This window comes from Pseudanabaena sp. lw0831 (assembly GCF_016584665.1).
In the GTDB taxonomy this organism is placed as follows: domain Bacteria; phylum Cyanobacteriota; class Cyanobacteriia; order Pseudanabaenales; family Pseudanabaenaceae; genus Pseudanabaena.
Genome location: NZ_BBJB01000054.1, coordinates 1 through 57,671, shown reverse-complemented (window position 1 = coordinate 57,671; position 57,671 = coordinate 1). Strand labels below are relative to the sequence as shown.

Below are 57,671 nucleotides of genomic sequence, written 5' to 3'. Positions count from 1 at the left end.
ATGATGATTTGGCTGCGATTTGGAAGCTTTTCATTAAGCGAATCACAAATTGCTTGGGCGATCGCCTTATCTTGGGATGGCTGAAATGGGATCAACAAAATTTCAGCATTAGTTTGATTCTGCAACTTTTGCAAAGCCTCAGTAATTGTCGCAAGGCGACAGGTCGTTAGTGCAGGATGCGATCGCAAAACCACAGCAACACGGGGTTTTGATAAATCACGATACATGTTAATTGGAGTTGCATCCAAAGCCCATACAGGATCAGGGGCAATCACACTCTCAATTTGCCAATCTGCTAATAATTGTGCCGATTGGCGATCGCGCACGGACACCGATGTACATCGCTGAAAAGTGCGTCTGGCGATCCATTTACTCAACTTGCGCTTGAGTGGTCCGACCCCTTGCGCCCAAGCGATCGTTTGCAAGCCCATCCCCTGCGCTAAGCCCATGATGCCACCGTAATAAATCGGATTTCTCGCACTAGTGGCATCTTGCATCAAGCTGCCCCCGCCCCAAATAAATAAATCAGATCTCCTTAGTTCATTAATCAATGCAAATACTGAGTAGCGATCGCTAGCTTCGACCTGATGTAAATTTTCGGTAGCCCTCGGTGTGGCAGACAATACAAGCGGTTGGACATCATTAGGGAGCATTTGCAGCAGCGTGGCAAGCAAAGCCTCATCACCACCATTCCCCATTCCGTAATATCCACATAAAACCGCACGTCGCATATTTATTGTCCCAAATATTTTTTAGAAATGCCGCAATTCTCACGGCATTTCATTGTCGCGCATTTGCACCAGCAATTATCACTGAGAGGCGGCACTTCGTGCCGCCTCTCTGCTTTTGGTTTATGCAATTTCGATAAATGTGGCGCTCATGACTAGGGTTACACCAATTAACAACCAAACAATTGGCATATATTCAGGACTAATAAAGCTATTACCGAGCTGCATCAGGGCGATCGCCATGCCTGTCATGCTAGCAATCATAATTGCCCATAACCAGTGCAAACGAACTCGACTAGAGCGTCTCTTTGATTTTTGTAAAAGCTTTGGGGATGAAGTTGTTATATAAACCTGAGTCTTTGGAGATCGCTTGTTGATGGCTGCCAAATTACCCATTGAACGATTGATAACTTTGGTCGAGCAAAAGGATTTGTGAGGTTTTGGAAATATTTTTTGTGAGGTTTTCTGGGTGATATTTTGATTAAATCTCGGCTTTAGCTGTCTTCGTCTCTGATAAAGGCGGTTCTCGATTTTCTTCAGGCGCAACCAAAACATTAGTGACAGCGCGATCGCAATTGAACCTAGAGCGATCGCTAACTTGACTAAAAGTAGCAGCAAGTCTATGTTTTCTTGAAGGGATAAGACAATTGCCATATATGCTGCAATCAAGTCAAATTGCGGATTTATTAAACTATATTGTTTCACCTCATCTAAAAATCCACGAACTAGAAATCATCAGCAAAAGTGCCAGTAAAAACATGAAAAGCAAAGCCCAATAAGTGAATAGCGGCGCGATGCGCCGCTATTCACTTATTGGGCTTTGCTGATAAAAACTATGGCTATATAGCAATTCAAGAGATAGATTGGACAAATTTAAACCCAAATAAAGAGAGGCGGCGCTTCGCGCCGCCTCTCTTTATTTGGGTTTTATAGTATTACTCCAGATCAAGATGCTTTAAAACTCAAGCAAAGAGCGCTTTACGCCTTTTGTTAGGGTTGACTACTTAGATATGTTAATTCCACATTTGGGGCAAGCGTGATCACATCACCGTTACATAGATCGTGGGAAGAGGCAATCTTCATATGATGATTAATTATTACCCCATTGACGCTTGGCTTACCAGACAGATCCCCATCAATAATTCGGTACAAATAACGCCCACCCTCCCCAGGCACACGCAGCAATACTGCGTGTTGTCGAGAGACAAATCGCGAATAAAGTTGAATATTATTATTCACATCCCGCCCAATCGTATACTTTAAGCCATCAAGTGCGAGTTTTCTACTACCTCTCGCATCAGTAATTAATAGTGTGTGACTAACGTTTGTTTCGCTCATTAGCTCACCAAAGAAAGAAGTAGATGTGGCTTACCAGCGAAAAGTATATGCTACTGGTAGACATTTAGTTTAATCTCGCTCTACTTTACTCTACAAATGGGTTGAATTATAGAGTTTTTATCAAGAGTTAGAGAATCTCTATAGCTTGTTTATTCTTTGTACATATAGAGAGCATATTCAAACTTAAATCTTCAAGTTAATTTTTAAATTAACTTCGGCGCAAGATACAGAATATGAACCTCAGGCGCGAATGTGACAATATCACCATCCTGCAGATCGTGAGAAGAAACTTTTTGGATCGCATTTAAAACAATCCCATTTTTACTGGGTTTACCTGATGCGCTACCATCGATAATCCGATAAGTATCAAGGCGATCGCGATAACGGACTTTCCGAAGGGTCGCGTGATATCGCGAAACAAAATCAGAGTTGAGATGAACGGTATTATCGGATTCGCGACCGATTGTATATTGATTTTCAACTAGCGGCATTTTGCGTGTCCCACTGTTGTCGGTTACTACTAAAGTATGTTCAGGGGAAAAATTAATGCTGATTTCAGACTCTTCGTGATCAGCCTGATCGCGATCAGGCTGTTCGCGATCGGAATCTTCGTGAATTGAGCTTGACATGTTTTTATTATTACTCTTATTTTCTTCGTTTAACTTATATCTGGAGCTAGCGATGAAAGCAAGCTCCTTTTGTATGAGGGTAAAATGCTCACCTTGATTGCCTTGCTATACAATTAAGCAACTCAGCATAATTAAAAAACCAGAGCCAAAATCTGTACCGCCCGCTAAGTGGGCGGTACAGATTTTGGGGTTTTATATTTAATTTTGCTTATCTACTTATTCAATTGAAACTCGCTATATTTCGGAGAAATACTTTAGTGGACGTTACGGAGATCGCACGCCAAACCCAGATTTTATCTCAGCGCCTGAGCATTGCTCAGGACTATCTTTGACGCACCTGCGATCGCAGCAAAAATTAGTGACCTAGAACAAACAGCCGCCCAACCAGAATTTTGGGAGAATAGCGACCAAGCCCAAACAACAATGCGCGAACTAGATGCGCTGAAATCTTACCTCGAAAAGTTTGAACGCTGGCAGAAAAGCATCGAAAATCTAGAAGCGATCGCCGAGTTACTTACCCTTGAAGACGATCCTGCTCTAGCAAATGAAGCCAAACAAAGCTTGACTCAAATGCTGCAAGAGATGGATCGTTGGGATTTAGAGCAACTACTGTCAGGAACCTATGACAAATATGATGCAGTTTTAACAATCAATGCTGGCGCAGGTGGCACTGACTCCCAAGACTGGACAGAGATGCTGTTACGGATGTATACCCGCTTTTGTGAATCCCAAGGCTACAAAGTGGAGATTTCTGAAATTTCCGAAGGAGAAGAAGCAGGCATCAAATCAGTGACTTTGCTCGTCCATGGACGTTATGCCTATGGCTACCTTGCTCCTGAAAAAGGGACGCATCGCCTTGTGCGAATTTCGCCGTTTAATGCCAATGATAAGCGTCAAACCAGTTTTGCTGGTGTAGAAGTCATGCCATTACTCGAAGAGGATGTCGATCTCGAAATTGATCCGAAAGAATTAGAAATTACGACAACTAGAGCAGGTGGTAAGGGCGGTCAAAACGTCAACAAAGTAGAAACGGCTGTGCGAATCACTCATTTACCCACAGGGATTTCGGTACGCTGTACGCAAGAGCGATCGCAATTACAAAACAAAGAAAATGCTATGCGATTGTTGAAAGCAAAGTTATTAATTATCGCCCAAGAGCAACGCGCTCAAAAAATCGCCGATATTCGTGGCGATATGGTGGAAGCAGCTTGGGGTAACCAAATTCGTAACTATGTGTTTCATCCTTACCAATTAGTCAAAGATTTACGCACAGGTGAAGAAACCACGAATATTCAAAATGTAATGGATGGAGACCTTGATCCTTTCATTCAGTCATATTTGCGGCAACAAAATCAGCCTGTTTGAGTCAATACTTTTAGATGAGTAACATCTGGCGTATATTAAACCCCAGATTTAAAACCTGCACCGCCCGCGTCTTGGTTAGTGCAGGTTTCAGGGTTTTCGCCTACTTACTTAACAGATTACGTCCTTAGTGTTTTTTGCGATTAATGGCAATTGATTATGAATAGTTGGCATCAGAGACATTCGGTTTATCTAAAGCAATTTGCAAACAAGCAAACCCAAAATATAGGTTTAGCATCAGATCAACGCGATGTTAAGAATCATTTCAAAAAATACTTGGGTCAGGGATTAGGCGCAATTAGCTTATTTGGTCTATGTGTGGCTATAGTCGCCATTGTTGAGCCGATGATAAGTGGTAGTCGCTTATCTGCGTCTGCTGAAACTTGCGTAAAACCTTCAAATCTACAAAACTTTCTCAACAAAGTGTCTCTTGGCGAAGACAATCTTACTCGTTATGCATCTGCTGCTAATGCGATCGAAAACAAACGCCTAGAGCTTTTTAGAGAAGCTAAAAGTAACCCTGATTGGAGTAATGTCGCTAATCTCGCAGAATCAAAACAAACTAAAGTATGCGATCTTACCAATCCGCCAGAATTTTTGCGATCGCTCTGCAACCAGTTACGCACCTATAGCGAAGAAGAAATTTGCCGCAATGGATTTACCACAAAAGAATTTAATCAAATTACGCTAGAGCAAAAGCAAAATCCGCGTCTGAGAAGCATAATTCAAGGTAAGCAAATACAACTACGTGGTAACAAATAAATAAGAGAGAATGCGCAAAGCGCATTCTCTCTTATTTATCATAAAAAACAAAAACGAGAAGCATAGCTTCTCGTTTTTGTTTTTTGTAATGATCGTGCCAAAATTCAACTATTTTTTGTTTTGTTTGCTAAAACGACCAAAATCGTCTATAAGAGACAAGGCAAAATCAGACATCTACGACATTCGTGATGATTATTTTTTCTTCTGCTATTGACAACGGTCACTTACAGTCTATAATCCCTCCATTGTTTAGTATGCCCAGTGCTACACAAGCTACAAAACTCATAAAGACACGCTTATGTTCGGCTTAAAATTTGGCGGAAAGTCTAAGAAAGGCATCGGAATCGAAATCACTTCCGAGAAAGTTAACCTAGTTCAATTGCGCCGCAAGGGGCAATCTTCTTACAAGCTAGTGACGTATGGTAGCGTCGAGCTTCCTGAAGGCACTGTTGAAGAAGGCCGTATTCTCGACCCTGTAGCGCTGGGAGAAGTTATTCGCAGTTTGCTAGCAGACAAAAAAATAAAAGTTAAGAAGGTTGCCACGGCTCTACCAGGTCGCGAGACTGTGAGTCGTCTAATTCGCCTGCCAGCGGAAATTCCTGACTTAGAATTACGAGAGATGGTTCTTAATCAAGAGGCTAGTCTGTACTTACCTTTTCCTCGTGAAGATGCTGATGTTGATTATCAAAAGCTGGGTACAGCTCTTGATGACGATGGCATTGAACGTATTGAAATCCTGATGGTAGCAACACCTAAGGAGGTCACAGACAGCTATATGCAGGCTCTAGAAATAGCGCAGCTACAGGTTGACGTTGTTGAGGTTAGTAGCTTTGCTCTCATTCGTGCTATGCATAATGAGTTAGCCCGATTTAGCACCTTAGCGGAAGCCGTTGCGATCGTGGATATTGAGTACGAAGCTACCGAAATTACGGTAACAGTTGATGGAGTTCCGCAATTTTCTCGGACTTTCCCTATCGGTACTGCTCAGATTCAGAATGCTCAATTGCGTGCCATCAATTTGCCTCCACGCAGAACAACGGATATGGAAATGTTGAGTTCAACTGTTGTGCCTGTTCAGTCTATGGACACGGCGAGTCTTGCTGGTGGTGGTGGAACTCCGGGCGATGCAGCAATTATGCGGGTTGTTGGAGACCTTTCCGATGAACTAAGGCGCTCAATTGACTTTTACACTAGTCAATCTCCTGGCTCGGATGTTGTGCAGTTATTGATTGCAGGTCCTGGTGCATGTATTGGACAATTAAACGAGTTCTTCAGTCAACGTCTCGGTATTGCGGCTATTGCCGTTGACCCACTTACTGCCGTTGGCGTAACTGTTGATGGTGACATTCCTATTCAGGAACGCATGGCTATGTCTGTTGCTCTAGGTCTAGGTTTGAGGGAGGTTTAAAAAGGCGTTATGTATACACTTGATATTAATTTTTTAAGCGATCGCGCTGCTGACGAAGCTCAAGCTTCGGAACGTCAACCGATAGCTGATTCGCAGTTTTTAGTCTATGGAGGTGCAGTTGCTGTAGTTGCTCTTGCCATAGTTGGCGGTGCTTTTTTAGTCTTAAACTCGCAAAATGAGGGTATTAAACAAAAGCTTTCTGTTTTAACTGCTGAGGAGTCACAGCTAAATAGCAAGCTTACAGCTCTGAAAAGTCAAGAAACTGAACTACAAGCGATTCAAGCTAGAACTGGAGAGTTGGTAAATCTGTTTGTTGGTAACTTGCCTGTTAGCGCGATCGCTGATGACATCAGAAAACGTACTCCCATTACCGTTCAGGTGGAGGCAATTACCCAAGCATCGGTTGCGGCAACGGCTCAAGCTCCTGCTGGTTCGACGATATCTCTTACTGGAAAGGCAACTAGCTACAATGAGTTGAATGACTTTCTCTTGTTGCTCAAAGCCTCGCCTCTACTAGAAGGAAAGGAGACAATATTAGTCTCGTCATCTTTGCAGCCAGCCACTACCGATAAAAACTTTACATTGGTCAACTTTCAAATTCGCACGGCTGTTACTACAAAAAGTCCTGCTGATATATTACCCGCACTCCAAAAGACAGGAGCCGATGGGTTAGTCACGAGAGTCAATCTATTAAAGCAACAGGGAGTTATCAAATAAAATGACAAACGTTGGAGCTGCTTCAGGAATTGAAGATGGTGGAGGTGGTGTAACTCTATTTGGACTCACCTTAACATCGAAGATTTTAGGGATCTTGCTCGGAGTAGGCGGGGTTGCTCTAGCTGCTTATGTAGCCACAACCTATGTCATGCCGATCTGGGATTCAGTCCAAGCTGGACAAAAAAATATTGAGACCAAGACGACAAATGTCACAACGCTTAGAGGTCAAGTGGCTAGCAAGAGTAATATTGCTCAAAAAATTGAGGAAGCGAATCAACAGAATAAATTTGTTCTATCACTTTTGCCAAATGTAGATAATATTGATACGCTAATCCGCGATATTCAAGAGCAGATCCCTAAGACTATTGTGATTGCTTTGCCGCCAGATTTCTCCTATGAATTAGCAGGAACCTTGCGCAATTTCCAGCCTTCTGTACCAGTTGTAGGTGCACAATATGATACTTATTCCTTCACGATTGGTTTTGATGGCAAGTTTGAGGATGTATTGAATACAATTCAAAAAATTGAGCGTTTAAAGCCTCTACTAGTTGTCAAGGATTTAAAGCTAACGAAAAAGGCTCTGCCAACTGCTACTTTTAAGTTCTCTCGACCGATCGCGGCTGGTAAAGAGAAAGAAATTCTGGATATTTTGCCTCCATTAATTGGAGCAGATTTTACTCTGGAAGCTTTTGTCCCTAAAACTGACGCTGAGCTTAAGGCTGCCGCCGCTGCACCTGCGAAAAAATAAAATACAGTCCTCTGCCGCAGAGAGATTCTGCTGTGGAGGAGGCGAAAAAGACTCGAATCCTAACAATTTGGGTTGACTAAACAAGCCTATTTATTTTTTTGATTTGAAATTGACAAAGTGTGGTATAATCTCGCACCATAATCGCGTCAATTCTGTCTTGGTTATGTCGTTCTTTTAGTTAGGACATGTTCCAGTTTCTACAGATTTACTACTAAAGATTAAGTGTATTGAGTTCCGTGAGGAACAAGAGGAGTGTAATTATGAATGCTAAATTGAATGATAGGTTGAATGGGAATTGGAATGGTAAGTCTCTGGCTTGCTGGTTTCTGATTGCTGCGAGTTGCCCACAGGTTTTAGCGATCGCACCGCTACAAGCTCAAAATGCTGTCCAAAGTCCAGTCTCTGCAAATCCAACTGATGTAGTTGCGGTGGCGAGTCGGATTACTGACATCAATACAAATGTGGCAGGCGATCGCTTGAATTTGACGTTGAATTTTGCCAGTAGCGATCGCCCTCAAGTTACCTATACCAAGCAAGGCAAGGCATGGGTGGCGGTACTAAATGGCGCACAGTTGCAACTAGTCAATGGTAATGCTAGCTATACCAAGGCTAATCCTGCACCAGGTATTACTGCGATCGAGGCGACTCAATACGCGGCGAATAAAGTTCGTATTCGAGTGACTGCTACCGATCCAGAGATGCTTAAGGATTTGATCAAGCGTCAGGATACTGGTGATAGCCTAGTATTTAGCTTAGAGATGCAGCCTTCCGCAACTCAAGCTAGTTCTCTCTCTGCATCTAATGCACCTGAAACTGGAGTTGTTAATAGCCAAACGGCTGCTGATCCTAATCAAGTTTTAATTGCTCAAAATACTACTAGCTCTTCTGTTGGCAAGCCATTATTTGAGCCAAAGGTGACGATCACTGATCCTAATGGGAAGACTCGAATAGCACAAAATACTCCTCTAAATACTGGGGTAAATAGTGTACCGCCACCTGTTGCAAATCCAGTGACTCCACAGTTGCCAGGTCGTGTTCCTGGTGTCGTCCCGCCGTTCCGACAACTCAGGACTCCTCCAGTTGGGGACATTGCGACAACAACTGCTAAGCTTCGTGCGGACATTGTCGAGCTTGGTACTGCTGAACGTGTACCGAGAATCACTTTGCGCGATGCACCAGCGATCGAGGTTTTGACTCTGATCGGACGTGTGGCAGGTTTGAGTGTTGTCTCCGCAGAAGCCCCTTCTACTACTGGTGCTGCTGCTCCTGCAACAACTGGTGGTACAGCAGGTCTAAAGCAACCAGTCAGTCTCTCGATTGAGAATGAGACTGCTCAAGATGTCTTCAATAATGTATTGAGAATTACTGGACTAGAAGCAAATCGTATCGGTCAGACAATCTTTGTCGCCACAAAGCTTCCAGTAACTTTGAAAAATCTATCGACTAAGAGCTATCGCCTCAATCAAATCACGGTTGGTGAAGCCTCAGCTTATCTGATTGGGTTAGGAGCTTCTCGTGTTGTCAACCGCCAACGCCCTATTCCAGGTGCTCAAAGTGCAACTATTGGAAGTGCGGCTACCACAGTTGTTAACATACCGACTGAGGCTGTTCCAACCCTAGAAACAGTTTCGATTACTCCTGAATCTGGTGCTACTCCACTCCTAAAAGGCTTACAGGTAATTGCCGAAGAGCGGGGTAATTCGCTAACCTTGATTGGCAGTCCAAGACAGATTGAGTTTGCCGAAGCCCAACTGGCTCGACTGGATACACGCAAGAGACAAGTGACTGTTAATGTGAAGGTTGTAGAAGTGCGCTTGTTGCAAGGTCAAACCTTTATTTCATCTCTAAATTTTGCACCCAGCACACCTGGCAGCAGCACTCAAACAAACCTTGATTCTACCGCTGGCACTTTAACAGTAGATCTAAACAATGGTATAGCTAATTTCTTTTCAACGTTTAGTCCTCAACAGCTTATTGCGTCGCTAAATCTTAGTATTAATAACAGTAATGCTAAGGTTCTAACCGATCCATCGCTTACAGTACAAGAAGGTGAAACGGGAACTGTTAGTCTAACTGAAGGTGTTGCAACTAGGAGTACTGTGTCACCAGCTGTTCGGAGTGAAGCGACAGGAAATATCACAACTCCTGCCATTCAAACGATTACGGTAGAAGATGTAGGTCTAGCTCTCAATGTTCAAGTTGATAGAATTGATGATAATGGCTTCATTAATCTATCTATTTCTCCTACAATTAGTGCGCCTGGAGAACTCGTCGTGAACCTAATTTCTCCTGATGGTATTCCTATTTTTGTAAGATCTATCAACAGGCGTATTCTTAATTCTGGTAGGATTCGTTTACGAGATAACCAAACACTCGTTTTGTCAGGAATCATTCGAGATCAAGATGTTGAATCTATAAGAAAAGTTCCATTGCTGGGAGATCTACCAATTATCGGTGCTTTGTTCCGTTCGCAGGTTACTAATAATACCCGCAGTGAGATCGTGATTGTTGTCACTCCGCGCATTATTGATGACAGTCAGAATGCAAATTGGGGCTACACCTATCAGCCAGGTCCAGAAGTCCAGAAAGTTCTCGATAGCAACCAACGCAAGACCCAGTAAACTTTGCGTTTTCCTTGTTCATTTACACTCCCTTTCTCACAGACTTGGAAATATTTCCAAGTCTGTTTTTTAGTGTAGGGGCGGGTTTGGTTGGCAATTCTGTGCAGAAGCAGGATATATCTGCAAAACCCGCCACTACAGACCACATTCAGATGGTTCCAATCTTCGGGCAAGTATTGAGGATTCAAAACATCCAATCGCTCAAATAGACAAATTTCTGGAAACACCAAAATATCTAGCCCTGTCTCCTGAGCCGAGATCAATCTCGCATCTTGATAGCATTCTGCAAACACATCTTCAAAATAAGACTTAAGACTAGGACTTTTTTTGAACGCCCTAGTTAAACGTAGAGAATGCTCAGTAATAGATGCTTTCCAGCTATTAGTTCGCTTTTGAGGTTGATATTTCCATTTGAGTAGATGCTGCAAAACCCTAATCAAATTACTTTCCAAAGCATCTTTGCGATTATTCCCCATATCTTCAACTTCTTCAGCAAGATTCTCCAAATCCAATTTCTCGACATCTCCTTTGCGTAGTAGATTTACAGTTTCTGTCAGCCAAAGATTAAAGTCAGTTTCGTATAAAGCCTTTGTTGTGTTCACAAAAAAGTCAGTATATACTTGATTAGACAATTAGCTATGTTAGCCCAGAAAAAAATATTGTTTTTTGACTTGCAACAAATGTGCCTCACTATGTCATAATTGCAAAGCGTTAAAAAACGCCCTCATGGCTCAGGGGTAGAGCATTCCCTTGGTAAGGGAAAGGTCACGGGTTCAAATCCCGTTGAGGGCTTACTTAAGAAGGATCACATAGTGATTAAAATAGTCATAAACGTGTGAATTTTAATAGCATCAAAGGAGATCAACAAATGACCGAAAGGTGGACAGACGAACGCCTAGATCGATTTGCTGAAAAGGTTGATGGATTTGCAGAAACTATTAATCAGCAAGGTATACGCATAAATGCTCTTATAGAAAATATTGGCATCCTTGTACAGGGTTTTTATCTTGAGATACCTAACCTAAAAGCTGAAATTAATGGCGCTGTTGAAGAAGCAAGGGAAACCAGAGAAGTACTTCATGCCGAACTGGTCGAACTTAAAGAAGTATCGAAGCAACAAGCTGTGACCGCCGAACGTCAAGCAGTTGCTGCCGAACGCCTCGCTATCACTGCCGAACGTCAAGCAGTCGCCGCCGAACGCCAAGCGATCGCGATCCAAGAACAGGTCATCGCAATTCAAGAACAAGCTGCAATCGCCGAACGTCAAGCGATCGCAATCCAAGAACAAGCTGCAATTGCCCAAACTCAAGCCGAAAGTATTCGCTTAATGATTGAGATGGTCAATCGTAGACAAGCTTAGTTTCTAGGTCTTTGATCGCTTTCTAGATCAAAAATTACTTTTTGCCAATACCAAACTTCGGGCATATTCGGGTGATCTTGTTTCGCAATATCGATGAGGCGCTGAGAGATCGCCATATTGCCACCGACCAAACCGAGTAAACGCTGTTGTAATTCCAGACTCGGCATTTGCATCAAATCCACAGTAGCCGCTGCATTTGCTTGCTGACGCTTACCCTGTTTAGTCTGTTTTTCGAGTTCAGATCGCCAGAGATTAACCCGATCTAGGGCATAGCGATAACGATCCATGTTCGACTGGTTAAACCAAATATTCGCGGCCTGTTGATAATCATCAATCGCACCTTTGAGGTCGCCAAAGTCATACCTCGCCTCAGCGCGATCGCAATATAGTTGGGGACTACTGTTAGTCAGAGAAAGAGATCGCGAAAAATCTTCGATCGCCGTGCGATAGTCCTTGAGCTTTAGATGAGCTTTAGCACGATCTCTATAAATTTCCGCCATGCTGGGATATTCGCGCAGTAATTCATTGAAATCAGCGATCGCCCCCTGAGCATCACCAATTTCGAGACGGATTCTGCCACGGTTGATTCGCACTTCAAGATTTTGTGGTTCCAGAAAGGTTGCTTGATTGAGGTCTTTGATTGCTTCTTGAGGATCGCCCAGTTTACTGAGGGTCAAGCCTCGCAGACAGAAAGCTTTAACATTTTTAGGATCTATTTGCAGCATCCAATTGAGATCGATCAAAGCATTGGTATAGTCGCCCTTATCGATCCTTTGCTGCACATTGACAAAAATATCGGCAGTCGATGGTGGCAACATTGCCTCAAGCGGTTTATAGCTCTCGATACAACGGCGACAATTATCTTCGTCTCGTAGTTCTAAAAATAGGCTTGCGGCTTGTTTGTAGGTGGCGATCGCCTTTTCGATTTGATTTTGTTGTTTATAGGTCAAGCCCAATAATTGATGGGCGATCGCGGATTTGGGATTAATTACTAGCGCTTGAGCAATGTCAGCTTGAGCGCCTACGATATTGGAGATCGCAATGCGAGTGATGCTTCGAGCAATATACACATCGATCGCATTAGGTTTCAGACTAAGAGCTTGGTCATAGTCAGCGATCGCACCTTGGCGATCTCCTAAATCAAATAGGACTAAACCTCGCTGATAATATGCTTCAGCCAGTTGAGCATTAGCAGCGATCGCACAGCTAAAGGCTTGCACAGCACCATAGCGATCGCCAGCCTTCGCCTTTACTAAACCCTGCTGATAGAAATCTTCTTTAAAATCTTGTATCATGGCTCTACTTGCTATCCAAGCTATAGCGATTATGATAAATGAAACTCATACTTTTGCAGTGCATTACTAAGGAGTTATCGCGATGTCCAAAAAGTCCAAAGATATCAAGCATCAGATCGAAAAAACGCTGCATACAGTCGCTGACGTAGCTCAACAGCAGTACGAAAAAAATTTAAAAAAAGCCCATAAAAATGTTGATAAGCAGGTTGGCTCAGTACGCGATCGCCTTGAAGAATTTGATAGCTGGGCGGTTGAGTCGGTTAACGAGGCTTTAGAAAATGTCGAGAAAAAACTAGAGAAAAAAGTCTCCAAAACCTTAAATCGCGTCCAAAAAGCAGCGCGATCGGCTTGGGGAAAATTAACTGATTAACAAAAAAAGAAGCGCGAAGCGCTTCTTTTTTTGTTTAATCGTTTGTAGGGGCAATTCATGAATTGCCCCTACAAACGATTAAACAGTAGCTTGCATCTGGCTCATCAACTTACCAAAGCGATCGCTATGTAAGCGATAACTAAGCGGATGTCCGATTAATCGGGCTGTGCTTTGATATAAAACTTCAATTTCAATCAGCCCATTATCCTTGAGTGTCTTGCCTGTCGAGACCAAATCCACGATCGCTTCTGCCATGCCTGTAATTGGCCCCAACTCCACTGAACCGTACAGAGGAATAATTTCGACGGGCAAATCGATGCTGTCAAAGTAGGCTTGGGCGCAACCGACATATTTTGAAGCAACACGGCTATGAGGCGGTAAGTCTAATGGCGATCGATAGCGGCTCTCTCCCGAAACTGCGATCGACATCCGACAACCCCCAAAACCCAAATCAAGCAGTTTCGCCACTTTTGGAGTTTTTTCACGCAATACATCTTCACCTACGATGCCAGCTTGAGCCTGTCCATATTCCACATATACAGGCACATCTTGCGCTCTTACTAGCAGTGCTCTAGCGGCTCCTGTGGGATCGGTGATTTGTAGTTGACGGTTTGAGGCATCGAGGAATGCGCTAAAGTCAAGCCCGACTCCTTGGAGTAAGCGGATCGAGTCTTTTAACAATGAGCCTTTGGGCAGTGCGAAGGTGAACATGGAATGGTTAGAGCGTTTGTCATAGTCCATTCTACAGCCCATTGCCGATCGCAAAAAATGCTGACCAATAATTTGGAGGAAAGCGAATTTTAATGCACAAGCAACTATAAATCCTCTAAGATCTGGCTACTGCAATTACTCTAAATCTTATGACTGGATTTGAACCACTTATTACACCTCTAGTTGCGATCGCGCTCGAAGTACTCAAAGACAGTGGCAAGGAGGAAGGCGAAAGTTTTTTTGCAAGCTTGATGAAGCGAGATGTGGGTAAGAATTTGCAAGATGTTGTCTTTAAGGCGGCGGGTAAGTATATCGAGAGTTACACTAAACGACATGGCAAACTCAAAGTATTGGGAATGAAAGACCCTGTTGAGTTAGATGAGATATTTACAACAGTTCAATTATTGGGAGAGGATGAGATTCAGCAGTTTGCGACTATTGATGATTTGGAGAAGCTTTATCGTGAAGCAGGTCAGAGATTACTGAGGCATCGATCCAAGGAAAGGCAGGATGGAATCGCTGTGGCTAGTCAAAAGCAATTTCTGATGGTATTAGGCGCTCCAGGGGCAGGGAAGTCTACATTTCTTCGCAAAATTGGTTTGGAATCTTTTAAGGGAAAAAAGGGCAATTTTAAGCATCAAGCCATTCCAGTTTTGCTAGAGCTTAAAAAATTCACCGAGAGCAAAATCGATCTCAAGGCGTTAATTGAGGCTGAATTTACAACCTGTGGATTTCCTAAGCCTAAAGAATTTACGGAAAGTGCTTTAGAAAAGGGGAAATTGCTGATTTTGCTAGATGGTCTGGATGAAGTACCTTCAGCAAATGTCAACTCTGTTATTGATGCAATTCAAGACTTTGTGGATCGCTACGACAAAAATCGCTACATTGCCTCCTGTCGTACTGCTCTCTATCGCTACAATTTCAAGCGTTTTAGTGATGTGATTTTGTCGGAGTTTGATGATGGACAGATTCAGCAGTTTATCAATAATTGGTTTCGCTCCGAAGAAGATAAACAGGCGGGAACGGCGGCGCGTTGTTGGGAATTGCTAGAACGCCCCGAAAACAAGCCCGCAAAGGAACTTGCACATACTCCACTCTTGCTAACTTTCCTCTGCCTAAAATACAACAAGTCACAAACCTTTGCTATGAATCGTAGCACTCTATATAAAAGTGCTTTGCGGATTTTATTAGAGGAATGGGCTGCCGAAAAGCGAATTATGGGACAGGAGATCTATGAGGGTTTGAGTGTAGAGCTAGAAGAAGTACTGCTTTCAGAAATTGCTTGTGAGGGTTTCGCGGAAGATCGCTTATTTATTCCTCAGTCTCAATTGGTTGAGCGAATTAAGAAATTCCTGTCAAGTAATCTGAATGCGCCTAAACAACTGAGTGGGGAACAAGTTTTAGAGGCGATCGCCATCCAGCAAGGTATCTTGGTGGAAAGGGTAGAGGATGTGTATTCTTTCTCGCACTTGACTTTACAGGAATATCTGACGGCAAGACATATCTATGCTCATGGTCAAATTTCGCAGATGGTAGAGAAATATCTGACCGATAAACGATGGAGAGAAGTATTTCTATTGGCTTCTGGGTTGATGGTGGATAGAGGTTCAGATGAGCTTCTTTTAGAGATTCACAAAGCAGCAAAACAGTATGCACGTCATCCCAAAGTAAAGGCTTTGCTGCAATGGGCAGATCAAGTTACAGCAGGGTCATCAGGTAATTTTAAACCTGCGGCTAAACGGGCAATAGCGATCGCCAGTGCCATTGCCAGTACCATCATCGACATCGCTAGCGATATTGATATCGTCAGTTCCATCGGCATCGTCAGCGCCATCATCATCGCCGACGACATCGACAGCAATATCGACGGCGACAGCGCCATCAACATCACCAGCGTCATCGTCAGCGCTATCATCAGCATCAGTGTCAGCGACATCGACAGAGAAGTCGACAACCTCAGCGACATCGCCAGAGCCAGAGGCATCGACTTGGAGAGAAGCATCACCAAAGTCAGATCCAGAACCATCGACGTAAACAGCGCCAGCACTACTTTCATGAACAGCGTCAGCAATGACTTTGGCGAATTAGAAAAATCAGGTATTTTTGTTGAATTAGATTTGTTCAACTTTACAAATCAATTACGAAACTTTCAATCTGCTCTAAACGAATCGAACATCACCTTAATAAAAAAAACGTCCGAACAATTGATAAATGCTTATCTTGAAGCCTTTTATCTAAATCAAGGATTGATTACTTACAACAGAGAAGAATCCCTAGCCCTATACAAATATCTCTATAGCGTCGATCTACTACTCAAATGCAAGCAAGAAGCAGCTAGACTCTCCCCTGCAACGTGGGACGCGATTGAAGCAGAACTCTTGTTACCACCAGATAATTAAGAAAAACATCAATTACACAAACCCATCAATTCAAACCGTAGGGACGCAGCATTACCGCCATCATTCACACCATATCAAAGCGATCTCTAAACTGTAATGCGATCGCCCAAACCTCACAACACAGGGACAATTTATCTGTGCAAAGCCAAGAGGGTAAAGCATTTACGTACAGAGACTTTCTGAGAGGAGTTTAAAAATTGTCGCGCAAATGCTTTACCCCTTCACAATGACGGCTTTTTACTTTTTACTTTTCAGCCATGCTTCCAAATCCGCCACCTTCTCAAAATCCAACACCGCCTCCGCCAACTCCTCCAACTGCTCCGCCGACAACTTCTCCAACCGTTTCACAGTCTTCAGCGTCACCTTACCAAACTTTCGCGTCAATAGTCGTACCGCAACCTTCCTAATCCCCAAAACCTGACCAAGCTGTGTCCCAATCTTTTCACCCTCAAGCTTGCCCTCAAGTTTGCCCTCTTGGAGGGCCTCCCGATATACTCTTGTTTTCTTGAGATCACTTAACGTAAACATCGCCTCAACCTCCTCTCGACTCATCTGGGGAAACTTGTACAGTAAAACTGTCTCAATAAATTCTATCATCCTTTCTCTATCCGCTTGCCCCACTCGCTCGGCTAACCTTTGCGCTAAAGCTATGGTTTCCCTCTTTGGCGCAACGATTAGCCTCACAAGCCCTAGATTAAGCGACTGATGATCTGGTAACTCATCAAGATAGATTCGCACAATATGCGTACTAGCAAATAGCACCCTAAATTGCTTTGGTATTTCAGGCTCAATACTACGTTTCGCAAAAATTGCGACCGCTTGCCAATCATGCTCTGGCTTGTACTGACTCAAATAGAGAAATATCTCACCGATAAATTCCCAATAAAATTCGGCACGTTTTTGAAACTGTACTTCCACAAACCAAATATTTTTATCCAACGATTCTGGAATAAAAATGCCATCAAAGCGAAAGGCTTTTTCCTTGATTTCCACAGAAGTAACGCGATATCCTGCTGCTGTTTCGGGCGGTAATCCCACCAATTCAAACAACAAGCTATCAAAAGTCTGAAATAGCTGAAAGAAGATCGTGTCAGTACGCATCAGCCTATATTAGCGAATTTTATACACAGGATGACTGCCATCATTTACGCAAATCCCCCCAATCATCAAATGGTAAAGCGATCGCCTAAACCTCACAACGCAAAGACAATTTATCTATGGGAGCGAAAAGGGTTTAGCATTTATCCTCACTTTCAGGATCGATACCCAAGACTCGTAACCTCTCCGCAAGACGATTAGATCGTCGCTCAGCCGAATCAGCTCGTTGCTCGGCTGAGTTAGCTCGTTGCTCTAGCTCTAATGAACTCAAAAAGCGCTGACCACTCGGACGATATAACACCAATTCTTGTCCATCCCGCCACTCAAAACGCACCTGAAGTAAAGGACTCACCCATTCAGGTTTTATTTCAATAGAAACAAACCTATCCCTAATCCGTTGCCATCCCGACAGCACTAGATCGTCAGGATCGTAAACATAATATTCCTCAATCCCATAGGCTTCATAGAAATTAAACTTGTCTTCTAAAGACTCTAATCCGCGCCGATCTTTGTTGCTTGGTGACAAAATCTCAAAGGCAACCTGTGGCGCAATATTCTCTTCTTCCCATTGCTTATATGACCCTCGTCGTCCCTTTGGTCTTCCAAATACGACCATCACATCAGGAGCCATGCGTTTTGGTATATAGCGCACAGGATACCAGAGCAAATCTCCTGCAATAAATACATTGGGATCGTTAGCAAAGATAATCTCTAGATTTTCCTTGATCATCACAATCCAGCGATACTGTTCAGTATTGTCAGACATGGGATTACCGTCACTATCGGGATAGTCGATTTCAGGAATTTCTGGCGCGATCGCTTCAGGAGTTAAAGATTGCGGAGTCATAAATTTGCCCTCACAGAAACCAGAGCGTGATTGGTATTATCTTAGCGAAACTTAATTCAAGCTATTGCGCCACTTAGCTAGTTGAGCCTTAGTCTGACTATCAATACGATTTCCCAATAGATTGTTCGTATTCGCTTTTTGATTCTTTTGACGACTTTGAACCGATCGCATAGTTGCTTCCACTTCTTGTTCTAATGCTGGTGCTGATAGCCACTCCGCTCCAAAGCCAACTGCGGTTAACTGCTGAGCGCGATCGGAAGTTACCACAATAATTCTTTTTAAATGCCGTAGCGGATCGCGTCGGTACTTGCCACATTGACGCTCGATGTAAGTATCCGCCGTTTCGTTGTGATCGGTAAAATATAATCTTAGATTTTTGGTTATTTTTTCGGCTTTGGCGGGAGTTGCCTGTACATAGGCATCGAATACTAAAGTCGTCTTATAGCCGTGATAAGCACTAAAATTCACCATCGTTTCGGTTAAATGCGATCGCGCAATGTCAAACCCTTGCAGATCTCGAATCTCCTGCAAGTGCTTCCAAAAGCCAATCACGTTATAGCCGTCCACCAACATAACTGGTGGATGTTCCGAAGACATAATGGTAGACCGCTAGATAGAATTACTTACTTCAATTCTGACACTAGACTTTAACAAATGTTGCGTTTCTTTTAGCATAAAATCAAAACCCAAAAAAGAGATGCGGCGCAAAGCGCCACATCTCTTTTTTGGGTTTTATGTTGCGTTTTTTTTAGTACAAATATCTAAATTCAAGTAGCAGCAACATAATCACTTAAATTTCGGCACAAATTTAATCCCTCAAATTAAGAAGCTTAGTGTCATAATGAGGCAGACTTATTAGACGAACTAAACCTCAAACGGTAATGGCGAAAAATTCCTCTGCGACGGCAAATAGCCAAGTTGATAAGACTGCTCCGAGCGCTCAAGCTGCAAAGACAAGCATCAGCCCTGAGAAAAAGAAAGCGCTCGATGCAATCATGCAAAAAATCGAGAAGGATCATGGGAAAGGCGCAATCATGCGTCTTGGCGATGCCACTAATATGCGTGTTGAGACCATCCCTAGCGGTGCATTACCCCTCGATCTTGCCCTAGGTGGTGGACTACCCAAAGGTCGAGTCATCGAAGTGTACGGGCCAGAAAGCTCAGGCAAAACCACTCTAGTACTTCATGCGATCGCCGAAGTCCAGAAGCGTGGTGGCATTGCCGCTTTCGTTGATGCGGAACATGCCCTCGACCCGACCTATGCCGCCAATGTTGGCGTTGATATTAACAACTTGCTGATTTCTCAGCCAGACTCTGGCGAAATGGCACTGGAAATTGTTGATAACCTCGTGCGATCGATGGCAGTAGATATCATTGCGATCGACTCCGTGGCAGCCCTCGTCCCCCGCGCTGAAATCGAAGGTGAAATGGGCGCATCCCATGTTGGCTTGCAAGCAAGACTAATGAGTCAAGCCCTCCGCAAAATCACTGCCAATGTCGGCAGATCTAACTGCATCGTCATTTTCCTAAATCAGTTGCGTCAAAAAATCGGCGTATCCTATGGCAGCCCTGAAGTAACCACAGGCGGAACCGCCCTGAAATTCTATGCTTCAGTACGTCTCGATATTCGCCGCATTCAAACCCTCAAAAAGGGCACTGAAGAATATGGCATCCGCGCTAAGGTCAAAGTCGCCAAAAATAAAGTAGCGCCACCCTTTCGGATTGCTGAATTTGACATTATTTTTGGCAAAGGGATCTCTACAGTTGGCTGCTTAGTCGATCTAGCCGAAGAAATGAGCATCATCGTCCGCAAGGGTGCTTGGTATAGCTACCAAGGCGACAACATCGGACAGGGTAGAGATAACACGATCAAATACATGGAAGACAAGCCAGAATTTGCTCAAGACATCGAAAAGCAAATACGCGAAAAATTATCCGCAGGTGTTGAGGTTTCAGCAACAAAGGTAGTCTCCGAAGAAATTGAATCTGAAGATGATGAAGTACCAGTAGAAGATTTCTAAATCCAAAAAGAAGAGTAGCGGCGCAAAGCGCCGCTACTCTTCTTTCTTTATAAACTCACCTTACGCAGAAATTTGTAAAACCCTCACCTCTAGCCCCTTCTCCCGCAGGAGAGGGAAACAAGAAAATAATATGGTGTTGCTCCCCTTCTCCTGCGGGAGAAGGGGCTGGGGGATGAGGGCAGATCTTCGCTCTGCGTAAGTTGTTTTCTAAATTAAAAAGTGGCGCAAAGCGCCACTTTTTAATTTAGAAAACCAACATTTCCCTAATTAGCCATCGATTGTCTTTTTTTACCAAATCATACTCAACCGTGTAGCTAGCATCATCTTTTGATGCTCCTCGATCAAGTTCGCCATTATTAAAGTAATTGCGCGACTCAGAAATCTTGGCAACCACTTTAGCCTTACTATCGCCATCAGGCGTAACGCTATCAACTACGCTTGATTTTGTTTGGTACTGCAAATAGGAGTTACTCGCCTTGAGTTCTTTAGCGCGTCCTTTCCAATCACTCAGAGCTGGATCAATCAAAATTTCTTCTAGAAGATTATCTTCATATCCTTTGCCAAGAGCTTTTGATTTAGTAGCTTGCCATGACTCGATTACTTTGGTAGCAGTTTCTTTATCTAAAGGACCTGGTTGCGCAACTGGGGCGACATTATTTTCCTTAAGTGCTTGGACTAGATTTGTGATTGGTTTCTCTAAGGTTATAGGCTGTGGTTGGGGAGTACCAGTTAAAGCCCGAACAGCCCAAACAACTAACCAAATAGAGCCAGCAAGCACAGCGATCGCTAAAACAATCACAGTTGCTAAACGACCAACATTAAACTTACGTTTGGGTAATGATGCGTGACTTGAAGTATGAACTTGAGATGGACGCTTGATCTCCCTGACAAATTCATTAGCAGCTCTTGTCGAATTTCTCGCAGGTGGCACATTACTGGTGCGACGAGAGCTAGGCAGATCTCGTGTTACATTGCCGCTAACATTGGTATTGACATGGGCAGCATGTCGCTCAATTACAGGAGTCGCTGCGGAACGTTGAAAACGATTAGGTATCTCAGGGGCGTAAGTGGATAGTTTCGGTTCAGCAACGGCGCTCTTCGCAGGATTCAGATCAAAATCGCGATTTACATTTGGCGACTCATCTAGAGAAGATATCGCCGTTAAGCGATCGCCTCCCACAGGCGAAGTCCATTCCGATGACATTGCACCAGTATTAGGTAATTCTTCTAGATATGCTTGCACCTGCTCATCAGCAAAATAATCTTTAAGCGATACGATTTGACTCATCAGATCGCGGAAATGTGGATACACCTCTTCTTGCATCCAGCGTTCGCTGTAGAGACATAGCCCTGGTAAAAGATCGGGAGCACCTTCAGAATTTTGACGAATGAAAGCGATTTGATCGTCTTCACCACTCTGATCGATCGCAGCACTTGCTTCTTCTGTTTGCCCTAGCAACAAAGCACATACAGCTTTTTCTAAATAAATATCTTGCTTAGCACTTAGTTTAACTAGTAACCCTTTTGCGCGACGGATCAGTGCAGGCTGACGTTGTGAAAATCCTCGCGCAATCAACGCATATACAGCCAGATAGGTTGCTACTGAAGATGGACGACGTGCTTCTTCTTCAAACAAGGTTTGCTGCTCGATCGCAGTCATGTAGCTACGTAATTGCTGAATAAATCGCAAGAAGTCGTCAATACCGAGGCTGGAATAGTCATTACCAGAGCCGTCAATGCCGCGCCGCGCATCCAGCATCTCTTGCAAAAGCGACATACCTTTGCGATGCGCTTCTGTGTGGTTGTCAGGGGATGCCAACAATTCGAGGATCCGATAGGGACGGAGGCGAAATAGATCGGCTTGGATTTCACTGCGAATACTGAGAAATAATCCTTCTCGCAATAAAATTTCTTGAGCCGATTCTAAGGATGAAGCCGCAGACTCATATTGTCCTTGTTTCCAATATTCACGACCAATGTCTAGATAGGAAAGCGATACAGAGAGAAGCAAATCAGGATCGTGAGGCGAAATTCTTGCCGACTGATACTCGGCTTCTTCAGGATCGTAATAGGGTTTAGCAAGGGATAAAACTTTCTCTGATTCGCCGAGTTCATACAAAATCAGTAATAGCCCTGCAAAGTCTTTTTCATCAGCTTCAATTTGAGGCGGCAATGTCAAAACTGGGCGATCGCTATCTGTCTCCAATGCGTCGCTTTCAGTTGCAGCACTATGGCGATCGCGTTCGGTCAGAGTTTCATAAGCTTTATCAATGATGCGCTTCCGAGAGGCGATTGCCGCATCAGAATATTCCCGCCTTGGCATAGAGAGCAGGCGATCGCGATGGGCTTGATGAACTTTATCTAGCCCTGACAGGTGTGTTAAACCTAGGATACGGTAACAGTCTAGAGGAACTCTCACTTTGCTTCTCTACCCAAAACTTCAATTGGAAATGCCGATCTGAACTCCGATAATGCCAACCTGTTTGCCTCTCAACTCAAAGATGCTCCGTATCTAATGCACTAAGAACAGATGTAATGTACTCAATCTTTTAAGTACATTAAACGCCCGAATTATACACTAAGTTAATCAACTTGGTGGAAATAGCAAAAAAAGTCATCAAAAGCAATTTGGGGTTTGCAGCGCCGTAGGCGCTGCAAACCCCAAATTGCTTTTATCATTAAGAGTCAAGAGCGATCGCTTTATCAATCGCTAACTTTTGATTAAGACGGGTTTGATAAGCTTGCAATTCCTTAGGTCTGATACCGCTAATGATGCAAAAACTATCAACATCAATCCCACGAGATAACATTTCGATACACCAAGTATGTCGGGGCTGATCAATTGTTAGAGGTAAGCCACTCAGGTTTCGATAGGGTTGTGTCCAACGCTCCCAAAGTTGTTCGATCTCTTCTAAGGACAGTGGTTTCCCGTCGCTACTGAGAAACAAAGATTTCATATCCTCAATATTTTTCAGATCCTTTAATTCATGCTTACGAGTCTTGAGGTAAGCACTAAGGGGATTATTCGTTGCTGAACCGTAGCGATGACCAAGAATTTTTTGATTAAGTGGTACGGATCTCTCATTACCCGTAGCATCCCTAGTTAGTAAAATTCCGTGGTTAGCTTGGTGCTGATAGTCTTTTAAGCGCAATCTCGTAATATCAAGCGCCGTCAGCCCTGCCCCAAATAGCAAATAGGCGATCGCATAGTCCTTTGCCCCACATTTTTTTGCTTGCAAAAGGATTTCGCGCACAGTCTCCGCAGAGATATCGTTAATTGGTTGCGCTTGGGCGATCGGGTTAACTTCTTGAACAAACATATCGACAAGCGTACTGACAAACTCGTCGCGATCGCGCCAAATTGCCTGCACATCACTGGTTAAAGTGATCACCGCGTAACCCAAAATACAAGTATTTAATAAGTTAGCCAGCTTGATCGGGGGCAAAGAATATTGCAATCGCGAATTGACCAGTACATCATTAATTGCCGTTGCGATCGTTTGATTAACTTGATTAATTCCTTGCGCCAAGGCTTGTCGGCTTTCAAGGGGATATTGTCCCGCCTCGCCAACTAGCGATCGCACCAACTCAGGCACACTTTCAAGCGCCCGCAATGAACTTTGAATGTAATATTTGAGAAATCTCCGCAAATCACTCTGACTAGAGATATCCGACACCATGAGCGACTCTCCCACTTGCGCCAACACCAAATATTTTTGCAGACATTCTTGCAATACGGCTAGTAATAAACCATGTTTATTCCCAAAATGACGAAATAAAGTTACTTCATTGACCTGCGCGAAGTCAGCGATTTGGCGTGTAGTTGTCTCGGTAATTCCTTTGCTAGCAAACAACTCTAGCGCTGTGTTCACTATACGTTGACGAGTAGGAATTCGAGATACAGACATGAGAGCATGTACCATTGAGATGATTTGCAAGTGCTACTTGCATTATTGCTTAAAAAACAGTTAGACTTATACTTAACTGTAAGTGATACTTGCATCTCCTCACCACCCTCTAAGTTGTTATTTCATGACCGCCACTACTGAAGCCATCTCAACTGAAAAACTGAACTGGACAAATGTCGCCTTCTTCAGTGCTTTTCATCTCGCTGCCTTAGCTGCTCCTTTTTACTTCTCTTGGCAAGCTGTAATTCTTACAGTTTTCTTGCATTGGTTATTTGGCAGCATCGGTATTACTTTAGGATATCATCGCTTACTTAGCCATCGGAGCTTTCAAGTGCCTCAGTGGTTGGAATACATCATCACCACAATCGGTGCATTAGCGCTGCAAGGTGGTCCCGTATTTTGGGTGGGCGGACATCGTCAGCATCACGGCTTTACAGAAGACAATCAAAAAGATCCCTACTCGGCAAACAAAGGTTTTTGGTGGAGCCACATGATGTGGATCATGTACTCCAAGCCTGAGCATTTTCAGCGTTCTAACTACTGTAAATTTGCACCCGATCTTGCCAACGATCCTTACTACAAGTTTTTAGATGTTTACTTCCTATTGTTACAAGTGCCACTCGCAGCATTACTTTATGTAATTGGCGAAAAAGTTTTCTCTGGGCTAGGTGCATCATTCTTGGTTTACGGTGTGGCAGTACGTTCAGTATTTCTATGGCATAGCACTTGGTTAATCAACTCGGCTTGCCACAAATGGGGTTACAAAAACTTTGCAGAAACCCCCGACCATTCCACAAACCTCTGGTGGGCAGCAATTTTGACCTACGGCGAAGGCTGGCACAACAATCATCACGCTTTTCCTAAGTCAGCACGTTCTGGTTTGAAATGGTGGGAAATCGATCCAACTTGGGGCGTAATCAATCTGCTGCAAGCAGTTGGCTTGGCGAAAAAAGTTTATTTACCTGAGCCTTGGCAACCTAGTAAATAATCAATTATCGCTTACAAATTAAAAAGAGGGCGCGCTGCGCCCTCTTTTTAATTTGTAAGCACAAAATAGGTTCTAGCAAAAATAGATACATTGATGGAATCGGTAGTGTGTAAACCTTATTCAAAATGGGTTAATCAATGCGGAAAAGCAAGCATATGGATCATCGCCACATTCGCTTTAGCGATCGCCACGAAGAAGTCGATTTAGAACAGTTACAAGGATTATTTCGACTAGGAGCATTTTGGGCAAAGGAACGTACCTTGGCGGGATTGGCGATCGCGATCTCTAACTCCAAGCCAGTCGTGACTGTGTGGGATGAACAAAAATTAATTGGACATGCTCGCGCCACCAGTGATGGTATTTATCGAGCGACAATTTGGGATGTGGTGATCGATCCTGCATATCGGGGTGCAGGCTTAGGTCGGAAGTTAGTCCAAACAGTGTTGGCGCATCCTAATGTTTGTGATGTTGAGCGTGTTTATTTGATGACCACCCATCAGCAAAAATTTTACGAGCAGATTGGCTTTGAGCAAAATTCTTCAACCACGTTGGTTTTATTTAATGGAGATGGCGATCTTATAACCTCTGAATTAGCTCAAACAACTGTTTTTAAATAAGAAAAATAAGAGGCAGCACTTTGTGTTCCCACTTATTTTTTCTTATAGTATTTGTAAATACTGCCTAGATTTACAATCTGTGTAACGATATATTATGACAAGCGCACGATATATATATCGTTTTCTTTACATCCCATTCAATTTGGTGGGAGCCAATGAACGAAACTTCATATCTAAGTCAGAAACGAACAAGGAGCGAATTTGAACGCCAACTGCATCGCCTAGAACAAGATTCTTTACGAATGGGAGCGCTTGTCGAAAATTCATTCCTCTTAGCTCATGCAGCTTTATTTGAGCGCGATCTGGAAGCCGCAACTCGTATTGATCCTCAAGACAAACAAATCGATCAAATCTATCGCCAAATTGAAATCGATTGCATTGAATTGATCACCTTACAGTCGCCAGTTGCTCGCGATATTAGATTACTCAGTGCCTTGATGCAACTGATCCGCGATATTGAACGGATTGGCGACTACGCTGAGAATCTTGGGGATATTGCCATTAAGCTTTTTACTTATCCTCCATCTCCCTATCTCGGCGAATTGCAAGTAATGTCCAATCGCTGTCGAGCCATGCTTGCCATGAGTTTAGAAGCACTAGCTAACCTTGATGAAAATATTGGTCTGCAAATTAAGATCAAGGATGATGCTGTTGACGACGACTACAAGCAAATCTATAACTTACTAGCTTCCCAAAAACTATTTGGTGGAGAGCCAATGGAACCTGTAATGCTGATGGTATTGGCAATTCATCATTTAGAGCGCATGGCAGATCATGCAGCTAATGTGGGGCAGCGAGTTGCTTATATTGTCACTGGCAAGCTTTGCTAACCCAAAAGAGAGGCGGCGCAAAGCGCCGCCTTTCTTTAAAAATAAAAAATAGCAACACTAGCGCTATAGCACGGTAATCTAAGTTAGTGCTTTACAGCACATCAGAATTTATGCGGGAAAGTTTTAAGGATTGAAATGAAGTCATATTTGGCGGCTGCCGTACAAATGACCAGTGTCTCTGATGTAGATAAAAATCTTGCGCAAGCAGAAGATTTGATCCAACTGGCAGTTAATCGAGGTGCAGAACTAGTTTGTCTACCCGAAAACTTTTCGTTTTTAGGTGATGAGAGCGAAAAGACAAGCATTGCTACAGAAATTGCAGAAAAGAGCGAAAAGTTTTTAATTACGATCGCTCAACGCTATCAAATCTTGTTACTTGGTGGTGGTTTTCCCGTACCAGTAGCTACGCGCAGCAATTCATCGCCGATCAAGATGTACAACACGGCGCTGCTGATTGGGCGTGAAGGTGAAGAACTAGCGCGTTATCGCAAGATGCATCTTTTTGATGTAAATCTCCCCGATGGCAATACTTATCAGGAGTCGGCTACGGTACTGGCAGGAACTGAATCTCCACCTGTATATATGTCTGAGAAATATGGCAACTTGGGGCTATCAGTTTGCTATGACGTGAGATTCCCAGAGCTTTATCGCCATTTATCTCAAAATGGTGCAAATATCTTGTTTGTGCCTGCGGCTTTTACGGCTTTTACTGGCAAAGATCATTGGCAAGTTTTATTGCAAGCCAGAGCAATTGAGAATACATGCTATGTGATCGCCCCTGCTCAAGTGGGTATGCATACGCCGCGCCGTCAGTCTCATGGTCACGCGATGATCGTCGATCCTTGGGGAATTGTCCTAGCCGATGCGGGCGATCGCATTGGTGTAGCGATCGCCGAGATTCAGCCTTCGCGCATTGACCAAATTCGCCGTCAGATGCCATCTCTGCAACATCGGACTTTTTCCTGTTCTTAAGAAAAGGCAGCACATCAAGACGACATTAATAGAATATGTATTAAAATCATAAGCAAGTAGCTAAGCACAATTAAATATAAAACTCAAAAATCTGTACCGCCCGCGCAGCGGGCGGTACAGATTCTGACTCTGGTTTTTTAATTGTGCCGAATTATTCAGCAGTTTTTTCTGAGTTCTTACAACTCCCTTTCTGGCATGAGCAGCTATGCAACCTTTTCCAGTGCTTGGTAACACAATCCGTCCGCTCCAACACCGCGACTTAGAGATCATTCAGCGATTCGCATCCCCCAATGATCTCGAACAGATTGCGGTTAGCGATCTCAGTGGTTGTCGCAGCCGCCAAAAAATCAGCTTGCACCAGCTAGCCAGTTGGTTGCCTGCGCCTGTGCAAACCCTCCTCAAGCCCTATGTACGAGCCTATGTATCTGAATCTAATGGCATCATCCAAGGCTTTATTCGGGTTTCACCTTTTAATAACAACAGTAGTACTTGGCAGATCGATCGAGTTGTGGTTTTGCCAGAAGCACAGAATGGTCAACACAACGTCGGCACACAACTGATTCGCTATTGCCTAGAATCTTGTCTAGAAGCGCGAACTTGGGTATTACAGGTTGATATTAACCAAAAAGATACGATCGCTCTCTATCGTCAAAATGGATTCCAACCACTGGCTCAGTTCACAGATTGGGAGATTGATACGGCAAGTCTGCTCGAACTTGCTCAGCACTCTCCTGACCTGCCAAATTTGATGCCTGTCAGTAATGCTGATGCCAGCTTGCTTTATCAACTTGATACAGCTGCGATGCCCCCACATATTCGTCAAGTTTACGATCTCAACGTCGATGATTTTCGGGCAAAGACTATCGACAAACTGGTCAATCACAGTTCATTGCTGATCAATCATTTGCAAGATGTATCGGGCTACGTCTATGAGCCACAACGCAAAGCGGCGATCGGCTACTTCTATTTGCTGTTGCAGCGCCCGACTGTAAATCAGCCCGATGAAAAACTGGTTCACCATTGCCAGCTTACAGTTCATCCTGCTTATACATGGCTGTATCCTGAACTAACTTCGCAAATTGCCCAAATTGTCGTTAAGCAATCTTCTGAGAAATTAACCGAAAATGTCAGCTTGCAACTGTCATCAGCAGATTATCAACCAGAACGTGAAGATTATTTAGAAGGAATTCATGCCCAGCGCCAAGGGCATTCCTTGTTGATGGCGCGATCGGTTTGGCACAAAATTCGTGAGACTAAAACTGTGCTCGATGGATTGCAACTTTCACGCATGTTGTCAGGATTACAACCCACCCAAAAGCCAATTCCTGGCAGAATTGAGACTTTACCTCAACAACATCAGCATACCGATGAGTCACTTTAAATAATGTAAGGTGGGCAATGCCCACCCTACTACATTCTGCTTGGCAACTTAATTGTGTGGAAATCACCTAACACGCTGATGAATTGTGATTAATCAATCTGATTTTGGTTCAATTTATACAAAATAAAGATCCACAAGATCGCTACGATTAGATACTGGACATTTAGGCATTGGATGCACCTTTAAAAAAGCTTGACTATGAAAATTCTCAAAATCCAGACATTACGTGGTTCAAATTATTGGAGTATCCAACGACATCAGCTTGTAGTTGTGCGATTAGATTTAGAGGATTTTCAAGTACAACGAACTAGCTTTCATCAAAATTTATGTAAAGTTTTGCCAAGTCTAGCGGGGAAAGACATCGCGCAGCGACCAGATATTAGTGATTCTGACTTTTTGGCAGGAATTGTTAAAGATATTGCGATCGCTCTGCAAGGCTATGTCGGCATGAAGGTTGACTTCGGGGCAATTAGACAAACCGTTGAAAAAAATGTCTATCAAGTCGTGTTTGAGTATCAAACCGAAGGTGCAGGGCGCTATGCAGCACGTGCAGCAGTAAGAATATGTACTAGTATTCTGGAAACAGGAACCTATGCAACTACTGAGTTACAAGAGGACCTCAAGGATTTAAGAGATATTCGTCTTGATGGTCAATTAGGTCCAAGTACCGAGTCGATTGTTGCCGAAGCTAAAGCCCAAAATATTCCTTGGTTAGAGTTGGGTAGCCGCGCAATGATCCAGCTTGGGTATGGGGTGCATCAGAGTCGTATTCAGGCAACTTTGTCGAATAAAACGGGGATCTTAGCGGTTGAGCTAGCCTGCGACAAGGAAGGGACAAAGAGCATTTTACGGGCTTCGGGTGTGCCAGTGCCGAGGGGTACAACGATCCGATCGCCTAAATATCTAGAAGATGCGATCGCCGAAGTCGGCGGCTTTCCGATTGTAATCAAGCCCTTAAATGGCAATCATGGGCGTGGGATCACGATTGATATCCGCAGCATCAAAGAGTCGATGGATGCCTTTGACATGGCGCAAGAAGTATCCGAAGAAGTAATTATCGAACGATTTCATACAGGGCGAGACCATCGCATATTGGTGATCAATGGCAAATTTGTAGCTGTTGCCGAGCGCGTTCCTGCCAATGTCACAGGGGATGGCGTTTCCACAATTTCGCAACTGATTGAAATTACTAACCAAGATCCTCGTCGTGGCGATGGTCATGACAATGTCTTGACCCGCATCGAGATCGATCGCACCAGCATAGATATCCTTACTAGACAAGGATTTACGCTGGAATCCGTACCGCCTAATGGGCAAATTTGTTATCTCAAAGCTACTGCAAACTTAAGTACAGGTGGCGTATCGGTTGATCGTACAGACGAGATTCACCCTGAAAATATCTGGCTAGCAGAGCGCGTGGCAAGAATTATCGGTCTAGATATTGCGGGGATCGATATGGTCACTGAAGATATCTCTTTGCCTGTACGTCAAGTCGATGGGGCGATCGTGGAGGTAAATGCGGCTCCTGGGTTCAGAATGCATACGGCTCCGAGTATTGGCACACCTCGCAATGTAGCGGCTCCAGTAATCGATATGCTATTCCCTGCTGGAGCGCCTACAAGAATACCAATCGTGGCGATCACAGGGACAAATGGTAAAACTACTACTACTCGACTAATTGCTCATATCTTCAAGCAAACTGGCAAACGAGTAGGTTATACCACTACCGATGGGATTTACATTGGCGAATGTTTGGTTGAAAAAGGCGATACTACTGGCCCCTATAGCGCCCAAGTAATCCTGCGCGATCCTACCGTTGAAGTGGCGATCCTAGAAACAGCTAGAGGCGGGCTTTTGAGATCGGGATTAGGCTTTGATGGCAGCGATGTGGGTGTGGTGATGAACGTAGCCGCCGATCATCTTGGTATTGGGGATATTGACACAATTGAAGATCTGGCAAGGCTCAAGAGCGTAGTTGTCAAAACAACGTTGCCAAGTGGCTATGCTGTACTGAATGCGGATGATCCATTGGTTGTTGCCATGGCAAAAGAAGTGGATGCAACGGTTGCTTACTTCAGCATGGATCCTGAGAGTCTTTTAATCAAATCTCATATCGAACAAGGTGGACTTGCCGCAGTATATGAAGAAGGCTATCTAACTATCTTAAAAGGTGATTGGAAACTACGAATCGAAGAAGCTGTCAATGTACCCCTGACCCTTGGCGGTCGCGCGGCCTTCAACATCCAAAATTCTCTTGCCGCAAGTTTAGTCGCCTTCTGCCAAGACGTGCAGATTGAAGAGATTCGTCAAGGGCTTGCCACATTTGTGGCTTCGAGCGAGCAAACCCCTGGACGGATGAATTTATTTGATTTGGGTAAGTATCATGCCTTGGTCGATTATGCTCACAATCCTGCGGGATTTAAAGCGATCGCTGACTTTATCCAGAAATGGGAAGGTGAAGCGATCGGCGTAATTGGCGCACCTGGCGATCGGCGTGATGAGGACATCATTGAGCTAGGGCAATTAGCCGCCCAAATGTTCAGTCGCATTTTTATTAAAGAAGATAAAGATTTGCGAGGACGTGCCCCGCGTGTGGTTGCGGATCTGCTGCGTCAGGGTATCGAAGAAGTGAATGCCAGCATCCCCTGTATTACAATTCTTGACGAATCGGAAGCCATCACGGCTGCCTTGGATAGCGCCCCTCAAAGTAGTTTAGTTGTGATATTCCCAGACAAAGTGGATTCAGCTATTGCTATTATTGAATCGCGAAAGTCCAAAATGTCGTCGTAAAGTCAGCTATGCCGCGTGTAATTTGTCTTGGCGAAGTTTTAATCGATCAAATAGCTGAAGATATTGGTGCTCCCTATGAGCAAGTTAGCTCTTGGAAGCCATATTTTGGCGGAGCACCTGCCAATGTTGCCTGTGGGTTAGCCAAACTGGGAACACCAGTCAGCTTAATTAGCTGCGTTGGTCAAGATGCTGCAGGGACTGATTTGCTCAAACAGTTGGGAGCATCAGGTGTGGAAACTTCAGGCGTGCAAGTGCATCCTGAAGCAACTACTCGCGAGGTATATGTCACCCGCGATGCTCAAGGAGATCGCAGTTTTGCTCGCTTTAATGGTGATTCCCAAACTGTATATGCAGACACCTTGATGTCTGCCGAGCATTTGCCTGAGCATTTATTTGCTGATGCGAATTTTTTGGTGTTAGGTACATTAGGCTTATCCAATCCACATACCTCTAGAGCGATCGGTCGCGCTTTGAAGCTAGCGGAAGAGAACTTTGTAAAGGTGGTAGTTGATGTCAATTGGCGGGCGATGTTCTGGAAAAATCCTGAGCAGGTTGCCAAACTATTGCCTGTCTTGCTGAAGTACACCGATTTCTTGAAGATGACCGAGGATGAGGCAAAGTTACTATTTCGTCTCACTAGTCCCGCCGCGATCTCTCAAGCCTATAGCCATCTCGAAGGAATTTTACTCACCAATGGCGACAAAGATTGTCGCTACTATTTGGGCGAACGTCAGGACAAACATGCCGTTTTTCCTGTGCATTCGATTGATACAACTGGGGCGGGGGATGCTTTTCTAGCTGCCTTTATTCATAAGATTTATCACCGTCCGCTTACCCATCTGCTCGATCCTAAGTTTGCCGATGAAGCGATCGCTTATGCCTGCGCCGCAGGTGCGTTAACTACACTAAGTATGGGTGCGATCGCTGCTCAACCAAGCGATCGACAAATTCGCGAATTTTTAGCCATGCGCGAGACAAAGCATTAAAACCGTACTTTGGTGGCGCAAAGCGCCACAAATATTTGCCATGCACTCTTTATCTTTGCCCACATGGGTAATTCATATTTCTAGCGTCATTGAGTGGACTTTAGCAATTTGGCTCATTTGGCAATACGACAAAAAAAATCCCGATCGCGGTTGGCGGAACTTAGCATGGGCAATGTTTCCTGCCTTAGTCAGTGCGATGTGTGCGGTGACTTGGCACTTTTTTGACAATGCTGACTCGTTGGAATGGCTAGTTACTGTGCAGGCTGCGTTAACTTTAATTGGCAATACGACTCTGGCGATCGCAGCCTACTTTATCTGGAAAATCGCCAACGCAAAACCACAAATTTAACTTGAGCGCAAAGCGCTGTGGGATAAAACTATGCCCAAAGAAGCCTTATTCGGTTTATCGCTATTTCCATATCTTGCCTTTCTCTGGTTTGCCACCAAATCACGCCAATTTCCCAAACTGGGACTTTGGGGATTTTATGGGACATTAGTATTTGTGGCGATTACGATTCCCGCAGGAATTTATGCACAAGTCCATTACGGCAAAGCTTTAGCGAATGTTGATTGGTTGCATGGCAGTGCTGAGTCATTTTTGACCATCACCAATATTTTGTTGGTACTAGGGTTTAAAAATGCGATTAAAAATGCGATTAAACCTAAAGATTAAAGATCGCAATTTGAGCGTATCTAATCTTTGTGAATATAATGAGCGATTATTGTAGTTAATATCGCTGACTGCCAATGCGAGGAATTTATGAACAGACATTATCAACGCATTTCTCAATTTTTGGCGATTGCAGGACTAGCGATCGCTAGCGCTACGATTAGTCCAGTATTTGCGCAATCAGCCCAACCACAACGAGGTGATGCTGATAGCCTGCGACCTGCACAAGGTCAGCCCATCTCACCTACCAATACCGATCAATTTTCGTTAGAAAGAGATTTTCCACGTTCCGATCTCAAGATTCAAAGTATCAATCTCGACGTTGAGGCGATTCAGCCAGTCATCCCTGGTAATTACAATGCCTCTCCTCAGAAAGTGAATCGATCTGGTACTTTTATCAGCGATCCACTTAACGCGATCCAGATCTTCCAAGAGTCTGGCACAGCTCGGCGTGAAAAATAATTAAAGACGGCGCGATGCGCCGTCTTTAATTTTCAATGAGGAAATGCCCAGTTGCTAAGCCACATGCTCGCTTAATTGGTAAAGCAGCAGCTAGGTCAAAAGCTGCTTGTCTGGCGATCGCACCGTCGATTGTTGTTGTTACCACCACATCTAAACCAGCTTTGAAAGCGATCGCAGCGGCATGATTTGCCGTGATGAGTCCGCCTAGAGCCATTGGCTTGAGAATAATAATATCGGCGGCTTGAGTATTAACCACTTGCTGCAATTGTGAGAGATTATTTACGGACTCATCCGCAGCAACTAGAATTGATTGCGATTGCCTGACTTCTGCCATGCCTAATAAATCGGAAGCAGCGACAGGTTGCTCGACATATTCGATTTGCGAAAATTCAAGCTTTTTTAAATTTGCGATCGCTTCGGTCACTGACCATCCTTGATTAGCATCAATCCGAATTTGGATATGAGCGCCAACCTGCGATCGCACTGCTTCCACTCTGCGCAAATCCATTTCAAAATCCTTGGTTCCCACTTTGATTTTGAGACAGTGATAACCTTGCTCTATATACTGTTTTGCTTTGGATACGGCTCTTTCAGGTGTGGTCGCCCCAATCACAGCATTAACGGCTACCTGATCACGAACTATTCCAGAGAAGGAATTTGCTAGCAATTGAGAAATGGATATACCTTGTACTTGTGATAGTAAATTAAGCAATCCTAATTCAATTCCATGTTTTGCGGCAGGGGTGTGATCGTATTTTGTAAGTATGTTCTCAATATCATTCAGATCGTGAATTTCTGCATTAATCAGCGATCGCTGAGCTTCTCTTAAAACCCTTTCAGTTTCAGCAAGAGATTCCATCCCAAACCCATCAAGCGGAGCGGCTTCACCTAAGCCAATATACTGGACTCGATCATGAGATTTGCGATCGCGAATCTCAACCACAAATCCTTCGCGATGGGAAATCGAGCCTAATGCTGTTTGAAATGGTTCGTGAAAAGCAAGCCGATAGGGCTGGTATTGAATAGATTGCACAATAAAAGTCACAGCTAAACCATAGCAAAAGTTATACAAAAGTTATATGAATATCGATCTATGTTGCAAATAAGATTTTATAGTTTATAGTCAGATCACGAACTGATTTTAGGCAGATCAAGATAATGATTAAGAAAAGTTTTTTGGTTTCAGCTAGCCTACTTGCTTTCAGTCTAGTGGCAAATGTTGCTTCTGCTTCTGCTGATCAGTGGTACTTCTACGTTAAAAATAGCAGTGCTTCTACAATCAAAAAGTTAATGGTAGGGGAACCTCAGAAAACTTGGGGTCAGTTTGATATTGGTTCAGGTATTGCTTCTGGAGCAGGTGCCAAGATGGTTTGGGACAGTTCCACTGACAACCAATCGTGTAAGCAATGGATTAAAGCTCAGTTTGCAGATGGTAGCGAAAGCGAGCCAGCATATATGGACTTCTGCAAAAATCTAGACGATCCTATTGTCTTCAACTAATCCACAGATGTTACGTGGAAGGAATTCTTGTGATGGTAAGAATCTAGGATAACCACGGGGAGATTGCTCTGCGTCGCTAGCAGTATGCATTAGATTCATCATTTGAGTTCCACGTAATGCCAACTCTCAAAATGGCAATGCCATTTTGAGAGTTGAAAACCTTCCTTAGTTTGGTTTTTAATTCTTGATAAGGATAATCACAATTTCAAGAATTGGTATATTGCCACATAAAAACAAAAAGGAGTTGCAGCGCTTTGCGCCGCAACTCCTTTTTGTTTTTGGAATTATTGTGGTGAATCAAGAACGCGATCGATTAAGCCATAGGTGAGAGACTCTTGCGAAGACATGTAGTAGTCACGATTCATATCGCGCTCGATCTTCTCTAGTGGCTGCCCTGTCCGCTTGGCATATTCTTCATTCAGCTTTTGACGAATGCGAATAATTTCCCGCGCCTCAATCTCAATATCTGAAGCTTGACCTCTTGTTCCACCTGAAGGCTGGTGAATCATGATCCTTGCATTGGGTAAAGCATAACGCTTGCCTTTAGCGCCAGCCATCAATAGGAATGAACCCATCGATGCTGCTAACCCTACGCAAATTGTAGTCACATCTGCCTTGATATGTTGCATCGTGTCAAAGATCGCCAACCCTGCCGAAACCGATCCGCCAGGAGAGTTGATATAAATGTAAATATCTTTGGTTTGATCCTCAGAGTCAAAGTAAAGCAGTCGGGCAATAATTGCATTTGCCATCCCATCTGTCACATCACCACTCAAAAAGATGATGCGCTCCATCGACAGACGCTCGTAAATGTTAATCCACTGCGTGTAGGAATCACCAGGATAGCGATAGGGAACTCTAGGAATACCGATAGGCATAGGTTTAATTAAGAATTACGAATTGGGAATTACGAATTGTGAGTTACGAATTACGAATTAGGAATTACGAATTATCAACCCGTAATTCGTAATTCCTAATTCGTAATTAAATAAGAGCGGGAACTGCTTTAGGCAAGTCTTTTGTGCTTTCAAGAACGCGATCGATCAGCCCATATTCTTTGGCTTGCACAGGAGTCATATACAACATCCGATCCATATCTTTGGTGATGGCTTCGGTTGACTTGCCTGTGGTGCGCGACAAGATTTCTAGCATTGCGGCTCGGTTAGTCAATACTTCCTTAGCCTGAATCTGCAAATCAGAGGCTTGTCCTCTGGTCTGGCGGCGGGCTTGGTGCAGGACAATCGTGGCGTTTGGCAAGCTAGCTCGGAAGCCTTTGGTTCCACTAGCGAGAATCATCGCGGCGGTTCCCATGGCTTGTCCGAGGCAGATTGTATGGACGGGAGGCTTGATATAGTTGAGTGTGTCGCAAATAGCAAAGGCTTCGGTTTCAAAACCGATCGCATCGCCTGTATACCAAGATGTCCCCGTGGAGTTGATATACAGAAAGATCGGTTTTTCAGGATCTTCGTATTGCAAATATAAAAGTTGGGCGATGAGCAATTCTGTAACATCGACACCAAGCTGCTGTTTGTATTCGTCGGGAGATACAAGAGGCAACCCAAAGTAAATAATTCGCTCTTTTAGCAGTAGCGAAGGTAAGTCAGGCGGCGGTGTGCGTCCGTATGACGAATCCCCTGAATAGGCGGCTTGTGCGGCTTGGGGAACAGAGCGAGAAGGTCGATCCATGTTTATTCGTGTTAATGACACTAACTCTGCTAGCTTATCACAGCGATCCCCCTGCTATGGGCGATGTTAGCCAAGATTGAGGTAGGGTTAGCCGTCTAAGGCTACAAAAACCCAAAACAGAGCTGCGGCGCGAAGCGCCGCAGCTCTGTTTTGGGTTTAACATGATTGTCTATCGTTATATTATTTGTAGGATGCGTTAGTGCAACGTAACGCATCTATTGCGAACGTAATGATGGGTTAGGTTACGCGATCGCTAACCCAGTTGATTTTGTATTAGAGGAAGCTAGTAATGATTAAAGCGATCGCTGAGCAACAAATATTGCAGGAAGGTTTTCAAGTACTCTTGACCCATCTGGAGCCATCTAAGGTAGCTCGCTTTTAGGCAGCGTGTAATTTGGGTGGTGATGATTATCTAAAATTAAAGGACAAGCTCTTTGCAGAAGAATCCGTGGCAAGTTTATATGCCAAGGTGCTAGATTTCCAATCGTCGAATACTGCGGTTTAGAGATCGCCTGATTTCAAATTATGGAGATGATTGCTTAGCGGTTGGAGTGGGAGTTGGTTTTGGTGGAAATTTGCATTCAACTTGAATCTCAAAGTTGCTTTCGGCAGAGCCTTCTGTCAACATGGGAATACCCGCTTTGCCGCCAATTTTGAGGCTGAACTTGAGGGTGATTTTATCGACTTCGACTGTGCTAAGGTTCCGAAATGCGCCGATCGCATAGGTGGTGTAGCCGCGAATGGTGTCATGGACTTTTTTGAGGTCAACGGTGGGTAAGTTGTCGCGATATCCTTCCTCTGAGTCGGGTTCGTTGTAGGGTTCTTTAGGTGCGATGTAAATTGAGAATTCTTCGCCGTTTTCGTCTTTGACGACTAGCTCTTGCACTTCTGACATCTTGACCTTTCCTTAGTGATAGGACTATTCTGCAAGGATAACCGATCGCTTGCATTTCACTTTTAAAGATTTCTAAATAAAAAATCCACAGAATTATGGCTCGATCTGCCCTTGTTATTGGTATTGCGCGTTATAGCAATTTTCGTAATCTCGAAAAAACGGTAAATGATGCAGGGGCGATCGCGGAAATATTGGAGCAACATGGGCATTATGCGATCGAGCCTTTACCACGCAAGCTCGTTGCAGGCGATGAAAATCGCTATGAGTTAGATCGAGATCCTAAGAAAGAGGTGAAGGGGAGCGATCTCACGGCTAAGCTGAAAACTTTTTTGTTAGAGCAAGCTAAGGGCAAAGATGCGCTGATTTATTTTGCGGGGCATGGGTTTGTTGTCCCTGATGTGGTTGGCGATGAGATTGGGTATTTGGCGGCGACGGATGCGGGTAAGGATGGTCAAAATGCGCTGAGCTTTGATGTTTTTACCAAGCTAGTGGCGAAGTCGGAGTTAACTAATCTGGTGGTGTTGCTGGATTGTTGTCATGCGGGGAATTTGATTGAGAGCGTTCAATATCAGGCGATGCAAAAGGTTTTTAATGATAAGAAGAATTATTACTTAATGGCGGCTTGTCGTGGGTTTGAGCGATCGCGTGAGGGTGTGGAGCATGGCATTTTTACGGCGGCGGTATTGGAGGTGCTACGCGCAAGGGTTGCGACTGGGGAAGCGGTGGATCTTGACAGTTTGTTTAGTGAGGTATCGCAAAGGCTGAAGCAAAGCGGTCAGGAGGTGGTGCGATCGGCGATGGGTGGTGCGATTACTTTGATTGAGAAGGCTAGGGGGAATCTTGCGCCTGTGGTGAATGAAACTTGTCCTTATGTGGGATTGGAAGCCTTCGATCAAAAGACTGCTCAGTATTTTTATGGTAGAGAAGAGCAGCTTGATTTGTTGTTGAGAAAGATTGAAAAATCGCGATTTGTGCCTGTGATTGGCGCTTCGGGTAGCGGTAAATCATCGCTAGTGAAAGCGGGTTTGATGACGAATTTAGCAAAGCAGGGCTGGTGTGTACTGCCGCCGATGAAGCCTTGGGCAAATCCATTGATGATGTTAAAGCAATCGCTGGTACAGCAGTTTTATAAGTTACCTGCGGAAATTCAGAGGGCTTATGCGCGGCTAGAATCGGAAGGTTTGAATGCGATTTTGCCTGAAGGATCGCAGCGAGTTTTGCTGGTGGTGGATCAGTTTGAGGAGTTGTTTACGGTTTGTCCGAGTGAGCAGGAACGACAAGATTTTATACGGCTGTTGGTGGAAGGAGCCGAGCAAGAGGGACGCTTAACGATCGCCACAACGATGAGAGCTGATTTTGTGGAACAGGCGTTGCAATATCCTGCTTTAGCAAGGTTGATCCAACGCGATCGCGTATTTTGGTTAGTGCCGTTAGAACTGTCTGAGATGAAAGAGGCGATCGCGAAGCCCGCGCAAATGCAAGGCTACGAACTCGCAGAGGGTTTGCTAGAGGCAATTTGTGAGGATGTGGAAGCTGAGAAAAATAGTTTGCCGTTATTGGAGTTTGCGCTGACGGAGTTATGGGAACGCCGCGATCGCCAAAATCATCGATTGACTTTGGTTGCCTATTTAGAGATGGGCAAGTTACGCGGCGCGTTGGATCGTCATGCTAAGCGGTTGTATGAGGATGTATTGCGATCGGATGAGGAGCGCAAGTGGGCGAAACGTTTGTTTTTGAAGTTGGTGCGGACGGGGCAGGATGTTAGGGACACGCGGCAGCGACAGTCGAAACAGTTTTTGTTAGGGATGGCGAGATCGGAAGCTGATCGAGAGGAGATCGCTAATTTGTTAGAAATTTTCGCGGGGGCTGATGGGCGGCTATTGGTGGCAAGTGATGAGAATAATATTGCTTTTGTGGATTTGGCGCATGAGGCGTTGATGGATGGTTGGGAAATGTTTGTTGAATGGCGATCGCAAGATCGGGATTTGAGAAGACTTTGCGATCGCATCAATGATGACTTCAAGCAGTGGCAGAACCAGCAATGCAACGACAAGTTTTTATTGTCTGAAGGTGTGGTTGCCCAAATCGAGGAAGTGGAAGTTGCGATTAACGATTACCTCACGCCCGAACAACAGGAATTCGTGCGGCAAAGTCTTTATAAATACAAGCCGTGGCTTGATCGCGCGAATCTGCCCGAACTGGTGGATATTCCTAGCGGCACATTCTGGATGGGTTCGACTGAAGGAAAAGGACGTGAGGATGAGAAGCCATATCATCAAGTTACGGTAAAAGCGTTTCAGATGGGTAAGTATCCCGTCACGCAGGCGCAATGGCGGACGGTGGCGATGTCGCCCAAGGTCGAGATCGATCTGAGTCTAAACCCTTCGCAATTTCGTGGTGAAGATTGCCCTGTCGAAAAGGTAGATTGGTACGAAGCTCAAGAGTTTTGTGCGCGGCTATCTCAACTGACAGGAGAGACCTATCGACTGCCTAGCGAAGTAGAATGGGAATATGCCTGTCGTGCGGGATCACATACAGAATATTGCTTTGGTGACGATGAAGGTCAGCTTGGGGAATATGCTTGGTATAAAGAAAATAGCGACAGCAAAACGGGACTTGTTGGGCAAAAACGACCTAACGCTTGGGGACTTTACGATCTACATGGCAATGTTTGGGAATGGTGTGCCGATGATTGTCATGACAGTTACGAAGGAGCGCCAACAGATTCACAAATTTGGACAGAAAATGTTACGAATTATGAAGAAGGCAGCAAAACGAGAAAAATGCTGCGTGGTGGTTCGTGGATCGACAATGCTGAGCATTGTCGTTCTGCGTTTCGCAACGACGGTCGCAACGCGCGTTTTCAGTACGGCTACCTCGGTTTTCGGGTTGTGTGTGTTGTGCGGTGAGGACTCCCTTCTCTGTTCTTTTGCCTCAACCCTTTGCACTTTTTCGTATTTATCTGCCCTTCTTTGATCAGCCCTTCGCCTATCGGCGATCAATTTGTTTTTCAATCCTAAAATCCCTTAATGAAATTGGGAATTGTGCGGTCAACCATTTTCTGCGATTTGTGTAGAAAAGACAATAAGTAAGGTGGGCAATGCCCACCTTACTTATTGTCTTTTTTCCTAGAAACACTCGAGCGATATAGCTACCAAAGATTGGAGCGATCGCTACAATCAGCACCAGTGTCAGTCCAATTTGAATCCATCCCTGTAGCATGGTGGAGATTTTCCTTTTGAGTCGATAAACTATCAGGAACCCATTCCTAACCGTCAAATCATCGATCCATTTTCCCTGCTTGACAAGGTATATCTTTACGTTTAGAACGCTTTTGCCCACTAGTATCTAGGTTGTGAGCTTGGTAAAGATTTAACCGTTTAGACTGCGTTTAGTTGGTGTTTAGTTGGCGATCGCTGTTTAACTTTCTAAGGGTGCGACCTTTATGTGATACCTTCTAAAATCAGCAAAATTCTTGTCTAGTATATCTTTCATCGAATCCACTCAAGGATTATGATCTGAATTAACGAAGGTCAGAATGCTTACGCAGTAACGGTTTATCAGATGGAGGTCTCACCCGTTTCTAACTTGATTGACTGACCATTCACATTTTGCCCAATCAATACAAAATCTCGATAATTGGTTACTAATACCTGACGATATTTATCCCAGTATTTAGAAACCTGTGGCGTATTGGCGATTACCCAAGCATCATCCCCTGTCCCCTTAATTTCGATTACGCCTCGTTCAGGATTCTGTGGATCAATAAGGTCATTCCCCGATCGCTTCTGAAATTGCCGCGCTGTAAAGAGTCCGCCATCGGGCATTCCTGCACCTTGATTTTTTAGCTGCATCACACAACGTACTTTTGGCTGTAAAGTTGACCCAATAGTATTGAGCAAATTGGCTAAAGCATTGTAATAGGATGTTTCTTTAACACCAGCGCCTGTTGCTCGAATATCGCGTAATTCACGAATATATATTTCAAAAGGACTCATAACTAATTTGCAGGGTGCGAAGCCAAACTATCCTTTATATTATGGCTTAATTGATAGCTATCCTCAATTTATAAGAACAAATGTCCAAACAATTATCCGAACCATCTTGGCGATCGCCCTTCTTTTGGATAATTGCGGGGCTATTTGGAATGGTGTTTATTTTAGAATTTTCCACCCCGCCAGACTATGTAATGAGTTATCTCTACGTCAGCCCGATCTTGATTGCTAATTCTCGATTGAGCCGTGCTGCCATATTTCAAATCGTCTTAGCGGCAGTAATTCTAACTTTATCAAATATCTGGATTCCCGCCAATAGCGAAATTCACGCTTCAATGGTGGTGAATCGTTTAGTGACAGTATTTGCTTTGATCATGACTGGGATTTTAAGCGATCGCCATCGCCTAACACTGCAAACCTTGGTAAAGCAACAGGCAAAATTACAGGCTCAAGAGAAAATCATGAATGTGCGTGAAGATTTTGCTTCTACCCTTGCCCATGATTTGAAAACGCCATTACTAGGAGCGATCGAAACTCTGCAAGCTTTCGATCGCGAACAATTTGGAAGTATTCAGTTTAAACAAAAAACAGTTTTGGCAACGATGATTCGCAGTCATCAAAACAGTTTGCGCTTAGTTGAGACTCTTCTTGATGTCTATCGCAATGAAACAGAAGGCTTGCAGTTGAGATTAGCTCCAATTAATTTGGCAACTTTAGCGGAAGAGGTTGCCACATCACTGCTTCCCCTATCGAATAGTCGCAGCGTTTATTTGACTGTACATTACGGTGATTCCGAATTCCGTAAATTTCTGTGGGTGAATGGTGATGCTTTCCAGTTGCGTCGTGTCTTTTCCAATCTGCTCACTAATGCCATCAATCATTCCCCAAGATGGGCAAAAGTCGAGGTAGTACTAGAAACAGAGTCATCGTATCAGTTAGTCCAAGTGATTGATTTCGGCGCAGGGATTAAACAAGATGAAAAACAGTATTTATTTGAGAGGTTTTATCAAGGTCAGAGCGATCGCCTTGCTAGCGGTTCTGGGCTAGGCTTATATCTAACACGCCAAATTATTGAGGCGCATGGCGGTACAATTTGGGCAGAGAATCGTCTTCCCCATGGCGCAATATTCGGCTTTCGGTTAACCACTTTGCCCTATTCATCGAATGACCCTAGATAATCTAAAAATATTATTAGTTGAAGATGATGAACTATTTCGCCTTGGCTTACAGGTGCGTTTGCAGCAAGAGACTAAAATTGCAGTTTTAGCCGAGGCTAGCGATGGAGAAATGGCGATCGACCTTGCCAAAGTGCAAACTTTCGATCTTGTCCTTCTTGATATTGGTCTACCAGGGCTGGGCGGACTAGAAACCTGCCGCCAACTCAAGCGCAATCATCCGAACTTGCCGATTTTGGTGCTTACTTCCCGCAATGAGCAATCGTTAATTTCACGTTTAGTATCAGCAGGCGCACAGGGTTATTGCCTCAAAGGTGTCACCGCCGAAACCTTAATTCTTGCCATGCGATCGGTCATAGCTGGCGCATCTTGGTGGGATGCCAACGCTACCGCCGAAATCCATCATGCTTTTCAAACTCAATCTTCCGAGCTTGCTCCCGACAACTTATCTAGTTCAAAAGTCAATACTTTGACTAGACGAGAAAAAGAAATTCTCAGTTTAATAGCCGATCAGAAAACAAATCAAGAAATCGCTGAGATTCTCTATATTTCTTCGGGAACAGTACGCGTTCATATTCATGCAATTTTGCACAAATTGGGAGTGAACGATCGCAAACAAGCAATCGCCATGCAAAATAATCATTTATAAATTACCAACCAGAAGTGATGAAGAATTTACACCGTCCGTTTAGCCTTGTAATTAGTGCGATCGCACTGACCATAGGAAGTTGTACTATCCCAGAAGCTAACCCTAATGCGCCAACTGCTCAAGCATCAGCATCAGCGATCGCGACTAATAAAGAACGTCCTCCGATCGGCTTCAAGCAAGTTACTGTAGCAAAAGATTTAGAGAACCCTTGGGGAATGGCATGGTTGCCTGATGGCGCGATTCTAATTACAGAACGCATTGGTCGTGTCAAAATCCTCCGAAATGGATCGTTAGAGCAAATTGCGATCGCTAAAATTCCGAAGCTGTTTGTGTCTGGACAGGCAGGTTTGATGGATATCTCACTACATCCACGCTTTGCGCAGAATAGATTGGTTTATCTCACATTCTCCACTGGGAATTTCCAATCTAATCACACCAGTATTTTGAGAGTGAAATTTGATGGTAAAGCTTTGGTGGAGCCGCAAGTGATTTTTGAGGTAACACCATCAAAATCAGGGAATCAACACTTTGGTTCGCGCATCGTTTGGCTACCTGATAACACAATGCTGATCGCGATCGGTGATGGAGGCAATCCTCCTTTACAACTGAATGGCGAATTGATGCGCAAACAGGCTCAAAAGCTGAATAGTCAGCTTGGTAAAGTCCTACGACTCAAAGATGATGGCTCCATTCCCTCTGATAATCCCTTTGTAAAAACTGCTGGTGCTAATCCTGCGATTTGGAGTTATGGACATCGCAATATTCAAGGATTATTTGCCGATCCCACATCAAAGCAAGTATGGTCAACCGAGCATGGTTCAAGAGGTGGTGATGAATTAAACCTAATCGAAGCAGGTAAGAACTATGGCTGGCCGGTTGTAACCTTTAGCCAAGAATATACAGGAGGTAAAATTTCTAAGGAAGTATCTCGTCTCAATATGGTCGATCCTAAATTGGTGTGGACTCCTGCGATCGCTCCATCGGGTCTGCTGCTATATCGTGGCAATATCTTTCGAGATTGGCAAGGCAATTTGTTTGCTGGTGGATTAGTATCCAAATCTGTTGTGCGCATCAAAATAGAAGGTAATAAAACAATAGTTCAAGAAACTATTCCTGTCGGTCAGCGAGTAAGAGATGTACGTCAAGGAAAAGATGGATTTATTTATATTCTGACCGATGAACAAGCAGGGCAACTTATTCGCCTTGAACCAATGTAGTAATAGGCAATGGATATTAAGAATAAATTGCACCTTAAGATACTAAATACCCTATTGGAGATTATTGTATTTGTTGCAACCTAGCTTGCCTCAGATGGAAATATTTCCACACCACAATTCTTAGCAAAAGCCTTACTAACTGCTTTAGTCTTATCTCCAATCACACAGCCATGAGCATCATTAGTACAAATCAAGACACATGCGTTGTTATTTATTTGATACGCACTGCAACCAGTATCGACAAAGCAAACAGTTTCATTGGTTGACTCACATAATTGAGTTGGGCAGTGAGTCACCCGCTGCTGTAGATCAAAAGCCAACTCTGCCGTAAAAGATACCACAGCATTCTTTTGCAGCTTTTTAGCCCTTTCATAACTTGCCTCTAAATTGGTTAGCTGAGCTATATCCACAGACATATATTCACCACGAAAGATTGCTGAAGTTGGACGCATCTCAGTAGGATGAAACTGACCAGGATGCACCCACCTAAAAAGCTTGTCCACAGGTTTTACTTGATAGTTGTCGCTCATTCAACCTCTGTTTCCATAAGCCATTCAAGTAGATTAATTGCAAAACCTACGTCTATAAAGTTGCCTTCCTCGTCACTATCACGATCACTTTTTAGATATTCAAAAGGTTGTTCTAAGTTCGCAGGTACAAATATCTCTAACTGGCGATCAGGAAATCTCTTTCCACACCACTCAAACAAAATTGCCCCATCTGAACAAGGAGCAATAAAAGGCGATAAGCGAGAGAAACTCATGTTATTGGCATTAAAATAGCTTCGAGTCACTTCAGATAAATCTAAAGCTTTGTGAATGTGTTGTCCACTAAAGCCTGCTGCACCATATCCATCCCAGTTATCTTTAAGAGTAATAAGATGCTTTAATCTCTGAAAAGCATTAGTATTGCTAATCCAATCAAATTCAGACTGATGAACCTTTAGCTCAACATTTTTAATAATTGATTTGGGTTTTGACAAAGCTATATCTATATCATTAGAATCCTTAGATCTTGGTCTGAAGAGAGCAGTAATAGCTACGTCTTCATGTTCATCAACCTGTGTTAAAGGCTTATTCGTGAATATAGATTGTCTGGCTACAAACATACTTTTTCTTACCTTAGAGACTCATAGTAGTCTGGATTGAGAGACGAGATAAATGCTGCCTCAACACAGTCATGCGCTTGATTGAGCCAGTTTTGAAACCAACTAGATAGATCAAATATCTTATTACTGGACTCAATAGACTCAATTCCTTGAGAAATAAAATCTAAGTCTAGTAGTAACACTACCTTACCATCACCCCTTTGAACAATACCCGTTTGGTGTTTTAAAACCGCCTTGGGTTGCACATACTGAAATTCATAAACTTGACTAAATCCTGCTAGATCAAGATTTAAAGGGCTAGGCAATATAGGAAAGACAGACAAAAATTGCTCAATCTCAAATCGACCTTCAGGAGGAGAAATATGATTGATATAACGCAACCCCACCCTCTCAAGTTTGACTTCTCCAATCAGTTCAACATACTTGCTACCCATCCTAAGTATTAAATCTCTGAAATTTTCCCAGTTTGTATATGGTTGCAGATGATGAACTACTAATAGGTCTGCACCAATTTGTACTACTACAGAGTTATCTTTATTTCTAAGTTGCAACCTTGACAATGCTTTATTTGGCTCTGACATATCAACAGGTTGCCCGCCAACAGCAACCTGAAAAACTGGATTAAGTTCTGTACATTCGGGAAATTCATCTTTTACTTCGGCATAGAAACGTTTAGGTAAAGCGGTGTCCCACTGATCTGAGGGACTAAACCTTAACTCGCAAAGAGCCTCTACGAGTGGTTGTTTAGTTAGTAGTTCACCCATATTTTTACCAACACATCATTAAATTTATTAAGTTACAGACATTTGAGTATCTCATTTTAAATCAGTCATCAAACGATTTTTATTTAAGTTCAAGTGTTTTCAAGTTTTTTCCTCCCTTCCATAACCTAAAAATCGAAGTAGATAAATGGTAGTTTCTTATCGGGGCTGAGGATGCTGACTAGAAAAAGGCTGACGGGGACTAGAAATAACTTCACTTGCCAGTTTAACTGCCACTTGGCGCGATCGCATTGATACGCTACGAGAGAACACATACATAGACCAAATAGTAATAACGCGATCTGTCCTGCCGTAATACCGAGAGATTCCACATAGATTTTTACGCCGAACTGAGGATCGCTCTCGTAGCCCCAGAGTCTTTGCAAAAACATATTTGTATCAGCTAAATTAGGTAAGCGGAACGGAATCCAGCCTAAAAACACTACCAACTGTGTGATCACAACTGCCAAGAGTCTCATTGGCAAAGGCTTCCAGATTTTATGCAAATCTTCAAATACGCTGCAAACTTCCATCCAGAGGCGATGAGCCACCAGCGCCGCACCATGCCAGACACCCCAAATAATGAAGCCCCAATTTGCTCCATGCCAAATCCCGACTACGAGCATGATGATCATCAAATTTAGGCAGGTGCGCCAAAGCCCACCCCTAGAACCACCCAGAGGAATATACAGATAATTTCGCATCCATGCGCCGAGGGTCATGTGCCAACGCCGCCAAAAGTCGGAAATGCTTGCTGAGAAATAAGGGAAATCGAAATTTTGAGGCAACTTGAAACCTAATAACAAAGCGCTACCTCTAGCCATATCGATATAGCCACTAAAGTCACAGTAAATTTGAATGCCATAGGCAAATAGAGCTAACCAGAGATCGATACTGCCTGCGCGTTCAGTATTCCGAAAACTGAGATCGACTAGTCTTGCCAGATTGTCAGCGATGATCCCTTTTTTGACGGCTCCACAGGCAAATAGCCATACCCCTTCGGCAATATCAGGCAAAACGGGACGCGATCGCGTGATTAGTTGAGGCGCAAATTCTTGATAACGAGTAATGGGACCAGATAGCAGCTTGGCAAAAAATAACTTATAAGCTGCAAAATTTAGAAAATCCTTGGCGGGACTATTACCGCGATAGGTATCAACTAAGTAAGCAATTAACTCAAACACAAAAAAGCTGAGGGTGATCGGCGGTACGATGTTTGCCTTCGCCCAGATTGCTAGCGAACTCCCCACTGGCAAACCCGTAATATTGCCGATCGCCGTTGCAACGAAAGGAATATATTTAAAGCCAAATAGCAGTAACACATCAAAAAATATCCCCACAAAAAGCAGCCACTGCTTCAGGAATTTGTCGCCTTTGCGAATTTCTCCTCCCAACCAAAAATTAATTGCCAACATCACTAACAACAGCCAAACATATTGCCTCTGGATAAATGAGTAAAACAGTAAGCTTGCTGTCAAAATAATTAACAAGCGTGCTTGCACATTCGGTAAGAGCCAATATACAACTGTGGTGATGATCAGGAATAGAGCATAATCAAGGGACAGAAAGTCCATTTTTATGCCAATCAAAAACTGGGAAAAATGGAGGGGCAGAAAATCCATTGTTAGGAGACTACTTCAGGTTCAGGTAGATTAAGCAGCGTCGATGGATCATCAAGTGGGGCATCATCAATATGTTTGATGGGAACCCAGTCTGGCAAGGCGCAGCTAGCTTCTTCTACCTGTAATTGGACACAGGGAATTGTATCCGAAAGTATGGAGCTTGCCATCATACCTGTATGAATCTCAACATGTGCCGAGGCGATCGCCTCAAATATGAGATTTTGCCCAGGGAATACGACCCGCTCGAAATACCATTGAGGAACATCGGTGATCCGAGCTATTTGGATTTTGCTGGTGGCATTTACATAGGAGCAGACAATCTTTTTGTCGTGCAAACCAGCAGGTAACGGATCAAATATGGACATAGTGTTTTTATATAAAGTTATTCAAGCAAAAATTAACAAGATTTTTTGAACATTAAACCAGCCTAAGTTAGTCATGAACCCAAAAATATTCCTAATTAAACCAAATAAACCCTGCCGATATGTTTGGAATTAACAAGAATACTAATCTTGCCATTTTGCCCGTACATAAGCTAACACTCAAGACCAACTAGCGATTGTAAACACTACTACCAACTATCAATTCAGCGATCGCCAATTTGATCCCTGTTTGATCCCCGATTTATCGATCCCCATAATTACCTAACTGGCGAAATAGTGAATATAATTAAGATATGTAAAGACTTAGCGGTGAATATCCAGCGATTCTCAAAAATAAAAATCACTGTAAAAGCCCCAAAAATAATAAGAAATAATTTAGATCAAAGATAAAATCCTATGTCTACCACTGATTTCATAAAAGATCCTCAAGATTTAGCTAGTGATATATCTGGTGTAGCCGTAGGCTGCGATCGCATTCTCTACATTCGCCTGCCATGCAACCCGATTTTCCCGATAGGCGTAGTTTATTTATCCGATCACATTCATAAGGTTGCACCCCATGTGCAGCAAAATATTTTTGACTTAGGCACTGTGCCACCTCTTGATTTTTATGGGGCGCTAGATCGGGCGATCGACAAGTTTCAACCCAACTTATTAGTATTTTCTTGGCGTGACATTCAGATTTATGCACCTGTGGGTGGACGTGGTGGTAATCCTCTGCAAAATGCCTTTGAGTTTTACTATGCCAAAAATCCTTTCAAAAAATTCCGTGGCGCTGTCAATGGACTACGACTATTTACCTCCTATTACACTGAGCTTTGGCGCAACTCAAATTTAATTAAGCGAGGGTTAAGTAGAGCAAGACGATATCACCCTGATGCCAAGGCGGTAATTGGTGGCGGTGCGGTAAGTGTCTTTTATGAACAGTTAGGAAACGTTTTACCCAAAGGAACTATTATTTCAGTTGGTGAGGGTGAATCTCTATTGGAGCGCTTGGTACAGGGGCGTGAAATCGAAAGCGATCGCTGCTATGTGGCTGGTGAAACCAAGCCTCGCGCCAGATTAATCCATGAGCAACCTGCACCGATTGAAAAAAGCGCCTGTAATTATGAATATATCGAATCGATTTGGGAAGATTTCAATTATTATTTCCGCGATCGCGACTTTTATATTGGTGTGCAAACTAAGCGGGGATGTCCTCATAACTGTTGTTATTGTATTTATACGGTAATTGAGGGTAAGCAAGTTCGCATCAATCCCACCGACGAAGTGATCAAGGAAATGCGCCAACTTTACGATCGCGGCGTTCGCAATTTCTGGTTCACCGATGCTCAGTTTATTCCTGCCAAGAAGTTTATTGATGATGCGATCGAGCTATTAGAAAAAGTTAAAGCATCGGGTATGACCGATATTCATTGGGCAGCCTATATCCGTGCTGACAATCTCACTCCTTACCTCTGTCAGTTAATGGTGGAGACAGGCATGAGCTATTTCGAGATCGGTATTACTAGTGGCTCTCAAGAACTTGTGCGTAAGATGCGCATGGGCTATAACCTCAAATCAGTTTTGCAAAACTGTCGCGATCTCAGAGCCGCAGGATTTAATCAATTAGTTTCCGTTAACTATTCTTTTAATGTGATCGACGAAACTCTAGAAACAGTTCGTCAAACGATCGCCTATCACCGAGAATTGGAAGCTATATTCGGTGCTGACAAAGTAGAACCTGCGATCTTCTTCATTGGCTTGCAACCGCATACCCATTTGGAAGATTATGCTTTCAAAAATAATATTCTCAAGAAAGGCTATAACCCGATGAGCATGATGCCTTGGACTGCCAAGAAGTTGCTTTGGAATCCTGAGCCTCTAGGTTCTTTCTTTGGGGAAGTATGTCTAGAAGCATGGAAGCGTGATGATGATGACTTTGGGCGGACGGTAATGGATATTCTCGAAGAACGTCTAGGACGCGCACCATTGGAAGAAGCTCTCGCTGCTCCGATGAAAGAACTAGTAAATGCTTAATTAAAGCAAGAGGTGGCGCTACGCGCCACCTCTCCCGTTTCGGGTTTATAATATGTAATCAGCGAATGGAATAACATTTATGGTTCAAGCCGCGATTCCCCAAGTCAAGTATCTATCCTACGAAGAATACTATGCCTATGATGACGGCAGTGATATCCGCTATGAGCTAGAGGATGGAGAATTAGTTGCAAGGCTACCAGAATCAATTTTTAACTCAGATGTATCAATACATCTATTATTTGCTTTGGGAAACTTTGTCCCCCATCATCTTTTAGCTTATAAAGAGATTGCTATTGCGGTAAGCGGTCGTAGAGCTACAGTAAGAATACCTGATCTGATAATTTTGGGCGAAGAATGTCGGATAGCTTTAGAGATGACGAAGAGAGGAACAATTACCCATGATATGCCGCCGCCATTGGTGGTAATTGAGGTCGTATCTGCTGGACATGAAAATGAAGCAAGGGACTATCGCTTTAAGCGCTCTGAATATGCAGCGAGAGGGATTGCTGAGTATTGGATAGTCGATCCTGTACGTAGCCAGATTACGATGCTATCTTGGGTTGAAGGCTTTTATGAAGAAGCTGTTTATACAGGTGATGTAGTGATTAAAAGTGGCGTAATTCCAGAAATTGAGATTGATTTGAGAGATATTCTGGGTTAACTTTTTCATGCAGGATTATCTACAACAGGTGCGCGATCGCCTAATCAATTATCGCAATTTATTCCAAAAAGAATTAACAGAATCTGAGCTAATAGAAATATTAGGTCTTGAAGAGAAGCTAGATAAAAGCGCGATCGCGATCGCAGTTTTTGGCATGGTATCACGGGGAAAGTCATCATTAATTAATGCTTTACTGGGGCAGAAGCTAGGAGAGACGGGCGCTACTCATGGCACAACTAAAAATGTTGCTGTGTATGCGTGGGAGATGCCCTCACCCCCAGCCCCTCTCCCAGAGGGCGAAGGGAGAAAGAAAATTCAACTGCGATTAATTGATACACAGGGGATTGATGAGATTGGTGGCGCAATCAGAGGTGAAATGGCTCTGGAAGCAGCCAAGCAAGCTGACTTAATTTTGTTTGCGATCGCAGGAGATATGACGAGATTAGAGCAGGAGGCGATCGCAAATCTACAAAAATCCTATAAGCCGATTTTGTTGATTTTTAATAAAATCGACCTATATCCTGAGTGCGATCGCTATGCCATTCATCAGGCGTTACAAAATATAGAAATGCAGAAGCTGATCTCACCGCAAGAGATTGTCTTAACATCAGCAGAGCCGAAGCCTTTTAAGGTAAGGCTTCAATATAGTGATGGGCGCGATAGTCAAGAAGTTTGGGAACAGCCGAAGCCTGATATCCAATCTTTAAAAGAGCGAATTCTCGATTTGTTGAATACTGAAGGGAAAGAACTGTTAGCCGTGAATGTATTGCGATCGCTGTTAGAAATCCAAAATGCGGTCACGCAAAGACATGTCCAAAAATTACAAGCATCAACGGAGATCGCAGCTTTGGTATTTATCGCTGAGGCAATCGGGATGTTGATATCGCCTTCGCGATGGGTGGATGGCTTGATTAGTGGTATTTTTACTGGTCTATTCGTGAGTTGGGCGATCGGTAAATATCCGAGTCAGAAAAAGTATTTATGGTTAATGGTGATTTTGGCGATCGCTGTTTTTGCTGGAGGGTTAGACATCAATAACAAAGTTGCTCGCTATATTCAAATTGCTGGGTCGGGCTTAAGTTTATTGTTGCTATTTAAGAGCCTTATCGCTGATATCGATCAGAGTCGAGCCTCTGGCAAGCTTGGGGCAAAAACACTAATCACCAAAATTATTCAGAATCTACCCGAAGGCTCAATATTAAAAAGATTTCAGAACATTTAGCGATAAAGGCAGCGCTAAGCGCTGCCTTTATCGCTAAATGTTCCAATCCCGCCGAAAAGTAAACCAGTTCTTGAATTTCGCTTGCTGGCGACGATCTCGATGGAGTTTTTCCCATTGCTCTGCGATCTGGAACTCTTGTAAAACAGCGATATTTTGGATTTTGACTTTTCCTTGCATCGCGATCGCGATCGCCTCGATCTCTAACTTGGCACGATCTCCAAACATACTTGCACCAAGGATTTGCCCTTTATGGTCGCAAATGATTTTGCATAAACTATTCTCAGTAGAGCTTTCTAAAATATACAGAGCTTGCCCATACTTTTGTTTTGCCAATAGTTCAGTCATGCCAATCTGAGCGACGGTTGGCGTAGTTGAAACATCTATCATCGGCGGAACTTGAGGTATGGATACCGATCGCCAAAACCCAGTTTGTAGGGTTTGTTGCATAATCTTGGCAATATCTTGATCGCCGTGGCATTGATAAATATGACGATCGATAGGAAAGTAAAACTCTCTTGGGGCTAAGGTCACTAAAAGGCGATCGCAATCTATCGTCTGGTTGTCTAGCCAAATCCTTGTTCGACTATGCTCAATCTGACTTACCGCAGTCGTTTGGGTGTTGGTATAAACCTCGATCCCTTCAGCTTCTAATTGTGCTTGCAAAGTACGAGCGATCGCTACATCCACATTTGGTAAAATATGAGGGTGATCGGTGATTAGACTTGTATGGACACCCAAAAAATTTATTGCTTGCGCGATCGCACATGCATTGGAGTCATCACCTAGAACGGCGATCGATTTAGGCAAATATTCTAAATTTAGGAACTGATTTGCGGTTAAGTAATTATGTTCAGCAAGCCCAAAGATTTTCCGTAGTGGTGTGATGTCATGGGCGATCGCATAGGCTCGCGAACTGAGACTACGCTGAGAAAATGCTCTAGATCTCTCTGGGAGAGAATTTTCGCGAACTTCTAAAATATGAGAGTTTTGGACTTTGCCTTGAAATTTACATTCTCCGGCAATTACATCAACCCCATTTTTTTTCAGTATTTCCAACATTTCCGCCTGACAATAATTATCGCGAATCAAGGATATCTGCTGAGCAAAAATTTGCAAACGCTCAGATTTAGGGCGATCGCCGATCTTATTTTTCAATAACAGTAAAATATGATCAATCTGGGCAATATTTAGATATGCATCTTTTACTTGATGATCCCATACCCAAGCAACTCTGGCTTCACGTAGCGCCACAAGGCTAACTAATTTATGAGCATGAGCGCTCATGCCAATTACAACGAGGTCATAATCGACCGACATTCTAGACAATCTCTTAATCAATTAACGACTAAACCAATGCTAGTACAAAACAGCATTTATCTTGATCTTGCGATCGATCGCAACCCGATTGTAGTTGCACCAGAGATCTCTGTACTGGAAGCGATTGGGCTGATGAATCAATCATTTAATTCATTAGACCCTGAACAGTCATGTGACCGTAGCTTGCTTGAATCCAGAGCAGATTGTGTTTTGGTGGCTGATGAAAATAAGTTGATTGGGCTTTTTTCCAAGTGGGATGTATTGACATTAGTGCAGAAGCAAGTGAACCTCCAAAGTTTGCAGATTGTTGATGTGCTTTCAGATCGACCAATGGTAATTAGGCGATCGCAAATTCAAGATTTGGAGTCAATGCTCAACCTCTTGCACCAATTTCGATGTCGCCATTTACCTGTGCTAGATGACTTTGACAAAATAATCGGAGTTGCTACTCAAGAAAGTATTTTCTTTGCAAAAAACAGGCTGGCTGAAGATACTCTAGCCAATGTGGAAGCTCAAAAACGCGCAGTTTTAAATGCAATTCCAGACCTAATTTATCGTGTCAGTGTTGATGGAATTTATCTAGAATGCTTTTCAAGCAACTATGTTACTGATATACTCCCATCTGACTTTGATCCGATCAGCAAACATCTTTCAGATGTACTGCCCAACGATTTAGCAAACCGCAAATTACATGCAATCAAAGAGGCGATCGCTACTGATAAAATTCAGTCGTTTGAACAGCAATGGAATATTAATGGTCAAATACAATACGAAGAGGTGCAGATAGTTAAAGTCAACGATCAAGAAGTTTTGACAATTATTCGGAATATTAGCGATCGCAAGCAGGCTGAAGAAGCTTTACGAGAATCAGAAATGCGATTTAGAAGCGTATTTGACAATGCTGCGGTGGGAATTTCATTAGCTGGACTTGATGGGAAACATTTGGCTGTCAACCAATCTCTATGTCAGATGTTGGGATATACAGAGAAGGAGCTGCAAGTGTTGACTTTTCAGGAAATCACCTATCCTGAAGATCTAGAAATCGATCTTTATCACCATCAGAAACTACTTGACAATGAGATTGATAGTTTCCATATCGAGAAGCGATTTCTGCATAAAAATGGACAATTTATTTGGGGATTAATGAGTGTTTCCATAGTGCGAGATCCTCAAAATCAGCCTATGTATGATATTGCGCTAATTCAAAATATCAATGAGCTGAAAACTACTCAACAAGAACTATCCAAACTCAATCAAGAATTAGAAATTAGAATTCAACAAAGAACTGCTGATCTTGCTGAAAGTAAAACTCGCAAACAAGAAATACTCAATGCAATTCCTGATTTATTACTTCGCCTTAAACAAGATGGGACTTGCCTTGATTTTATGTTGCCAATTGTCCCCGACAAAGAAGCCTTTGTGCCAATCAAGCAAAATATTTCTGAAGTTTTATCGCCGACAGTTCTGGCTGAACAACTTGCAGTATTCAATAAAGCAATTACCACTGGCGAAGTCCAAATCTACGAACACAAGCTCCAAAAATATGGTGAATGGGTGTATGAGGAAGTTCGGATTAGTCCTTGTGGTGAAGATGAAGTCTTAGTATTAGTGAGAAATATCAGCGATCGCAAACGTGCCGAAGAAGCTCTCCAGTTAAGCAATGAAAAGCTGATCGCAATCAATAAAGAACTAGAGCGAGTAACTCGTCTTAAAGATGAGTTTCTTGCCACGATGAGTCATGAGTTGCGGACTCCTCTCAATGCCATTTTAGGACTCTCTGAAGGATTACTAGAGGAGGTTTTTGGTGAACTGAATCAGCGTCAACAAGGTTCATTAAAAACAATTCAAAAAAGTGGTCAACATCTTTTGGAGTTAATTACCGATATTCTTGATGTTGCCAAAATTGAAGCAGGAATGTTTACTCTAGATCTAACATCAGTCTCGGTGCGCTATCTATGCGACAGTAGCCTTAGCTTTGTTAAACATCAAGCTACTCAAAAGAATATTCGATTAAATCTCATAATTCATGATGATGTACCAACAGCGATCGTGATTGATGAGCGAAGAATGCGACAGTTGTTAATTAACTTATTGAGTAATGCTGTAAAGTTCACCCAAAAAAATGGGACAGTCAATCTTGAAGCAAATTTAGCCAATGTTGCCATAGGTTTATCAGGAGCACATTCCGAAGAAAATTTTAAACCTGAGATTCGTTTTTCTGTGTCTGATACTGGTATCGGTATCTCTGTGGAGGATATCAACAAACTATTTCAGCCCTTTGTGCAGATTGACAGCAGCCTCAGTCGTCAGTATGCAGGTACAGGACTAGGTTTAAATTTAGTTAAGAAACTGGCTGAACTGCACGGCGGGCAAGTAAGCATTGAGAGTAAAGTCGGTGAAGGTAGTTGCTTTACTGTCAGCATTCCCTACAGCGCTTTGCGCTCAGACGAACCACAATAAATTTTTGAAAGTGTTGCGAAGCAACACTTTCAAAAATTTATTGGTTCGAGTTTGAGCGCAAAGCGCTGTAGGAAAGTAGATAAAAACAAATCCTCAAAATGGCGTAGCCATTTTGAGGATTTGTTTTTATCTGTGTTGCGATTGAAAAGGATAGAGCAACTGTTGCCAATAGGTTTGAGGAATAATCTCATCAACTCCATAGGTTGCGGGCATCTGATTTTTGGGGACATAATATGTACCAAACAATAAATCGATAATTGGAAAGCCAGAAAAATTTTTGTCGCGGGCGGCGAGATCATTGCTGTGATGCCAGTGATGAAATTCAGGTGTAGCAATTATGCGATTTAGTATCGGGAACTGGAATTTTGTATTGGAATGATTTAAAATCGGTAAAATTGCACTAAACACGAGATAAATCCCAAAAGTTTCCCTTGTGAATCCCAATAAAAATAGTGGTACTCCCACTGCAATATTCACAACGATCATTTCCAAGGGATGTAGTCGCGCCGAAGCTAGCCAATCTAGTTCTGCACTACTATGATGAATTACGTGAAATCGCCATAACCAAGGTACTGAGTGTGCAAAGCGATGCACAGCATAAAATGTTAGCTGGGCAATAAAAAAAGCTTCAGCAAATTGAAGTATATCGGGTTGACTTCTGACTGCTATTTGCAAGGATGGGGAAATCGCGCCTCTAAAAAAGATATATAGTAAGGTGGCTACTAGATACGTGCCAATATTCACAAGAATGTGATTAAAGAAAAAATGGGCAACATCCGTGAGCCAACCTTGACGAAAGTGCTTTTGCTCTTTTCTCAGTGGATACAACCATTCAAGTATGCCGAATAAAAGCCAAAGCACCAAAAAGGCAATAACAAATTTCATGGCGATCGCTTAGTTTGCTTTAACTACATAGACTCTCAATATCTAATATAGGTTCATTTTAGAGATACCAAATAAAAACCAAAATTGTTGCGGCGGGC

At 43.3% G+C, this 57,671-nt stretch carries 53 protein-coding genes and 1 tRNA gene (1 of these 54 running past the window's edge); 30 read left to right on the top strand and 24 right to left on the bottom strand.

All coding sequences use genetic code 11. The annotated features are described in order from the left end of the window. The 4 genes from csaB to APA_RS09845 form a co-directional block, all read right to left on the bottom strand. Nucleotides 1–731, bottom strand: the 5' portion of a protein-coding gene (csaB, locus tag APA_RS09860) for a polysaccharide pyruvyl transferase CsaB (protein WP_201322109.1). Its footprint begins 310 nt before the window's first position; the window shows 731 of its 1,041 coding nt (coding positions 1–731); the start codon lies at nt 729–731; its stop codon lies off the left edge, out of view. Between the two features lie 120 nt (nt 732–851). Then, nucleotides 852–1,382 carry a hypothetical protein gene (locus tag APA_RS09855; protein WP_201322108.1) on the bottom strand — a complete coding sequence of 177 codons (531 nt, stop codon included), beginning with the start codon at nt 1,380–1,382 and terminating at the stop codon, nt 852–854. Nucleotides 1,383–1,718: 336 nt separating this feature from the next. Then, the gene (locus APA_RS09850; protein WP_201322107.1) at nt 1,719–2,066 is read right to left on the bottom strand and encodes an FHA domain-containing protein; all 348 of its coding nucleotides are present in this window, start codon (nt 2,064–2,066) and stop codon (nt 1,719–1,721) included. A gap of 203 nt (nt 2,067–2,269) precedes the next feature. Continuing rightward, on the bottom strand, nt 2,270–2,695 hold the full coding sequence (locus APA_RS09845) for an FHA domain-containing protein (protein ID WP_201322106.1): 426 nt from the start codon (nt 2,693–2,695) through the stop codon (nt 2,270–2,272). A gap of 257 nt (nt 2,696–2,952) precedes the next feature. Here APA_RS09845 and prfB point away from each other — a divergent pair. The 6 genes from prfB (at nt 2,953) to APA_RS09815 (ending at nt 10,313) form a co-directional block, all read left to right on the top strand. Then, nucleotides 2,953–4,060 (top strand): peptide chain release factor 2 gene (gene prfB / locus APA_RS09840; RefSeq protein ID WP_201322105.1). Its coding sequence is split into 2 segments (ribosomal slippage): nt 2,953–3,024 and nt 3,026–4,060, totalling 1,107 coding nucleotides; the frame shifts between segments, so codons are not numbered across the junction. Nucleotides 4,061–4,216: 156 nt separating this feature from the next. Beyond that, complete coding sequence (locus tag APA_RS09835) at nt 4,217–4,819, top strand: DUF4168 domain-containing protein (protein WP_201322104.1); 603 nt, start codon at nt 4,217–4,219, stop codon at nt 4,817–4,819. 298 nt (nt 4,820–5,117) lie between these two features. Beyond that, nucleotides 5,118–6,227 carry a type IV pilus biogenesis protein PilM gene (gene pilM / locus APA_RS09830; protein WP_201322103.1) on the top strand — a complete coding sequence of 370 codons (1,110 nt, stop codon included), beginning with the start codon at nt 5,118–5,120 and terminating at the stop codon, nt 6,225–6,227. Between the two features lie 9 nt (nt 6,228–6,236). Next, nucleotides 6,237–6,944 carry a PilN domain-containing protein gene (locus APA_RS09825; RefSeq protein WP_201322102.1) on the top strand — a complete coding sequence of 236 codons (708 nt, stop codon included), beginning with the start codon at nt 6,237–6,239 and terminating at the stop codon, nt 6,942–6,944. Nucleotide 6,945: 1 nt separating this feature from the next. After that, complete coding sequence (locus APA_RS09820; RefSeq protein ID WP_201322101.1) at nt 6,946–7,692, top strand: hypothetical protein; 747 nt, start codon at nt 6,946–6,948, stop codon at nt 7,690–7,692. A gap of 260 nt (nt 7,693–7,952) precedes the next feature. Next, complete coding sequence (locus APA_RS09815) at nt 7,953–10,313, top strand: secretin N-terminal domain-containing protein (RefSeq protein WP_201322100.1); 2,361 nt, start codon at nt 7,953–7,955, stop codon at nt 10,311–10,313. On the opposite strand, the gene APA_RS09810 is transcribed toward APA_RS09815, so the two are convergent. Continuing rightward, entirely contained in the window at nt 10,256–10,915 is a 660-nt protein-coding gene (locus tag APA_RS09810) for a DUF29 domain-containing protein (RefSeq protein WP_201322099.1), read from the bottom strand. The genes APA_RS09815 and APA_RS09810 overlap by 58 nt on opposite strands. 118 nt (nt 10,916–11,033) lie before the next feature. Between APA_RS09810 and APA_RS09805 the strand changes: the two genes are divergently transcribed. Both APA_RS09805 and APA_RS09800 read left to right on the top strand, forming a co-directional pair. Next, a tRNA-Thr gene (locus APA_RS09805) sits at nt 11,034–11,105 on the top strand. A gap of 76 nt (nt 11,106–11,181) precedes the next feature. After that, on the top strand, nt 11,182–11,673 hold the full coding sequence (locus APA_RS09800) for a hypothetical protein (protein ID WP_201322098.1): 492 nt from the start codon (nt 11,182–11,184) through the stop codon (nt 11,671–11,673). Here APA_RS09800 and APA_RS09795 read toward each other — a convergent pair. Continuing rightward, a complete protein-coding gene (locus APA_RS09795) occupies nt 11,670–12,968 on the bottom strand; it encodes a tetratricopeptide repeat protein (protein ID WP_201322097.1) in 1,299 nt (432 codons plus the stop codon). The two genes, APA_RS09800 and APA_RS09795, sit on opposite strands and share 4 nt — an antisense overlap. Nucleotides 12,969–13,050: 82 nt before the next feature. On the opposite strand from APA_RS09795, the gene APA_RS09790 reads away from it, so the two are divergent. Then, nucleotides 13,051–13,338, top strand: a complete 288-nt coding sequence (locus APA_RS09790; RefSeq protein ID WP_201322096.1) for a hypothetical protein — start codon at nt 13,051–13,053, stop codon at nt 13,336–13,338. Nucleotides 13,339–13,416: 78 nt separating this feature from the next. Here the strand turns inward: APA_RS09790 and hisG are convergent, their stop codons facing one another. Further along, a complete protein-coding gene (hisG, locus tag APA_RS09785) occupies nt 13,417–14,049 on the bottom strand; it encodes an ATP phosphoribosyltransferase (protein ID WP_201322137.1) in 633 nt (210 codons plus the stop codon). A 149-nt stretch (nt 14,050–14,198) separates the two neighbouring features. Between hisG and APA_RS09780 the strand changes: the two genes are divergently transcribed. After that, a complete protein-coding gene (locus APA_RS09780) occupies nt 14,199–16,448 on the top strand; it encodes an NACHT domain-containing NTPase (RefSeq protein ID WP_201322095.1) in 2,250 nt (749 codons plus the stop codon). A 237-nt stretch (nt 16,449–16,685) separates the two neighbouring features. Here the strand turns inward: APA_RS09780 and APA_RS09775 are convergent, their stop codons facing one another. The 3 genes from APA_RS09775 to APA_RS09765 all read right to left on the bottom strand — a co-directional run bounded on the left by APA_RS09775 (nt 16,686) and on the right by APA_RS09765 (nt 18,990). Beyond that, nucleotides 16,686–17,549 (bottom strand): Rpn family recombination-promoting nuclease/putative transposase, encoded by an 864-nt coding sequence (locus tag APA_RS09775; protein WP_201322094.1) that lies wholly within the window; start codon nt 17,547–17,549, stop codon nt 16,686–16,688. 133 nt (nt 17,550–17,682) lie between these two features. Further along, complete coding sequence (locus APA_RS09770; RefSeq protein ID WP_201322093.1) at nt 17,683–18,393, bottom strand: Uma2 family endonuclease; 711 nt, start codon at nt 18,391–18,393, stop codon at nt 17,683–17,685. 51 nt (nt 18,394–18,444) lie between these two features. After that, nucleotides 18,445–18,990 carry an NYN domain-containing protein gene (locus tag APA_RS09765; protein WP_142654364.1) on the bottom strand — a complete coding sequence of 182 codons (546 nt, stop codon included), beginning with the start codon at nt 18,988–18,990 and terminating at the stop codon, nt 18,445–18,447. 284 nt (nt 18,991–19,274) lie between these two features. Between APA_RS09765 and recA the strand changes: the two genes are divergently transcribed. Continuing rightward, nucleotides 19,275–20,414 carry a recombinase RecA gene (recA, locus tag APA_RS09760; RefSeq protein WP_201322092.1) on the top strand — a complete coding sequence of 380 codons (1,140 nt, stop codon included), beginning with the start codon at nt 19,275–19,277 and terminating at the stop codon, nt 20,412–20,414. Between the two features lie 244 nt (nt 20,415–20,658). Here the strand turns inward: recA and APA_RS09755 are convergent, their stop codons facing one another. Further along, nucleotides 20,659–22,833, bottom strand: coding sequence for an ARC6/PARC6 family protein (locus APA_RS09755; protein WP_201322091.1), 2,175 nt, complete (start codon nt 22,831–22,833; stop codon nt 20,659–20,661). 259 nt (nt 22,834–23,092) lie between these two features. Continuing rightward, the gene (locus APA_RS09750) at nt 23,093–24,322 is read right to left on the bottom strand and encodes a TetR family transcriptional regulator (RefSeq protein ID WP_236579488.1); all 1,230 of its coding nucleotides are present in this window, start codon (nt 24,320–24,322) and stop codon (nt 23,093–23,095) included. Between the two features lie 124 nt (nt 24,323–24,446). Between APA_RS09750 and APA_RS09745 the strand changes: the two genes are divergently transcribed. The 10 genes from APA_RS09745 (at nt 24,447) to APA_RS09700 (ending at nt 34,018) form a co-directional block, all read left to right on the top strand. Then, nucleotides 24,447–25,310 carry a fatty acid desaturase gene (locus APA_RS09745; protein WP_201322089.1) on the top strand — a complete coding sequence of 288 codons (864 nt, stop codon included), beginning with the start codon at nt 24,447–24,449 and terminating at the stop codon, nt 25,308–25,310. 155 nt (nt 25,311–25,465) lie between these two features. Then, nucleotides 25,466–25,927 carry a GNAT family N-acetyltransferase gene (locus APA_RS09740; RefSeq protein ID WP_201322088.1) on the top strand — a complete coding sequence of 154 codons (462 nt, stop codon included), beginning with the start codon at nt 25,466–25,468 and terminating at the stop codon, nt 25,925–25,927. Between the two features lie 155 nt (nt 25,928–26,082). Beyond that, nucleotides 26,083–26,757, top strand: a complete 675-nt coding sequence (gene phoU / locus APA_RS09735) for a phosphate signaling complex protein PhoU (protein ID WP_201322087.1) — start codon at nt 26,083–26,085, stop codon at nt 26,755–26,757. 135 nt (nt 26,758–26,892) lie between these two features. After that, a complete protein-coding gene (locus APA_RS09730; protein WP_201322086.1) occupies nt 26,893–27,729 on the top strand; it encodes a carbon-nitrogen hydrolase family protein in 837 nt (278 codons plus the stop codon). 205 nt (nt 27,730–27,934) lie between these two features. Continuing rightward, nucleotides 27,935–29,110 carry a GNAT family N-acetyltransferase gene (locus APA_RS09725; RefSeq protein ID WP_201322085.1) on the top strand — a complete coding sequence of 392 codons (1,176 nt, stop codon included), beginning with the start codon at nt 27,935–27,937 and terminating at the stop codon, nt 29,108–29,110. A gap of 198 nt (nt 29,111–29,308) precedes the next feature. After that, on the top strand, nt 29,309–31,900 hold the full coding sequence (cphA, locus tag APA_RS09720; protein ID WP_201322084.1) for a cyanophycin synthetase: 2,592 nt from the start codon (nt 29,309–29,311) through the stop codon (nt 31,898–31,900). 8 nt (nt 31,901–31,908) lie between these two features. Next, on the top strand, nt 31,909–32,886 hold the full coding sequence (locus APA_RS09715) for a carbohydrate kinase (RefSeq protein WP_201322083.1): 978 nt from the start codon (nt 31,909–31,911) through the stop codon (nt 32,884–32,886). Between the two features lie 40 nt (nt 32,887–32,926). Next, complete coding sequence (locus APA_RS09710; protein ID WP_201322082.1) at nt 32,927–33,235, top strand: DUF2499 domain-containing protein; 309 nt, start codon at nt 32,927–32,929, stop codon at nt 33,233–33,235. A gap of 30 nt (nt 33,236–33,265) precedes the next feature. Further along, a complete protein-coding gene (locus APA_RS09705; protein ID WP_201322081.1) occupies nt 33,266–33,559 on the top strand; it encodes a DUF3593 domain-containing protein in 294 nt (97 codons plus the stop codon). A gap of 87 nt (nt 33,560–33,646) precedes the next feature. Then, nucleotides 33,647–34,018 (top strand): hypothetical protein, encoded by a 372-nt coding sequence (locus APA_RS09700; RefSeq protein ID WP_201322080.1) that lies wholly within the window; start codon nt 33,647–33,649, stop codon nt 34,016–34,018. A 25-nt stretch (nt 34,019–34,043) separates the two neighbouring features. On the opposite strand, the gene menC is transcribed toward APA_RS09700, so the two are convergent. Continuing rightward, entirely contained in the window at nt 34,044–35,063 is a 1,020-nt protein-coding gene (gene menC / locus APA_RS09695; protein WP_236579487.1) for an o-succinylbenzoate synthase, read from the bottom strand. 113 nt (nt 35,064–35,176) lie between these two features. Here menC and APA_RS09690 point away from each other — a divergent pair, with 113 nt between their 5' ends. Beyond that, nucleotides 35,177–35,518, top strand: coding sequence for a hypothetical protein (locus tag APA_RS09690; protein ID WP_236579486.1), 342 nt, complete (start codon nt 35,177–35,179; stop codon nt 35,516–35,518). Between the two features lie 284 nt (nt 35,519–35,802). Here the strand turns inward: APA_RS09690 and APA_RS09685 are convergent, their stop codons facing one another. The 3 genes from APA_RS09685 to APA_RS09670 form a co-directional block, all read right to left on the bottom strand. Next, a complete protein-coding gene (locus APA_RS09685) occupies nt 35,803–36,396 on the bottom strand; it encodes an ATP-dependent Clp protease proteolytic subunit (RefSeq protein WP_201322078.1) in 594 nt (197 codons plus the stop codon). 106 nt (nt 36,397–36,502) lie between these two features. Beyond that, nucleotides 36,503–37,204 (bottom strand): ATP-dependent Clp protease proteolytic subunit, encoded by a 702-nt coding sequence (locus APA_RS09680; protein WP_201322077.1) that lies wholly within the window; start codon nt 37,202–37,204, stop codon nt 36,503–36,505. 523 nt (nt 37,205–37,727) lie between these two features. Beyond that, nucleotides 37,728–38,099: a CU044_2847 family protein gene (locus APA_RS09670; RefSeq protein ID WP_201322076.1), complete on the bottom strand. Its 372-nt coding sequence runs from the start codon at nt 38,097–38,099 to the stop codon at nt 37,728–37,730. A gap of 95 nt (nt 38,100–38,194) precedes the next feature. Between APA_RS09670 and APA_RS09665 the strand changes: the two genes are divergently transcribed. Beyond that, on the top strand, nt 38,195–41,008 hold the full coding sequence (locus APA_RS09665) for an SUMF1/EgtB/PvdO family nonheme iron enzyme (RefSeq protein WP_201322075.1): 2,814 nt from the start codon (nt 38,195–38,197) through the stop codon (nt 41,006–41,008). 651 nt (nt 41,009–41,659) lie between these two features. Here the strand turns inward: APA_RS09665 and APA_RS09660 are convergent. Then, nucleotides 41,660–42,097, bottom strand: a complete 438-nt coding sequence (locus tag APA_RS09660) for a hypothetical protein (protein WP_201322074.1) — start codon at nt 42,095–42,097, stop codon at nt 41,660–41,662. Between the two features lie 80 nt (nt 42,098–42,177). Between APA_RS09660 and APA_RS09655 the strand changes: the two genes are divergently transcribed. From APA_RS09655 to APA_RS09645, 3 genes are read left to right on the top strand one after another with little or no spacing between them, the layout of a single operon-like run. Next, nucleotides 42,178–43,272, top strand: coding sequence for a sensor histidine kinase KdpD (locus APA_RS09655; protein ID WP_201322073.1), 1,095 nt, complete (start codon nt 42,178–42,180; stop codon nt 43,270–43,272). Continuing rightward, complete coding sequence (locus APA_RS09650; RefSeq protein WP_201322072.1) at nt 43,259–43,918, top strand: response regulator transcription factor; 660 nt, start codon at nt 43,259–43,261, stop codon at nt 43,916–43,918. Before APA_RS09655 ends, APA_RS09650 begins: the two co-directional genes overlap by 14 nt. 17 nt (nt 43,919–43,935) lie before the next feature. After that, entirely contained in the window at nt 43,936–45,135 is a 1,200-nt protein-coding gene (locus tag APA_RS09645) for a PQQ-dependent sugar dehydrogenase (protein WP_201322071.1), read from the top strand. Nucleotides 45,136–45,215: 80 nt separating this feature from the next. Here APA_RS09645 and APA_RS09640 read toward each other — a convergent pair whose 3' ends face one another. From APA_RS09640 to APA_RS09620, 5 genes are all read right to left on the bottom strand, one after another. Then, a complete protein-coding gene (locus APA_RS09640; RefSeq protein ID WP_201322070.1) occupies nt 45,216–45,665 on the bottom strand; it encodes a hypothetical protein in 450 nt (149 codons plus the stop codon). Then, nucleotides 45,662–46,243 carry a hypothetical protein gene (locus tag APA_RS09635; RefSeq protein WP_201322069.1) on the bottom strand — a complete coding sequence of 194 codons (582 nt, stop codon included), beginning with the start codon at nt 46,241–46,243 and terminating at the stop codon, nt 45,662–45,664. The genes APA_RS09640 and APA_RS09635 overlap by 4 nt, the downstream gene beginning before the upstream one ends. An 8-nt stretch (nt 46,244–46,251) precedes the next feature. Further along, a complete protein-coding gene (locus tag APA_RS09630; protein WP_201322068.1) occupies nt 46,252–47,007 on the bottom strand; it encodes a TIGR04255 family protein in 756 nt (251 codons plus the stop codon). Nucleotides 47,008–47,132: 125 nt separating this feature from the next. Continuing rightward, nucleotides 47,133–48,626: an MBOAT family protein gene (locus APA_RS09625; protein ID WP_236579485.1), complete on the bottom strand. Its 1,494-nt coding sequence runs from the start codon at nt 48,624–48,626 to the stop codon at nt 47,133–47,135. A gap of 2 nt (nt 48,627–48,628) precedes the next feature. Next, a complete protein-coding gene (locus tag APA_RS09620) occupies nt 48,629–48,991 on the bottom strand; it encodes a DUF1830 domain-containing protein (RefSeq protein WP_201322067.1) in 363 nt (120 codons plus the stop codon). A 414-nt stretch (nt 48,992–49,405) separates the two neighbouring features. Here APA_RS09620 and APA_RS09615 point away from each other — a divergent pair, with 414 nt between their 5' ends. The 3 genes from APA_RS09615 to APA_RS09605 all read left to right on the top strand — a co-directional run bounded on the left by APA_RS09615 (nt 49,406) and on the right by APA_RS09605 (nt 52,911). After that, a complete protein-coding gene (locus tag APA_RS09615; RefSeq protein ID WP_236579484.1) occupies nt 49,406–51,028 on the top strand; it encodes a photosystem II high light acclimation radical SAM protein in 1,623 nt (540 codons plus the stop codon). A 79-nt stretch (nt 51,029–51,107) separates the two neighbouring features. Further along, nucleotides 51,108–51,689 (top strand): Uma2 family endonuclease, encoded by a 582-nt coding sequence (locus tag APA_RS09610; RefSeq protein WP_201322066.1) that lies wholly within the window; start codon nt 51,108–51,110, stop codon nt 51,687–51,689. Between the two features lie 7 nt (nt 51,690–51,696). Beyond that, entirely contained in the window at nt 51,697–52,911 is a 1,215-nt protein-coding gene (locus APA_RS09605) for a GTPase (RefSeq protein ID WP_201322065.1), read from the top strand. Between the two features lie 33 nt (nt 52,912–52,944). Here APA_RS09605 and APA_RS09600 read toward each other — a convergent pair whose 3' ends face one another. Beyond that, on the bottom strand, nt 52,945–54,228 hold the full coding sequence (locus APA_RS09600; RefSeq protein ID WP_201322064.1) for an NAD-binding protein: 1,284 nt from the start codon (nt 54,226–54,228) through the stop codon (nt 52,945–52,947). A gap of 36 nt (nt 54,229–54,264) precedes the next feature. Here APA_RS09600 and APA_RS09595 point away from each other — a divergent pair, with 36 nt between their 5' ends. Further along, a complete protein-coding gene (locus APA_RS09595) occupies nt 54,265–56,688 on the top strand; it encodes a PAS domain S-box protein (protein ID WP_201322063.1) in 2,424 nt (807 codons plus the stop codon). Between the two features lie 126 nt (nt 56,689–56,814). Here the strand turns inward: APA_RS09595 and APA_RS09590 are convergent, their stop codons facing one another. After that, nucleotides 56,815–57,573: a sterol desaturase family protein gene (locus tag APA_RS09590; RefSeq protein WP_201322062.1), complete on the bottom strand. Its 759-nt coding sequence runs from the start codon at nt 57,571–57,573 to the stop codon at nt 56,815–56,817. Between the last annotated feature and the right edge of the window lie 98 nt (nt 57,574–57,671).

What these genes read in the sequence shown, in the direction of transcription:
- APA_RS09855 (WP_201322108.1), bottom strand. Translation starts at nt 1,382, where the DNA reads ATGGCAATTGTCTTATCCCTTCAAGAAAACATAGACTTGCTGCTACTT.
- APA_RS09850 (WP_201322107.1), bottom strand. Translation starts at nt 2,066, where the DNA reads ATGAGCGAAACAAACGTTAGTCACACACTATTAATTACTGATGCGAGA.
- APA_RS09845 (WP_201322106.1), bottom strand. Translation starts at nt 2,695, where the DNA reads ATGTCAAGCTCAATTCACGAAGATTCCGATCGCGAACAGCCTGATCGC.
- APA_RS09835 (WP_201322104.1), top strand. Translation starts at nt 4,217, where the DNA reads ATGAATAGTTGGCATCAGAGACATTCGGTTTATCTAAAGCAATTTGCA.
- pilM (WP_201322103.1), top strand. Translation starts at nt 5,118, where the DNA reads ATGTTCGGCTTAAAATTTGGCGGAAAGTCTAAGAAAGGCATCGGAATC.
- APA_RS09825 (WP_201322102.1), top strand. Translation starts at nt 6,237, where the DNA reads ATGTATACACTTGATATTAATTTTTTAAGCGATCGCGCTGCTGACGAA.
- APA_RS09820 (WP_201322101.1), top strand. Translation starts at nt 6,946, where the DNA reads ATGACAAACGTTGGAGCTGCTTCAGGAATTGAAGATGGTGGAGGTGGT.
- APA_RS09815 (WP_201322100.1), top strand. Translation starts at nt 7,953, where the DNA reads ATGAATGCTAAATTGAATGATAGGTTGAATGGGAATTGGAATGGTAAG.
- APA_RS09800 (WP_201322098.1), top strand. Translation starts at nt 11,182, where the DNA reads ATGACCGAAAGGTGGACAGACGAACGCCTAGATCGATTTGCTGAAAAG.
- APA_RS09795 (WP_201322097.1), bottom strand. Translation starts at nt 12,968, where the DNA reads ATGATACAAGATTTTAAAGAAGATTTCTATCAGCAGGGTTTAGTAAAG.
- APA_RS09790 (WP_201322096.1), top strand. Translation starts at nt 13,051, where the DNA reads ATGTCCAAAAAGTCCAAAGATATCAAGCATCAGATCGAAAAAACGCTG.
- hisG (WP_201322137.1), bottom strand. Translation starts at nt 14,049, where the DNA reads ATGTTCACCTTCGCACTGCCCAAAGGCTCATTGTTAAAAGACTCGATC.
- APA_RS09780 (WP_201322095.1), top strand. Translation starts at nt 14,199, where the DNA reads ATGACTGGATTTGAACCACTTATTACACCTCTAGTTGCGATCGCGCTC.
- APA_RS09775 (WP_201322094.1), bottom strand. Translation starts at nt 17,549, where the DNA reads ATGCGTACTGACACGATCTTCTTTCAGCTATTTCAGACTTTTGATAGC.
- APA_RS09770 (WP_201322093.1), bottom strand. Translation starts at nt 18,393, where the DNA reads ATGACTCCGCAATCTTTAACTCCTGAAGCGATCGCGCCAGAAATTCCT.
- APA_RS09765 (WP_142654364.1), bottom strand. Translation starts at nt 18,990, where the DNA reads ATGTCTTCGGAACATCCACCAGTTATGTTGGTGGACGGCTATAACGTG.
- recA (WP_201322092.1), top strand. Translation starts at nt 19,275, where the DNA reads ATGGCGAAAAATTCCTCTGCGACGGCAAATAGCCAAGTTGATAAGACT.
- APA_RS09750 (WP_236579488.1), bottom strand. Translation starts at nt 24,322, where the DNA reads ATGTCTGTATCTCGAATTCCTACTCGTCAACGTATAGTGAACACAGCG.
- APA_RS09745 (WP_201322089.1), top strand. Translation starts at nt 24,447, where the DNA reads ATGACCGCCACTACTGAAGCCATCTCAACTGAAAAACTGAACTGGACA.
- APA_RS09740 (WP_201322088.1), top strand. Translation starts at nt 25,466, where the DNA reads ATGGATCATCGCCACATTCGCTTTAGCGATCGCCACGAAGAAGTCGAT.
- phoU (WP_201322087.1), top strand. Translation starts at nt 26,083, where the DNA reads ATGAACGAAACTTCATATCTAAGTCAGAAACGAACAAGGAGCGAATTT.
- APA_RS09730 (WP_201322086.1), top strand. Translation starts at nt 26,893, where the DNA reads ATGAAGTCATATTTGGCGGCTGCCGTACAAATGACCAGTGTCTCTGAT.
- APA_RS09725 (WP_201322085.1), top strand. Translation starts at nt 27,935, where the DNA reads ATGCAACCTTTTCCAGTGCTTGGTAACACAATCCGTCCGCTCCAACAC.
- cphA (WP_201322084.1), top strand. Translation starts at nt 29,309, where the DNA reads ATGAAAATTCTCAAAATCCAGACATTACGTGGTTCAAATTATTGGAGT.
- APA_RS09715 (WP_201322083.1), top strand. Translation starts at nt 31,909, where the DNA reads ATGCCGCGTGTAATTTGTCTTGGCGAAGTTTTAATCGATCAAATAGCT.
- APA_RS09710 (WP_201322082.1), top strand. Translation starts at nt 32,927, where the DNA reads ATGCACTCTTTATCTTTGCCCACATGGGTAATTCATATTTCTAGCGTC.
- APA_RS09705 (WP_201322081.1), top strand. Translation starts at nt 33,266, where the DNA reads ATGCCCAAAGAAGCCTTATTCGGTTTATCGCTATTTCCATATCTTGCC.
- APA_RS09700 (WP_201322080.1), top strand. Translation starts at nt 33,647, where the DNA reads ATGAACAGACATTATCAACGCATTTCTCAATTTTTGGCGATTGCAGGA.
- APA_RS09690 (WP_236579486.1), top strand. Translation starts at nt 35,177, where the DNA reads ATGATTAAGAAAAGTTTTTTGGTTTCAGCTAGCCTACTTGCTTTCAGT.
- APA_RS09685 (WP_201322078.1), bottom strand. Translation starts at nt 36,396, where the DNA reads ATGCCTATCGGTATTCCTAGAGTTCCCTATCGCTATCCTGGTGATTCC.
- APA_RS09680 (WP_201322077.1), bottom strand. Translation starts at nt 37,204, where the DNA reads ATGGATCGACCTTCTCGCTCTGTTCCCCAAGCCGCACAAGCCGCCTAT.
- APA_RS09670 (WP_201322076.1), bottom strand. Translation starts at nt 38,099, where the DNA reads ATGTCAGAAGTGCAAGAGCTAGTCGTCAAAGACGAAAACGGCGAAGAA.
- APA_RS09665 (WP_201322075.1), top strand. Translation starts at nt 38,195, where the DNA reads ATGGCTCGATCTGCCCTTGTTATTGGTATTGCGCGTTATAGCAATTTT.
- APA_RS09660 (WP_201322074.1), bottom strand. Translation starts at nt 42,097, where the DNA reads ATGAGTCCTTTTGAAATATATATTCGTGAATTACGCGATATTCGAGCA.
- APA_RS09655 (WP_201322073.1), top strand. Translation starts at nt 42,178, where the DNA reads ATGTCCAAACAATTATCCGAACCATCTTGGCGATCGCCCTTCTTTTGG.
- APA_RS09650 (WP_201322072.1), top strand. Translation starts at nt 43,259, where the DNA reads ATGACCCTAGATAATCTAAAAATATTATTAGTTGAAGATGATGAACTA.
- APA_RS09645 (WP_201322071.1), top strand. Translation starts at nt 43,936, where the DNA reads ATGAAGAATTTACACCGTCCGTTTAGCCTTGTAATTAGTGCGATCGCA.
- APA_RS09640 (WP_201322070.1), bottom strand. Translation starts at nt 45,665, where the DNA reads ATGAGCGACAACTATCAAGTAAAACCTGTGGACAAGCTTTTTAGGTGG.
- APA_RS09635 (WP_201322069.1), bottom strand. Translation starts at nt 46,243, where the DNA reads ATGTTTGTAGCCAGACAATCTATATTCACGAATAAGCCTTTAACACAG.
- APA_RS09630 (WP_201322068.1), bottom strand. Translation starts at nt 47,007, where the DNA reads ATGGGTGAACTACTAACTAAACAACCACTCGTAGAGGCTCTTTGCGAG.
- APA_RS09625 (WP_236579485.1), bottom strand. Translation starts at nt 48,626, where the DNA reads ATGGATTTTCTGCCCCTCCATTTTTCCCAGTTTTTGATTGGCATAAAA.
- APA_RS09620 (WP_201322067.1), bottom strand. Translation starts at nt 48,991, where the DNA reads ATGTCCATATTTGATCCGTTACCTGCTGGTTTGCACGACAAAAAGATT.
- APA_RS09615 (WP_236579484.1), top strand. Translation starts at nt 49,406, where the DNA reads ATGTCTACCACTGATTTCATAAAAGATCCTCAAGATTTAGCTAGTGAT.
- APA_RS09610 (WP_201322066.1), top strand. Translation starts at nt 51,108, where the DNA reads ATGGTTCAAGCCGCGATTCCCCAAGTCAAGTATCTATCCTACGAAGAA.
- APA_RS09605 (WP_201322065.1), top strand. Translation starts at nt 51,697, where the DNA reads ATGCAGGATTATCTACAACAGGTGCGCGATCGCCTAATCAATTATCGC.
- APA_RS09600 (WP_201322064.1), bottom strand. Translation starts at nt 54,228, where the DNA reads ATGTCGGTCGATTATGACCTCGTTGTAATTGGCATGAGCGCTCATGCT.
- APA_RS09595 (WP_201322063.1), top strand. Translation starts at nt 54,265, where the DNA reads ATGCTAGTACAAAACAGCATTTATCTTGATCTTGCGATCGATCGCAAC.
- APA_RS09590 (WP_201322062.1), bottom strand. Translation starts at nt 57,573, where the DNA reads ATGAAATTTGTTATTGCCTTTTTGGTGCTTTGGCTTTTATTCGGCATA.